Annotated in this window: 41 protein-coding genes, 2 pseudogenes and 1 riboswitch (1 of these 44 only partly in view); of the genes and pseudogenes, 10 read left to right on the top strand and 33 right to left on the bottom strand. The window is 27.7% G+C overall.

Features of this window, described 5'->3' with window-relative positions; genetic code table 11:
* Positions 1–5 precede the first annotated feature (5 nt).
* The 5 genes and pseudogenes from BM027_RS03555 to BM027_RS03535 form a co-directional block, all read right to left on the bottom strand.
* The gene (locus BM027_RS03555; RefSeq protein WP_090088841.1) at positions 6–1,409 is read right to left on the bottom strand and encodes an FAD-binding oxidoreductase; all 1,404 of its coding nucleotides are present in this window, start codon (positions 1,407–1,409) and stop codon (positions 6–8) included.
* A 4-nt stretch (positions 1,410–1,413) separates the two neighbouring features.
* Positions 1,414–2,604, bottom strand: coding sequence for an electron transfer flavoprotein subunit alpha (locus BM027_RS03550; protein WP_090088840.1), 1,191 nt, complete (start codon positions 2,602–2,604; stop codon positions 1,414–1,416).
* A 125-nt stretch (positions 2,605–2,729) separates the two neighbouring features.
* The gene (locus BM027_RS03545; protein ID WP_090088839.1) at positions 2,730–3,518 is read right to left on the bottom strand and encodes an electron transfer flavoprotein subunit beta/FixA family protein; all 789 of its coding nucleotides are present in this window, start codon (positions 3,516–3,518) and stop codon (positions 2,730–2,732) included.
* A 25-nt stretch (positions 3,519–3,543) separates the two neighbouring features.
* Positions 3,544–4,329: pseudogene (locus BM027_RS03540) on the bottom strand (L-lactate permease); the annotation flags it as partial.
* Positions 4,330–4,721: 392 nt separating this feature from the next.
* Entirely contained in the window at positions 4,722–5,420 is a 699-nt protein-coding gene (locus BM027_RS03535) for a FadR/GntR family transcriptional regulator (RefSeq protein ID WP_090088837.1), read from the bottom strand.
* 602 nt (positions 5,421–6,022) lie between these two features.
* On the opposite strand from BM027_RS03535, the gene BM027_RS03530 reads away from it, so the two are divergent.
* Complete coding sequence (locus BM027_RS03530; protein WP_090088836.1) at positions 6,023–8,692, top strand: cation-translocating P-type ATPase; 2,670 nt, start codon at positions 6,023–6,025, stop codon at positions 8,690–8,692.
* 25 nt (positions 8,693–8,717) lie between these two features.
* Positions 8,718–9,770, top strand: coding sequence for a [FeFe] hydrogenase H-cluster radical SAM maturase HydE (gene hydE, locus BM027_RS03525; RefSeq protein ID WP_090088835.1), 1,053 nt, complete (start codon positions 8,718–8,720; stop codon positions 9,768–9,770).
* Between the two features lie 307 nt (positions 9,771–10,077).
* Here hydE and BM027_RS03520 read toward each other — a convergent pair whose 3' ends face one another.
* Entirely contained in the window at positions 10,078–10,923 is an 846-nt protein-coding gene (locus tag BM027_RS03520) for a YitT family protein (RefSeq protein WP_090088834.1), read from the bottom strand.
* Positions 10,924–11,171: 248 nt separating this feature from the next.
* Positions 11,172–11,900, bottom strand: a complete 729-nt coding sequence (locus BM027_RS03515; RefSeq protein ID WP_090088833.1) for a DUF3298 and DUF4163 domain-containing protein — start codon at positions 11,898–11,900, stop codon at positions 11,172–11,174.
* A 267-nt stretch (positions 11,901–12,167) separates the two neighbouring features.
* On the opposite strand from BM027_RS03515, the gene BM027_RS03510 reads away from it, so the two are divergent.
* The gene (locus tag BM027_RS03510; RefSeq protein WP_090088832.1) at positions 12,168–13,082 is read left to right on the top strand and encodes a polysaccharide deacetylase family protein; all 915 of its coding nucleotides are present in this window, start codon (positions 12,168–12,170) and stop codon (positions 13,080–13,082) included.
* A 330-nt stretch (positions 13,083–13,412) separates the two neighbouring features.
* On the opposite strand, the gene BM027_RS03505 is transcribed toward BM027_RS03510, so the two are convergent.
* Complete coding sequence (locus tag BM027_RS03505) at positions 13,413–14,417, bottom strand: anti-sigma factor domain-containing protein (protein WP_090088831.1); 1,005 nt, start codon at positions 14,415–14,417, stop codon at positions 13,413–13,415.
* A 643-nt stretch (positions 14,418–15,060) separates the two neighbouring features.
* Between BM027_RS03505 and ispF the strand changes: the two genes are divergently transcribed.
* On the top strand, positions 15,061–15,534 hold the full coding sequence (gene ispF, locus BM027_RS03495; RefSeq protein ID WP_090088829.1) for a 2-C-methyl-D-erythritol 2,4-cyclodiphosphate synthase: 474 nt from the start codon (positions 15,061–15,063) through the stop codon (positions 15,532–15,534).
* Between the two features lie 451 nt (positions 15,535–15,985).
* Here the strand turns inward: ispF and BM027_RS03490 are convergent, their stop codons facing one another.
* The 3 genes from BM027_RS03490 to BM027_RS03480 all read right to left on the bottom strand — a co-directional run bounded on the left by BM027_RS03490 (position 15,986) and on the right by BM027_RS03480 (position 19,096).
* The gene (locus tag BM027_RS03490) at positions 15,986–16,588 is read right to left on the bottom strand and encodes a hypothetical protein (RefSeq protein WP_423230314.1); all 603 of its coding nucleotides are present in this window, start codon (positions 16,586–16,588) and stop codon (positions 15,986–15,988) included.
* A gap of 436 nt (positions 16,589–17,024) precedes the next feature.
* A complete protein-coding gene (gene pgtP, locus BM027_RS03485; protein WP_090088828.1) occupies positions 17,025–18,356 on the bottom strand; it encodes a phosphoglycerate transporter protein PgtP in 1,332 nt (443 codons plus the stop codon).
* Between the two features lie 179 nt (positions 18,357–18,535).
* Entirely contained in the window at positions 18,536–19,096 is a 561-nt protein-coding gene (locus tag BM027_RS03480; RefSeq protein ID WP_090088827.1) for a glycerol-3-phosphate responsive antiterminator, read from the bottom strand.
* Positions 19,097–19,360: 264 nt separating this feature from the next.
* On the opposite strand from BM027_RS03480, the gene BM027_RS03475 reads away from it, so the two are divergent.
* Entirely contained in the window at positions 19,361–19,771 is a 411-nt protein-coding gene (locus BM027_RS03475) for an HNH endonuclease signature motif containing protein (protein ID WP_090088826.1), read from the top strand.
* 685 nt (positions 19,772–20,456) lie between these two features.
* Complete coding sequence (gene thrS / locus BM027_RS03470) at positions 20,457–22,388, top strand: threonine--tRNA ligase (RefSeq protein WP_090088825.1); 1,932 nt, start codon at positions 20,457–20,459, stop codon at positions 22,386–22,388.
* A 132-nt stretch (positions 22,389–22,520) separates the two neighbouring features.
* On the opposite strand, the gene BM027_RS03465 is transcribed toward thrS, so the two are convergent.
* From BM027_RS03465 to BM027_RS03455, 3 genes are all read right to left on the bottom strand, one after another.
* Complete coding sequence (locus BM027_RS03465) at positions 22,521–23,051, bottom strand: GNAT family N-acetyltransferase (RefSeq protein WP_090088824.1); 531 nt, start codon at positions 23,049–23,051, stop codon at positions 22,521–22,523.
* Between the two features lie 43 nt (positions 23,052–23,094).
* Complete coding sequence (locus BM027_RS03460; RefSeq protein WP_090088823.1) at positions 23,095–24,360, bottom strand: O-acetylhomoserine aminocarboxypropyltransferase/cysteine synthase family protein; 1,266 nt, start codon at positions 24,358–24,360, stop codon at positions 23,095–23,097.
* A 156-nt stretch (positions 24,361–24,516) separates the two neighbouring features.
* Positions 24,517–24,625, bottom strand: a riboswitch (SAM riboswitch).
* 48 nt (positions 24,626–24,673) lie between these two features.
* Positions 24,674–25,261, bottom strand: a complete 588-nt coding sequence (locus tag BM027_RS03455; RefSeq protein ID WP_090088822.1) for a 5-formyltetrahydrofolate cyclo-ligase — start codon at positions 25,259–25,261, stop codon at positions 24,674–24,676.
* 331 nt (positions 25,262–25,592) lie between these two features.
* Here BM027_RS03455 and BM027_RS03450 point away from each other — a divergent pair, with 331 nt between their 5' ends.
* A complete protein-coding gene (locus tag BM027_RS03450; RefSeq protein WP_090088821.1) occupies positions 25,593–26,213 on the top strand; it encodes a HutD family protein in 621 nt (206 codons plus the stop codon).
* A gap of 160 nt (positions 26,214–26,373) precedes the next feature.
* On the opposite strand, the gene BM027_RS03445 is transcribed toward BM027_RS03450, so the two are convergent.
* The 3 genes from BM027_RS03445 to BM027_RS03435 form a co-directional block, all read right to left on the bottom strand.
* Entirely contained in the window at positions 26,374–26,790 is a 417-nt protein-coding gene (locus tag BM027_RS03445; RefSeq protein WP_090088820.1) for a hypothetical protein, read from the bottom strand.
* Positions 26,791–27,074: 284 nt separating this feature from the next.
* Entirely contained in the window at positions 27,075–27,836 is a 762-nt protein-coding gene (locus BM027_RS03440; RefSeq protein ID WP_090088819.1) for a formate/nitrite transporter family protein, read from the bottom strand.
* A 532-nt stretch (positions 27,837–28,368) separates the two neighbouring features.
* Positions 28,369–29,883 carry a phosphohexomutase domain-containing protein gene (locus tag BM027_RS03435; protein ID WP_090088818.1) on the bottom strand — a complete coding sequence of 505 codons (1,515 nt, stop codon included), beginning with the start codon at positions 29,881–29,883 and terminating at the stop codon, positions 28,369–28,371.
* Between the two features lie 363 nt (positions 29,884–30,246).
* On the opposite strand from BM027_RS03435, the gene BM027_RS03430 reads away from it, so the two are divergent.
* The 3 genes and pseudogenes from BM027_RS03430 to BM027_RS18785 all read left to right on the top strand — a co-directional run bounded on the left by BM027_RS03430 (position 30,247) and on the right by BM027_RS18785 (position 32,923).
* On the top strand, positions 30,247–31,335 hold the full coding sequence (locus BM027_RS03430) for a trans-sulfuration enzyme family protein (RefSeq protein ID WP_090088817.1): 1,089 nt from the start codon (positions 30,247–30,249) through the stop codon (positions 31,333–31,335).
* A gap of 13 nt (positions 31,336–31,348) precedes the next feature.
* Positions 31,349–32,254: pseudogene (gene cysK, locus BM027_RS18790) on the top strand (cysteine synthase A); the annotation flags it as partial.
* Positions 32,255–32,263: 9 nt separating this feature from the next.
* Positions 32,264–32,923, top strand: a complete 660-nt coding sequence (locus tag BM027_RS18785; protein ID WP_341465519.1) for a class I SAM-dependent methyltransferase — start codon at positions 32,264–32,266, stop codon at positions 32,921–32,923.
* Between the two features lie 1,037 nt (positions 32,924–33,960).
* Here BM027_RS18785 and BM027_RS03420 read toward each other — a convergent pair.
* The 16 genes from BM027_RS03420 to BM027_RS03350 all read right to left on the bottom strand — a co-directional run.
* Positions 33,961–35,154 (bottom strand): abortive infection system toxin AbiGii family protein, encoded by a 1,194-nt coding sequence (locus tag BM027_RS03420; protein WP_090088815.1) that lies wholly within the window; start codon positions 35,152–35,154, stop codon positions 33,961–33,963.
* 5 nt (positions 35,155–35,159) lie between these two features.
* Positions 35,160–35,336, bottom strand: a complete 177-nt coding sequence (locus tag BM027_RS18160) for a hypothetical protein (protein WP_175559929.1) — start codon at positions 35,334–35,336, stop codon at positions 35,160–35,162.
* 24 nt (positions 35,337–35,360) lie between these two features.
* Positions 35,361–35,984, bottom strand: a complete 624-nt coding sequence (locus BM027_RS03415) for an abortive infection system antitoxin AbiGi family protein (protein ID WP_090088814.1) — start codon at positions 35,982–35,984, stop codon at positions 35,361–35,363.
* Between the two features lie 571 nt (positions 35,985–36,555).
* A complete protein-coding gene (locus BM027_RS03410) occupies positions 36,556–36,891 on the bottom strand; it encodes a hypothetical protein (RefSeq protein ID WP_090088812.1) in 336 nt (111 codons plus the stop codon).
* A gap of 1,082 nt (positions 36,892–37,973) precedes the next feature.
* Complete coding sequence (locus BM027_RS03405) at positions 37,974–38,942, bottom strand: hypothetical protein (protein ID WP_090088810.1); 969 nt, start codon at positions 38,940–38,942, stop codon at positions 37,974–37,976.
* A 568-nt stretch (positions 38,943–39,510) separates the two neighbouring features.
* Positions 39,511–40,314, bottom strand: coding sequence for a hypothetical protein (locus BM027_RS03400; protein ID WP_090088803.1), 804 nt, complete (start codon positions 40,312–40,314; stop codon positions 39,511–39,513).
* Positions 40,315–40,411: 97 nt separating this feature from the next.
* Positions 40,412–42,943 carry a DEAD/DEAH box helicase gene (locus BM027_RS03395; protein WP_090088801.1) on the bottom strand — a complete coding sequence of 844 codons (2,532 nt, stop codon included), beginning with the start codon at positions 42,941–42,943 and terminating at the stop codon, positions 40,412–40,414.
* Between the two features lie 355 nt (positions 42,944–43,298).
* On the bottom strand, positions 43,299–44,360 hold the full coding sequence (locus BM027_RS03390; protein WP_090088799.1) for a ParB N-terminal domain-containing protein: 1,062 nt from the start codon (positions 44,358–44,360) through the stop codon (positions 43,299–43,301).
* Between the two features lie 25 nt (positions 44,361–44,385).
* Positions 44,386–45,504: a ParB/RepB/Spo0J family partition protein gene (locus tag BM027_RS03385; protein ID WP_090088798.1), complete on the bottom strand. Its 1,119-nt coding sequence runs from the start codon at positions 45,502–45,504 to the stop codon at positions 44,386–44,388.
* A gap of 194 nt (positions 45,505–45,698) precedes the next feature.
* Positions 45,699–47,219 carry a Tn7-like element transposition protein TnsE gene (locus tag BM027_RS03380; RefSeq protein ID WP_090088796.1) on the bottom strand — a complete coding sequence of 507 codons (1,521 nt, stop codon included), beginning with the start codon at positions 47,217–47,219 and terminating at the stop codon, positions 45,699–45,701.
* Positions 47,220–47,247: 28 nt separating this feature from the next.
* On the bottom strand, positions 47,248–49,095 hold the full coding sequence (locus BM027_RS03375; protein ID WP_090088794.1) for a TnsD family Tn7-like transposition protein: 1,848 nt from the start codon (positions 49,093–49,095) through the stop codon (positions 47,248–47,250).
* 55 nt (positions 49,096–49,150) lie between these two features.
* Positions 49,151–50,842, bottom strand: coding sequence for an ATP-binding protein (locus BM027_RS03370; protein WP_090088793.1), 1,692 nt, complete (start codon positions 50,840–50,842; stop codon positions 49,151–49,153).
* Positions 50,823–52,985, bottom strand: a complete 2,163-nt coding sequence (locus tag BM027_RS03365; protein WP_090088791.1) for a Mu transposase C-terminal domain-containing protein — start codon at positions 52,983–52,985, stop codon at positions 50,823–50,825. The genes BM027_RS03370 and BM027_RS03365 overlap by 20 nt, the downstream gene beginning before the upstream one ends.
* On the bottom strand, positions 52,982–53,821 hold the full coding sequence (locus tag BM027_RS03360) for a TnsA endonuclease N-terminal domain-containing protein (protein ID WP_090088789.1): 840 nt from the start codon (positions 53,819–53,821) through the stop codon (positions 52,982–52,984). The genes BM027_RS03365 and BM027_RS03360 overlap by 4 nt, the downstream gene beginning before the upstream one ends.
* 251 nt (positions 53,822–54,072) lie before the next feature.
* On the bottom strand, positions 54,073–55,899 hold the full coding sequence (glmS, locus tag BM027_RS03355) for a glutamine--fructose-6-phosphate transaminase (isomerizing) (RefSeq protein ID WP_090088787.1): 1,827 nt from the start codon (positions 55,897–55,899) through the stop codon (positions 54,073–54,075).
* A gap of 729 nt (positions 55,900–56,628) precedes the next feature.
* Positions 56,629–57,671 carry the 3' portion of a TolC family protein gene (locus BM027_RS03350; protein WP_090088785.1) on the bottom strand. Its footprint extends 265 nt past the window's final position, so only the last 1,043 of its 1,308 coding nucleotides appear in the window; its start codon lies off the right edge, out of view; its stop codon occupies positions 56,629–56,631.

Below are 57,671 nucleotides of genomic sequence, written 5' to 3'. Positions count from 1 at the left end.
ATGCCTTACTCAAATATTTTTCCTGGGTTTAGTATATCCTTAGGATCAAATGCTAATTTAATTCCTTTCATTATAGACAGTATTTCACTGGAAAGTGATTGTTTTAAATATGGTTTTTTTGCGAATCCTATTCCATGTTCTCCTGATACTTGTCCTTTTAATTCTTTAGCTCTTTCATACATATCTTTCATAACAAGTTCTAACTTCTCGTGCCATGTCTTTTCATCTAGAGCATCTCTTAATATATAAATGTGTAAATTTCCATCTCCAGCATGGCCAAAACTCTTTATTCTAATTTCAAATTTATGTTCAAGCTCATGAGTAAACTTTACGAATTCTCCTATCTTATTTCTTGGTACAACAACATCAACTTCATCCATTTCTGTAGTTAATGCCTTAATAGCTTCAAGGAAACATCCTCTAGCTGACCAAATTGATTCTTGTCTTTCCTCTGTATCAGAAATAAATACATCTAATGCACCAGAATCTAAGCATATATTTGCAACATTTTCATAAGCTTTTTCAACTTCTTCTGTAGAATTTCCATCAAAGGTTAATAAAAGATAAGCATCTGAAGATTTATCAGGGAAACTTTTTCCTAAAAATTCTTCTGCAGCTAATATTGCTTCTCTTTGCATAAATTCAATTGCTGTTGGTATTGACTTAGATTTAATTATCTTAGGTACAGTATCTATAGCATTTTCAAGACTTTCAAACGGTATAAGTAAACTTAGTGATTTTTTAGGAAGTGGTAATAACTTTAAAATTGCCTTTGTTACTATTCCTAAAGTTCCTTCTGAACCAACCATTAAATCTTTTAATGCATAACCTGAACTATTCTTTACTACTTTACCACCTAAATTTATTATCTCTCCACTTGGTAATACTACTTCTAATCCTCTTACATAATCCCTAGTTACGCCATACTTTACAGCTCTCATTCCCCCTGCATTAGTACTTATATTTCCTCCTATTGTAGCTGACTTCTCACCTGGATCTGGTGGATAAAATAAATCAAATTCTTCAACATATTTACTTATCTCCATAAGTAAAACTCCTGATTCTAATGTAAGAGTAAGATTTTCTTCATCAATCTCCAATATTTTATTCATTCTACTAAGATCTATAACTATTCCACCTTTAAGTGGAACAGCTGAACCAACAAGTCCTGTACCTGATCCTCTTGGAGTCACTGGGATACAATTTTCATAAGCATATTTCATTACTTTTGAAACTTCCTCTGTACTTATAGCTTGAACTACTATATCAGGCATTTTCTTTATTCCGCCTAATTCATCATGACTATAATCTTCATTTATTGTTTCTCCAAAAAACACTCTTTCTTTATCATTTTCTGCAATAGATAATATATATTCATAATCCTTAAATTCAGCTTGTTTATAAGTCATAGCCCTATGCCTCCTTGCTCATTTTTATTTTTTCTATAAGTTGTGGAATAACTTCGTATATATTACCCACTATTCCATAGTGTGCTACTTTAAATATTGGTGCTTTTTCATCGGTATTAATAGCAAATATATAATCTGAATTGTTCATTCCTGCAGAAAATTGTACTGCTCCAGAAATTCCACATGTTATTATTAATCTTGGCCTTACAGTCCTTCCACTTAATCCTATTTGTCTTTTTGCATCAACCCATCCTGATTCAATTAATGGCCTGGTACATGCAAATTCTGCTCCTAAAAGATTAGCTAATTCTTTTATCATAGATAAATCTTTTTCTGATTTAATACCTCTACCAGCTGCAACAATTACCTCCGCATCACTTATTCCTACTTCTGTATCCTTTGGTTTTATTTCAAGTGCTTTAATTCCCGAAACAAGTTTATCCTTACTTATATTGCATGAAACTATTTCTCCACTAATCTCATTTGTCCTTTTAGGTGCTGTCATTACTTTATATCTAACTGTTGCGAGTTGTGGTCTAGAATTAGGCGTAACTATTTGTGCCATTATATTTCCGCCAAATGCTGGTCTAATTTGAACTAAATCAGTATTCTCTTTTATATCTAAAATTGTGCAATCAGCTGTAAGTCCAGTTCTAAATCTTGCGGCCATTCTAGGTGCAAGAGACCTTCCTATAGTTGTAGCTCCTACTAATATTGCTGCTGGCTTTATATTATTTATAAAATCTTCAAATGCAGCTGCATAAGGTTCTATTCTAAAATATTCTAGTTCTTCTTCATCATATACAAAAACCTTATCTACTCCATAATGTAATAACTCTTGTGCTTTATCAGAAATTTTCCTACCAATAAATACACAATACACAGGTTGATTTATTTTTTCAGCTAATTCTCTTGCTTTACCTATTAATTCATAAGTTACAGGATGAATCTTTCCATTTACATGATCTACATATACAGCAATTCCCTTCCAAAGGCTTTTATCTATAGATTTAACTTCATCTTCTATGTATTCAACAGCTCCTTTGGGACCTTTTTTAACACATAGCTTGCACATTTTACAAGCTCCATTTATTTCAACTTTTCCGTCATTTATTTCAAGAGCACCAAAGGGACATATTTTTATTAATTCTTCATTATTAGGTATATTTTTTTGATTTACAACTAATCTTGCCATAATTTCTTCCCCCTTTTAATATTTCATTTTATAATCATTTCCATAATCCTTTTTAACATTATTTATAAATATAGAACTTAGTATTTGTGACTCTAAAAGAATTTTGCCAGTATAATAATTTACATTTAAATAAACTTTAATGATTTTAATTTAGTTCCTATCTTTTCACTCAATTCACTTGAAGTACCTGTCCAAATTTCTCTATCATTATTAACTTCTGGTGGAAATATTCTTTCAACTTGAGTTGGTGAACCATTTAATCCATACTTCTTCTCATTTTTATCTTTAAAATTATCAAGATTCATAATAGTAACTTCTCTATCCTTAGTTGATACTTTTTTCTTGTAAGAAGGTAACCTTGGTTCAAATATTCCCTTATCTACAGTTATTAAACATGGATAAGATATCTCAACAATTTCTAAACTTTCAGGCATGTCCATTTCAACTATAATAGAATTGTCTTTTACTTCTATTATTTCCTCAACATTAGCTACGTGAGGTATATTTAAATATTCAGCCATTTCTGGGCCAACTTGAGCTGTATCTCCATCTGTAGTTTGTTTTCCACAAATTATAAGTTGAAAATCTCCCATATTTTTAACTCCTTGTGAGATGGTATAAGATGTAGCTAAAACATCTGCCCCACCAAAACGCCTATCTGATAACAATGTTCCTTCATCAGCTCCCATTGTGTACGCTTCTTTAATAACACTAATTGCTTGATTAGGTCCCATACTTAAAACCTTAACTGTTCCTCCGTTACTTTCTCTAATCCTCAATGCTGTTTCAAGTGCATATAGGTCATATGGATTCATTTTTGAATCAATTCCATCTCTTTTTAATACCCCAGTAACTGGATCAACTTCTACCTTAGAAGTTCCTGGCACTTGTTTAATACAAACTAAAATATTCATATAAATACCTCCTATAAACTATATTTTAAAATCCAAATATTGGGCCATAGAAAAATACTATTAGTCCTGCTAGCACAATATAGAATATGCAAACCTTTAAAGTTGAATTTAATATTTTTCCTTCACTTCCAACAATACCAGTTGCTGCTGTTGCAACTGCTATACTTTGAGGTGAAATCATCTTTCCTGCTGTAGCTCCCATTACATTTCCAGCGGCGATCCAATATGGATTTGCTCCAATTGAACCAGCAGCTTGTACTTGTAATTCTCCAAACAAAACATTTGCTGAAGTATCACTCCCTGTTATAAATGTTCCAAGCGCTCCTATTATAGGTGCTATTAATGGGTAAAAACTTCCTGTTATAACTACTAACACATCTGCTATTGATTTAATCATTCCGCTATATCCCATAACTTTTGCTAAAGCTACAATTGAAACTATTGTTATACAAGATTTAACCATTTGTTTAATTGTTTTACCTAAAATTATTGTAATCTCTTTAACCTTACATCCTTGCAACATTCCCCCAATGTAAGTTGCTATAATAATTAAAACTCCTGGAGTTACAATCCAAGAAAAAGTATATGGTTTTGCTCCTGCTCCCGTGTAAATTGGTACTGAAGTTTTTATTTGTGACAATGGAGTATAAATTGCTTTAAATAATGGTGAACATATCATTACAAATAAAAACACTAATATAAATGATAACCAAGCCATAAAACCTTCTTTAAATGAAACTTTATCTCCATCTTGTACATCTTTTTCATCTTCTGTATTTCTATAAAATTTCTTTGCTATAAAGCGAGTAATATAGTTATTAGAAAAGCAATTGGGCATGCCTTATGACCTGCAATTTTAAGTTTCCCTAGTGAGATCATAAGCCAGATAATAGGAATACAAGCTAAAACAAATAATATGTACACATCTATCCCTCCACTTTGGTAAGATATCATACCAATTTGAAATTGGTACTACCACTTATGGCTTTATTATACATCACAAAATAATATGTGTAAACGGTTTTTAAAATTATTTATGAGAATATATTTATATTTTTCCACTTTGATAGAATATCAGGATATTAACAATAGTAGCAATTTGATAAATGTTATTTTAGGCATATTAAAAAAATATAAGGATACTGCCTAAAAATCATCTATAGTATAATCTTTAGACAGTATCCTTATTATTATTTGTAAATTTTATTTATCATATTTGTAAGCTTTCCTAATTAAATCAAAATGTTCTTGCATTGCATTACAAACTTTAACTTCATCTCTAATCTTTAAAGCCTTTACTAAATTTTCATGTATTTCTAATAAGCTTTCCCGACTATTTCCTTCATGTAATATCTTCATTCTAGATGCTTTAATAAATTCATCCATAAGTTGAGATATTACTTCAAGAACATTAATTAGTAGTACATTCCTTGATGCCTTTGCAAGTAAGTAATGAAATTTTATGTCTAATTCAAGACTCTCTTCTTCACTTTCAGCTTCATACATTCTATCTAATATAACGGTTAAGAAATCTATTTCTGTATCTTTTATATTTGTTGCTGCTAATTTAGCGCACTGTAACTCTAAGGTTTCTCTTAAGTCATACATCTCCTTAAGTGAACTTTCTTGAAGCATAAACATAACTGAAAGAGGTTCAAAAAGTGAGTTATGAAAATCTGTTCTTATATAATTTCCTGCTCCTTGTTTACTTTCTACAAGTCCTATTACCTCTAATGCTTTTATAGCTTCTCTTACAGATGTACGTGAAACAGAAAGCGATTCTGCCATTTCTCTCTCTGACGGCAATCTATCTCCCTTTTTAATCTCACCGCTTTTTATTTTACTTTTAATTTGTTCTATAACTTGATCATATACTTTTGGTGTCTTAATAGGTGTGAACATAATTCTTATCTCCTCTTTATAATAATAGTTAAAATTTAGATTCAACTACATTATAACTATTATTGTAAACTAATTGCCAATAATGTGTAAAATAATATCTATTACTTCCTGAAATCTAAATTTATTTTTATCTATTATCCTATAATTAAATAATATCCAATATATTTTATTTTAATTGACAAACATTCATATTTAGAATATATTGTACTTAAGAAGACTTTGTCAACAACATTAATTATAAAATATATTAGGTATTATATTAAAAGGGAGTAGTTTTAAATATAACGTCAACATTCGCGGTTATTTATAGCCTGGTGTTATAACCTTATGGGTAACGAGACTTTTAATATAAGTTTAAGAAATATTTCTTAAACTTATATTAAAGGTCTTTTTTTGTACCTTAAGGGATATTCAAAAAAATAATAAGTCAGTACTCTAGTCTATTTGTCTGATGCAAAAAATAGACATCGTATCTTTGACTTGTTATTTTATTTCACATCCCTAAGCATTTGAAATAAAATAATGAGCAAACTATATAAAAGTGATGTTTTGTTAATTTTTTTGATAATGTATTAATTAAATTAAAAAGGAGATTGGCTAATATGAAAAAATATTTTTGTAAAAGTTGTGAAGACACTCTAAAGGAATTTAATGCTACTTTAGATGGTCTTACAAATGATCAAGTTCAAACTTTTTTAGAAAAATATGGTGAAAACATTTTAACAGAAAAAAAGAAAAAAAGTATTTACTCCATATTTTTAGATCAATTTAAGGATTTATTAGTAATTATATTAATTGCTGCTGCTCTTATTTCTATAGCTACTGGAAATATAGAAAGCACCATAGTAATCTTAGTAGTTATTAGTATGAATGCTATTTTAGGTACTGTTCAATATGTTAAAGCTGAACAATCTTTAAATAGCTTAAAAGCATTATCATCCCCTACTGCTAAGGTTATTAGAAATTCTATTCGGGTTGAAATCCCTTCAAAAGATGTAGTACCTGGAGATATTTTAATATTAGAAGCTGGTGATTTAGTTATTGCTGATGGAAGAATATTAGAAAACTTTTCTCTAAAGGTTAATGAAAGTTCTTTAACTGGAGAATCAGAAAGTGTAGATAAACATTCTGAAATTATAAATAGTGATGAAGTTGCTTTAGGAGATCAAAAAAATATGGTTTTCTCAAGTTCTCTAGTTACCTATGGAAGAGCTACTATTCTCGTAACCAATACTGGTATGAATACTGAACTAGGTAAAATAGCTACACTTATGGAAGAAACTCAAGAAAAAAAGACTCCTCTTCAAGTATCTTTAGATGATTTTTCTAAAAAACTTGCTATAGGAATTATGTTTATTTGTGCTATAGTATTTGCATTAAGCCTTTATAGAGGAAATAATATATTAGATTCTTTAATGTTTGCTGTTGCCCTTGCTGTTGCTGCTATTCCAGAGGCATTAAGCTCTATAGTTACAATTGTCCTTGCTATTGGTACTCAAAAAATGTCTAAAGAACATGCCATAATTAAAAAACTTAGAGCTGTAGAAGGACTTGGATGTGTATCTGTTATTTGCTCTGATAAAACTGGTACTTTAACTCAAAATAAAATGACTGTTAAAAGCATTTTTACTGATAATAAATTAATTTCCTCTAATGATATTAATTTAAATGCTCCACTTAATAATTTTCTTTTAACTAGCTCTGTACTTTGTAATGACTCAACTGCTATTGATGGTAATGAACTTGGAGACCCAACAGAGGTTGCTTTAATAAATCTCGGTCATAACTATTCTATCGATGAAATTTCTTGTAGAAATACTCATCCTAGATTAAGCGAAATACCTTTTGATTCAGATAGAAAATTGATGAGCACATTGCATACTATAGACAAAGATTATATTATGGTTACTAAAGGTGCTATTGATGTACTATTACATAGAGTTTCTTCAATTGAAACTTCAAGCGGTATAAAGCTCTTTACTCCACAAGATAAGAAAAGAATAAATGATATAAATGAAAAACTTTCTTCCAATGGATTAAGAGTTTTAGCTTTTGGCTATAAAAAACTAAATGAGAAAAAAACTCTTACTTTAGATGATGAAAATGACTTCACTTTCTTGGGTTTAATTTCAATGATAGACCCTCCTAGAGAAGAGTCTAAAGAAGCTGTTATGGATTGTATTAAAGCTTCAATTAAACCAATAATGATTACAGGTGATCATAAAATTACTGCATCTGCTATCGCTAAAGAAATTGGTATACTACAAGAAAATGACTTAGCTATTGAAGGACTAGAACTTGATAAGATGTCAGAAACTGAATTACTTTCTAAATTGGAACACATCTCAGTTTATGCTAGAGTATCTCCTGAGCATAAAATAAGAATAGTTAAAGCATGGCAAAAGAAAGATAATATTGTTGCAATGACAGGTGATGGTGTAAATGATGCACCAGCATTAAAGCAAGCTAACATTGGTATTGCTATGGGTATAACTGGTACTGATGTATCAAAGGATGCTGCTGCAATGATTTTAACTGATGATAATTTTGCTACTATAGTTAAATCTATTAGCAATGGAAGAAATATTTATGCTAATATTAAAAATTCTATTAGATTCTTACTTTCAGGAAATATGTCGGGAATACTTGCAGTTTTATATGCATCTTTACGAGCTTTACCTGTACCCTTTGCAGCTGTGCATTTATTGTTTATAAACTTATTAACTGATAGCCTTCCAGCTATTGCTATAGGAATGGAAAAATCAACTAAAGATGTTTTAAATGATAAACCTAGAGATAGTAAAGAATCCATTTTAACCAAAGAATTTATTAAGCGTATAGTTATTGAAGGTTTGTTAATTGGAATATTTACTATGGTATCTTATCACATTGGATTATCTAATGGTCCTGTTGGTACTGCAAGTACTATGGCATTTTCCACACTATGTTTAGCAAGACTATTCCATGGATTTAACTGTCGTGGAAGAAGATCTATTTTTTCATTAGGTGTATTTAAAAATAAATTTAGTTGGATTGCTTTTGGAACTGGATTAGCTTTATTAAATGCAGTTTTATTTATTCCAGTATTTCAAACTTTATTTGAAGTAACTCCTCTTACTGGATCAAATGTTGGATTTATATATTTATTTGCATTTCTTCCTACTTTAATAATACAATTGTATAAAGTTATTAGAGATTTTAGAGAAGACAAATATCAACATATATCTTATGAAAATAGAACTAAATCTAAATCTAAAAAACAAGTTGCTTAATGTATATTTAGCTAAAGGAGGCCATATGAATAAACTAATAGAAAAAGCTAGTCTTACTCATAATTTGAGTAAAGAAGAAATTTTAGAATTATTAAAATGTGATGACATAAATGAAGAATTATTTAAAACTGCTGATAAATTGCGTGAAGAACATTTAGGAAACTATGTTCATTTAAGAGGATTAATTGAATTTACAAATATATGTAAAAGAAATTGTATGTATTGTGGATTAAGAAGAGACAATAAAAATATAAAAAGATATAGATTAACTGAAGAAGAAATTTTAGACTTTGCAAAAAAAGCAGTATCTTATGGATATAAGACAATAGTTCTTCAAGGTGGAGAAGATGATTTTTTCACTAAAGAACGTATGGTTAATATAATAAAAAAAATAAAAAAATTAGGTGTTGCTTTAACCATAAGCTTAGGTGAAAAAACTTATGAAGAATATAAAGCTTTTAAAGAAGCTGGTGCTGATAGATATTTACTTCGTATTGAAACTACTGATAAGAAGTTGTATGAAGATATGGACCCTTTAATGAGTCATGATGAAAGATTAAGTTGTTTAAAAAACTTAGGTGATTTAGGGTATGAAGTTGGAAGCGGTGTACTTGTTGGTCTTCCAAATCAAACTTTAGAGTCTTTAGCAGATGATATATTATTTTTCAAAAAAATAAATGCTGATATGATTGGTATTGGTCCATTTATCCCTAATGAAGATACCCCTTTAAAAGATTGTACAGGAGGAACTCTTACCTTAGCTTTAAAAGTAATGGCTTTAACTAGATTGTTACTTCCTGATATAAATATTCCTGCAACTACTGCAATGGAATCATTAACCAAGAATGGACGAGTTGTCGCTCTTCAAAGTGGAGCTAATGTTGTAATGCCAAATGTTACTGAAGGTGAATATCGAAAACTTTATGCTCTATACCCTGGTAAAATCTGTACAGGAGATACTCCATCTCATTGTCGTGGATGTATTACAGGTAAAATAAATATAATTGGTAGAGAAGTTTCTGATGGATTTGGCTTTAGAGGAAATAAAAATTCTAATTCTCACACTATAGTAAAATAGAAATATTATGCTTTGTTTTAAAACTGTGTTGATATAACAATATCAACACTCTGCTAAAACATAACCAAATATTAAGGCACATGAAAGCTGCTTCAAAATTAAGGTGATTTTGAAGCAGCTTATTTTTCATTCTATAATTAATGCATATTAGTCATATTAAAGAAAATAGCAAGTCAAAGATGCGACGTATATTTGGTGTCAGACAAGGAGATGAAATTAACGCATAGCAAGCTATGGGCTGATTTTATCGACATAGTATGACGCAAAATAGACTAGCATACTGACTTGTTATTTATTTTAATATGCCTTATTCTAGTATATTTTTAAATCCTTGTCCGAGTACTTCTGTTGTTTCATTTACTGTAATAAAAGCCTCTGGATCATGCTCTTTCATAAATTGCTTTAATTGGATGAATTGTGTTCTACTTAATATTGTCAATATAACACAGTTTTGTTCTTTCGTGTATCCTCCCTTACCATAAAAGACAGTGCACCCTCTATCAACATCCTTCGTTATATAATTAACAACAAGCTCTTCTTTCTTAGTAAAAACCATTACTTGTTTGGATAAATTAAAGCCATCTATAAATTTATCAATTAAATTACCCGTCAAGTATACACTTAACAATCCAAACAACCCTAACTCCACTCCAAATGTATACATCGCTAATAATATTACTACAGAATCAGATATTACAAGAGATTTCCCGAAATCTATATTACAATATTTATTTAATATTTTAGCCGTAATACTAGTCCCACCAGTTGTTGCATCTTGAGTATACATAATTGCTGTTCCCATTGCTAAAAGTGCACTTCCAAATATTGTAGCAAGAATTAAATTATCTGTTATAGCTATAGGTGTAGTACATTTTTCTATTGCTGATAATATAATTGATAGCCCAAAAGCTGCATATATACTCTTAATTCCAAAACTACCACCTATAAATATAAATGCTACAGCAAACAATATTACATTGAATACTATCATTACTATTCCTGGTTCAATTCCTAATATATTATTTATTACTAACGCTAGTCCAGAGACTCCTCCACATGCTATATGATTAGGAAAGAAGAATAACTCAAGTGCTATAGCAACTAATATCACTCCTATTGTTATTAAACTATATTCTTTTAACAATCTCTTCATTTTATCCTCCTTAGTTTATTTTTAGGCATAATATTTATACTAATAATTTTTAAAGTAACTTAGGCATCTCCAAATAAATAATTTTCTTTTAATATCTAAAATATATATAATTTAAATTATTTCTACTCTAAATTATATATATTAACAAACTTTATTTCATTACTCTTTTTTTAAAATTAATTTTATTTTTGAACTGTGCAAATCTAAATGAAAATTCTACATAAGTTCCTCTTTTAATTACTACGTTATCATGAGTAAATAAAATTTTTACCAAATAAACTTAATGGTATTTTAAACACTGGTATACCACTTACATATGGTGCTATATCATATACTTGATAATATATGACTAAATTTTCTCCTTCTATATAAAAATTTTGATCTTGCTTAATCCCTTTAAATTCATTTCCTGAATCAAAATATTTATCAGGTTCCTTATTTATTTGATTTTTTATTTCCTTATTAATTATATCTTGATAATTATATTTTGGAAGAAATATATCATTTAATTTCAGTAAAATTTCTTTACTTTTGTCCACAGTGTAAGATGTTCTTGTAGTAATTCCGTGTGCTCCTCCTAAAAATTCGTAATAATCATTATAAAAGCTTAAAATTAAATCATTATTTTTTGTAATAAAAGGCTTTGATACAATTTGATATGGAAATGTAGGTACGTTGTCCACTATATCTCCAAAATACTCCTTTGAAACTTTTTCAGCTTCTGCTACTTTAGGCATAATGTCATTATAAATTGTATTGTTGATTAAATCGACTTTATTCTTATCATTGCCTCCTATAAATTCTAAAATTTTAACATCTTCTTTTAAATAGCTGAAATTTTTACCTAAAGACTTTTCCACAATATTCAACTTATTAACTGCTTTAATTTCAATATTTGTCAACAAATGTTGTGGATAAATTCCTGTTAGCATTAATGGAACTAATAATACTCCTATGACGCTTGAAAATAAAGACATAGCTGTTTCCTCCTTTGTTCTTCATTAAGACTATTTTTATCAAATATTCACAAAATACACATGTAATTTTTTGTATATTAAATAATTTTATAACAGGTTATCCACAGGCACCTGTGGATAATGTTAATAAGTGTAAAACTTTTCATTTTAAAAATTATTTATTATTACATTTGTTGCTTAAAAAATATTATGTTAGAATCTTTATAGAGTATTTAAAAGAAAATAATACTTAACATGAATATTATAGAAAACATCTAGGAGGGTATTATGTTAAACAATATTAATAAACTTTTCACCAAAAAGTCTTTTTTAATAACTTTAATTTGTATCTTAATTTGTAGTTTTGGTGCATATCTAATATATAATAAAGTAACTTCAAATAGCACCATTAAAGACAAAATTCAAAATGAAAATAGTCAAACTTTAGATAAACCTAAAGACACAACTAATAATACTGTTGAAGATAAATCATCACCTAAAGAAGAGGTTGTAAAAGAAATTCCTATGATTAATGAAAATATTGGTGTTCCTGTTTTATATTATCATTCTGTTAAGGAAACTGAAGATAATGAGGTAACTATATCTCCACAAAAGTTAAGAAATGAGCTTAGATATATAAAAGATTCAGGTTACACAACATTAACAATGGCAGAACTACAAAACCACTTATTAAACAACACTGCAATTCCTGAAAAAAGCATAGTTATCACTTTTGATGATGGTTACATGAATAATTATACTAATGCTTTTTCTATATTAAAGGATTTGGATATGAAAGCTACTATCTTTTGTATTACTTTTAAATTAGATGGACAATACTATCTTTCAGAGTCTGCCATAAAAAACATGTCTGATTATGGAATAGATATTGAGAGTCATACAGCTGGTCATCCTGATCTTACTAAAATGACTTATGAGCAGCAATTATCAGAATTTGTAGAATCTAAAGAAGCCTTAGAATCAATAACCGATAAACCAGTTACAGCTGTGGCTTATCCTTATGGTAATTATAATGATGATAGTATAAGAGCTGCAAAAGATGCTGGATTTGCTTTAGCATTTACTACTCATCTAGGTCTTGCAGATAGAAATGATAACCCTTTTTCTCTTGATAGAATTTATATCAGTTCATCTTATGATATGGATACTTTTAAAAACTTATTAGCTAATACAAAAAAATAAGGACTATGACGCAAAATAGACTAGTATACTGACTTGTCATTTTGGTAATATGCCTAATGTATTATTTTTGGGTTCTGTTTTAATATAGTGTTAATATTGTTACATTTTTGTTCAGTGGGCATTAGAATTTGACTTTTAGAACTCTTAATGAGTATTGTCACATTAATTGTTTGTCCGAAGCTTGTCTTTGGAGCAAGCTGGAATGGGACTATACTCATTTAGATGTTCTTAAGTTTAATTCTTTAGCCCATTGAACAATATGTAACAATATCAACACTGTTTTAAAACAGAACCTATTTTTTTAATTCATCAGTAAATAAAGAACTATATTTATTCATACAGTTTTGTACTTAAATTATGTTGATTGCCTGCATTATTTACTACTACCGAAATTTTATTTTCGTTAATAAACTTGCTTGTTTTAATTAGAGTTCCATATTTCAACGAATCTCCATTTACTGTTATTAAGACCTTTTTATCAATTGGTATCATATCATTATTAAATGCATATTCTAGAACTTCCTGTACTACCGTATCAACATTTTTATGTGACAAATCACTTTCACTTATAAGTTTTTTCCCTTTATCTGTTTGAGAAGAAACATATATTACTTTATCCAAAAAATTAACTTCAACCTTTATTGAAGAGGTTGTATTTATCATTAATGTACTATTAACCTTCCAATACTGATTGTATGAAATAAACCCCATAAAAATCATCAGTAAAATTATTATAGAAATATGCAATTTATAATGCCTTAAGCTCTTTTTTTCTCGTCCCTGAACTTCTTGACCTACTCTAGGTTTATTATTAGTTTTCAGCTTTATAAACTCACCTGAAGATGTTAATATATATGAATATCTTTTAAAGGATTTCATTGCAACGCCTCTATAAACATTAGTTTTTTTTCTAAGATTAGAATTTTGTAACTTAGATTCTCTTTCTTCAACTCTAAAATAATCTTGGATACCCTTATAATCAGCATTAGAAAAAATTATAAAATAAGCTAAAATATATTCTTTCCACCTTTTTAAAAATTCATTATTAACTTTAAGAATTTTTGATAATTTACCAATAGGTAAAGATTTGTTTTTTATAATCTGCTCTACAATCTCGTTATTTTCAGATATATAATATGCTATGTTTAAAATAATGTTTCGCTGTTTTTCTTTAGGAGGATAATTTGCTAAGTCCTTAAGTAATATTTTATATAAAGATAATTCTTTTAAAAACAAAGATATTTGATTATTCCTATGTCTTTCAGCTTTATCTCCAATTAAGAGCATACCTGGAATTGATGAAAACATATATTTACTACTATTAAACTCATTCATACTACTAAAACTCCTCCTAATGTTATCTCATATACCTTAATACTTTATGAAAAAAATACCAAGTCAGTATTATTTTCTTTTTTAATCATTAATATTTACTATCAAAAATTTAGTTTGTTCATATGATGTTATTATATCACAGAAATTTATCCTATCACTACCATCACTTATCTTCATCTTCTTTAAAATTAATCGATAAGCAATGTTGTGCATATGGATAAATGTTTTAATATTCCACCTAAAAGCAACAATTTATTATATCTCCATATTATATCATTACACTGTAAACATCTATTATTACTTATATCTAAAATCAATATTTATGGAGATTGTTATGCAAAGAAAAATTATATATGTAAACTTTGTTAAAAAGCGTAGAATAACATTTTTAGGTTTCATAGTTAATCGTATTACTTCTTATATACATGTTAAATTACACTTAAAAAATGTTCCATCAAGTTGTACTGTAAAAAATAATGAATCAATGCCCATTTTATATAACCAAATTGATTACTATAAATTAAAATGATACAATAAAAATATAAGGCATAAAAAAATAACAAACCAGTATTCTTATATATTGGACTAATTATTTTCTTCTAAGTGCCTAATTTTAAAGACTTAAAATGAAAGGATATTGTATATGAGAGTAGGATTGGGCTATGATGTACACAAATTAGTAGAAAACAGAAAGTTGATTTTAGGTGGAGTTGAAATTCCTTATAAAAAAGGTTTATTAGGTCATTCTGATGCTGATGTACTTTTGCATGCTATCATGGATTCCTTATTAGGCGCATGTGCTCTAGGGGATATAGGACATCACTTTCCAGACACAAATGATAAATTTAAAGGAATATCTAGTATTAAGCTATTAGAAGAAGTATACACATTAATTTCTAATAACGGTTATACTGTAAATAATATAGATGCCACAATAATCGCCGAGCGACCTAAAATGCTACCTTATATTCAAAGCATGAGAAAAAATATTGCAAAAGCTCTTCAAATAGATATTAATAAAATTAATGTTAAAGCAACCACAGAAGAAGGTCTTGGCTTTACTGGCAATGAACTTGGAATATCAGCTCAAAGCATTTCTTCTCTTATAGAAAAATAAGGCTCTGTTTTAAAATAGAGCTAAAAATAAAAAGGATGTCTAAGAATGATTTTCTTTAAAATCACCTTAGACATCCTTTTCTTTTTTTACTTCTATAATTTCAAAATACATGGGGCTGTCTCATAATACAAATCATTTAATGATATGATGTATATTCAAAAAAGAAATAGAAATAACATTTGTGGAAGAAGCATTGAAAAATAAGCTTAGAGTTTCTTCATTTGAAGTTGTTCCATAAATGATTGTCCTAATGCATATTAGGAGCAATCTTTTATGGGTACAACTTTAAATGTTAGAAACTATTAGCGAAATTTTTCTAGTCTTCTTTAATAAATGTTATTTCTATTTCTTTGTTATTACTTCACTTGCTAATTCTGAGACAGCCCCACTTATAATTTTCATAAATTAAGACACATTTAAAAAAATAATAGACCAATATAACTAAATTTTTCTAAAATACTTCAGTTAATCTTTTTAATAGAATTTTTCTGAATTTTTCACCTTTGAGAATATCTTTTGTTCCATTTTTACAAATGTTTCTCCACTCATCTAAAGATGTTCCAATTTTATCTTCTAATTCTTTTTCAGTACTTGTAATTAAACTAGATGAAATTACAAACTCCCCTAATTCCTCTGGAGTTTTAAATAACTTTAAATATAAAAATTGTTTATTATCTCCAGTCCAATTATAATTAAAATCTTTAATGAATTTCTTCACTTCTAATTCTATTTTATTTACCGGCATGTCCCACATTTTTCTTAATTTCTCATAATCCTTTTTCATCTTAATAGCTGTTTCTTTATTAATCTTTTTAAGTTTTTCCCCATCTTTAATAATTTTCTCAACTGTTAAAAATGGAACTTTAGTAATTAATTTTTCTTTACCATATATCCATTTATAAAATGCTTCTTGCAAAAATGAATATTGAACATACCCAAGTAAGCTATTTGCATTAGGTACATACCCCCAAATACTATTTACTCCCATGTTTTTATTAAATATAAGTGTATGAAAATAAAGACATTTATCTGTAGGTGGTTTTTGCATAAACATATGACCTCTTATAGTTTGATTCTCACTTGTGATATATTCCCAATATTTAAAAGAATTAAAATTTTCTCTCACCCTAATCATCCTTCTTTCTATTATATTTTGTTCTATAGCACATACCCTTTATACTTTTTGTATACCATTACACCTATATTATATAGTATGAAATACTATTTAAACAAATTCTATATATATTAAATTTTAAGCTTACAATAAGCTATTATCATAATATTAATATATTAATAGTTTTATCTCCTAATCCCCCCATTCCTCTTATCTATATGTAAATTGATATTTTTTCCCATTTAATTTATAATATTATACATAAGTTTTTATAAATAGAATTTTTATAATAATCTGCACAAAAAAAGTGTGCTTTTTTAACTCTAATGAGTTCAAAAAAGCACACTTTCATATATTTAATTGAGGATTGTTAATTTTATTGAGCAGTTTGTTTAGCAGCTATATTATGAGTATTCCATGTAAATGATAGGAAAACTATTGCTAAAACGGCTGAAACCATTAATAGAATAAATCCTCCATCCCAGCTAAATTTATCCACTACTGCTCCCATTACTAATTCAGCTGCTACTTGTCCTCCCATGTAACCAAATAACCCTGTAAATCCTGCGGCTGTACCTGCAGCTTTTTTAGGTACAAGATCTAGTGCACTAACACCTATTAGCATAACAGGTCCATATATCAACGCACCAATTGATGCCAATGAACAATTTATTGCTATCATACTTGTACTCTTCCAATAAACGAATGTCGCTATTGCAACACCTACCATACATATTATGCCCATAGGTGCTCGTCTTCCATGAAAAATACGGTCACTAGCCCATCCAACTATTATAGTTCCTGGAATTGCAGCATATTCAAATAATGCAAATGCTATAGATGAGTCTTTTGGATTAAAATTTCTAACTTCTTGTAGATATGTTGGTACCCAATTTATAACTCCATATCTAACTAAATAAACAAAAACGTTTGCAAATGCTATACACCATAACAGTTTATTGTTTAACACATATTTAAATAATATCTCTTTTGCAGTAAGCTCAGCTTCTGCATCTTCAACTACTTCTTGAACTTCTGGGTAATCATTCATATATTCTTCAATTGGTGGTAAACCAACAGATTGTGGAGTATCTTTTGCAAATATCATGTAAACTATACCACCAACAATTGCAATTATTGCAGGTAAATAAAATGTACCTTTCCAACTTCCAAATATAGACACACCAATTAAAACAACAGTTGCTATAAATCCTCCACCTACGTTATGTGCTGTGTTCCATATTGACATCTTAACTCCACGTTCACTATCTGAAAACCAGTGAGTCATTACTCTACCACATGGTGGCCATCCCATACCTTGAAACCAACCATTAAGTAGCATTAGTATAAACATCATTGATATACTAGTTGCATTAGGTATAAATAAATTTGATACTCCGGATAATATAAGACCTATTGCTAGAAAATATTTTGGATTGGACCTATCCGATATATTTCCCATGACAAATTTACTTATACCATAAGCTAATCCTAATGCCGAAGCAACAAAACCTATTTGTGTTTTAGTAAATCCTTGATCAAGAAGATATACTTTTGCCAATGAAAAGTTACTTCTCACAAAATAATAAAGAAGATATCCAACATATATACTTATAAACACTTGTATACGATATCTTTTATAGCTTGATGATATCTTTTCTTCTGGCATCCTCTCAATATGAGGTGCTGGTTTTAAAAAATTTAACATAAAAATCCCTCCAAAATATTTAATGTATTACTATCTAAAATTCACTTCTTTTTATCAAGCATTATCCCTTATAAAAACCTCTACTTTATAAAAACATAAAATTTATCAATATAAAAACTAGATTTTAATTTCTCAAGATTATATCTTGTTTTTCAATTATTTAATACTATGTTCTAAATCTATACATTCCAAAGTTCTTTATTCGTTGTAGATATACATGTTGCACCAGATTGCAGTGCTAAAATAACTTCTTTTTTGTTTTCAATTAAACCGCCTGTAATAATCGGTTTCTTTATATCTTTACACATATTATCTATAACTTTAGGTAAAATACCTGGCAATATCTCTATTGCATCAATTGTTGCTACTAAATGCTTTTTAACATTTATCAATGATAATGTATCAAATATGAAAAATCTTTGAATAGCTAATAACCCATAAGTTTTAGCAATCTTCAATACATGAGGCTTGGTGCTAATAATACCTTTAAATTTAGTTTTTTGTTTTAAATAATTCATAACAACTTCTTTAGTAGAAACAAATCCATCAACTAAATCTATATGGATTATTCCTATTTTTCCTTTGTCATTTATTGAATTACTTATTTGTCCGATACTCATTATATCTCCGAATAACACAAATATAATTTGTGATGAAGATTCTAACGCCAGATCTAACTCTTCTTGATTTTTTACAGATGCTATAATTGGGTTCTGTTCTAATAACTCTACAATACTCATAAGCTTCCCCCCTTAAAACGTTTACCATATGTATATATTATAATTAAACCTTTTCAAAATTTAATCATAATTGTTTCAAAAATGTAACATTTTACTTATTGTGAAAATATATATATTATGAATATTATTTTTTTTATTAATCTTTATATTATGTATTAAAATACGATTTTTTTAAATTAACTATTATCAATGTTAATAAGTGAATTGATATTTTAGTTTACTTATTTTATAATGTTATTCATAAACTTTTAAGGAGGAGCGTATTTGTATTTATGTGAATTATGTAAAAATAAAGCTGACATACACCATATTGTACACAGAAGCGAAGGTGGCTTTGATATAAAATTAAATTATAAATATTTATGCGAGTACCATCATAGAGGAAAACATGGTCCCCATCACTGTACAGAAATCGACATCGGGTACAAGCTAGAACTTCAAAATAAATTATTTTACCTTCTTCAAAAAAATTATTATACGTTTAAGGAACTAATGGCTATTTTAGAGTTATCTAGTAACCAGCTCAAACGAATAATAAAGAAGTTAAAATTATATAAAGAAGGCTATAAAAAATTAGATGTAATTGTTGCAATTATGGGTGGAAAATTATATTCTGAAGAAATGATTATAAATTTAAGTTTAGATAAATTAATTGATAATATTGATAAAAATTAATATTATTTTAGGTTATGTTTTAAAATAGTGTTTATATTGTAATATAAACATTCAATTAAAACATAGCCTTTTTTAAAATCAAATAAGTGCTATATATGTTGAAATAACGTCTATTGATTAAAAATAATGCAATATATATTAGTTTTTTACTAAATATAATTAAAAACATTTTTAAGGATTTCATTGACATAGAAAAATCAAATCATTATAATAAAAAATAATATAAGATAACACGTTGATGAGGACAGTAAACTAAAACCTTATTTTCAGAGAGAGAATATGTTAGTGGAATTATTCTTAAATAAATTTAGTCGAAAACCACCTCTGAGTGACTTTAATAAAGTCCGTATTTATCACGTTACGATAAATTTAAGTGACCTATTTTATTAGGCTATTAAAGTAATCTTTAAGTTTATACTTTTTGTATATTGATTATTTTGATTAATCTATTTTAGGTAATTAGAGTGGAACCACGGATATTACTTCGTCTCTATATTTTTAGAGATGGAGTTTTTTTATTTGCAATAATTTAAGCACATGATGCAAAATAAACCAGTGTGCTTGTCTATTTTGCATCATGTGTCTTATTAAACGTCTACCCTAGCCATACTAAAACTTATATTATTGACTACTAAAATTATAAATAAATACTTTATATTTTACATATTTGGAGGGAGTTTTAAAAATGATAAAAATAACTTTAAAAGATGGCTCTGTTAAAGAGTTTGAATCAGGTTTATCTGTTTATGAAATTGCTAAATCAATAAGTGAAGGTTTAGCTAGAAATGCTTGTTGTGGTATTGTTAATGATAAGGTTTGTGACCTTAGAAAAGAAATTAATGCAGATGTTGAATTAAGCATTTGTACATTTGATTCTCAAGAAGGTAAGAATGCAGTAAGACATAGTATTTCCCATGTTTTAGCTTATGCAGTTAAAAGATTATTCCCTGAAACAACATTAGCTATAGGACCTTCTATTGCTACTGGTTTCTACTATGACTTTGATAAAGATGTTGCTTTCACTTCTCAAGACCTAGAAAAACTTGAAGCAGAAATGCAAAAAATAGTTAAGGAAAATCCTTCAATAGAAAGATTTGAACTTTCAAGAGATGAAGCTTTAAAATTAATGAAAGATGAACCTTACAAGGTAGAACTAATTAATGATCTTCCTGAAGAAGAAATTATTTCATTCTATAAAGTTGGAGACTTTACTGATTTATGTGCTGGTCCTCATCTTATGTCATTAAAACCAGTAAAGGCAATTAAACTTATTAGAAGTTCAGGTTCTTATTGGAAAGGTAACGAAAAAAATAAAATGCTTTCAAGAATTTACGGAACTGCTTTCTTAAAGAAATCAGAACTTGAAGATTTCTTAGAAGCTTTAGAAGAAGCTAAAAAGAGAGATCATAATAAACTTGGTAGAGAATTAGAATTATTCACAACTGATGAAAGTATTGGTCAAGGTCTTCCTCTAATGATGCCAAAGGGAGCTAAAATAATTCAATTACTTCAAAGATGGGTTGAAGATGAAGAAGAAAAAAGAGGATATTCTTTAACTAAAACTCCATTAATGGCTAAGAGTGATTTATATAAAATCTCTGGTCACTGGGATCACTATAAAGACGGTATGTTTGTATTGGGCGATGAAGAAAAAGATAGCGAAGTATATGCTTTAAGACCAATGACTTGTCCTTTCCAATATACAATTTATAATGCAACTCAACATAGCTATAGAGATTTACCAATAAGATATGGTGAAACTTCTACTTTATTTAGAAATGAATCATCTGGAGAAATGCATGGATTAACTCGTGTTAGACAATTTACTTTAGCTGATGGTCATCTTGTATGTACTCCTGAACAATTAGAAGAAGAATTCAAAGGAGTTCTTGAATTAATTGACTATTTAATGAGTACTTTAGGTATTTCTGAAGATATAACTTATAGATTCTCTAAATGGGATCCTAAAAATACTGAAAAATATATTAATGATCCTGATGCTTGGAATCATACACAAAATGTTATGAAACAAATCTTAGATCACTTAAAAATAGATTATGTTGAGGCTGATGATGAAGCTGCATTCTATGGTCCAAAGCTTGATTTACAATGTAGAAATGTTCATGGTAAAGAAGATACACTATTTACTGTTCAAATAGACTTCGCTTTAGCTGAAAGATTTGATATGACTTATGTAGATAAAAATGGAGAAAAGAAACGTCCATATATAATCCATAGATCATCAATTGGTTGCTATGAAAGAACTTTAGCAATGCTTATAGAAAAGTATGCAGGTGCATTCCCTACTTGGCTTGCTCCAATTCAAGCAAAAGTATTACCAATCTCTGATAAATACAATGACTATGCTGATTCAGTTGTAAAATCTTTAAGAAATAAAGGTATTAGAATTGAAGGAGATTACAGAGCTGAAAAGATTGGTTACAAAATCAGAGAAGCAAGACTTCAAAGAACTCCTTACATCTTAGTTGTTGGAGAAAAGGAAGCTGCTAACAATGAAGTTTCTGTAAGAAGTAGAAAAAATGATGATGAAGGTGCTATTAACTTAGATGCATTCATTGAAAGAATTCTAAAAGAAGTTGCTAACAAAGAAAGATAAAAAATATTATATCATATAAACTTCCGAAATGAGGGGAAGGCATTTGTTATAAATTGCTACTAATGCAACATTAAAACAAAAGTCTTCCCCCATTTCTATATTTGATATATATTTTTTTAATTAGGTTCTATTTTAATTAAAGTATTCTTCCTTTAAAATTGAATAACAAACTTCATCTACAATTCTAGTATCATATAGCTTTTTTGCACATCTTATTGTACCCTCATACTTAAATCCACACTTTTCTATTACTCTCTTTGAACGATTATTGAAAGTATAATGACATACGGATAAAATATCTAGTTTTATTTCTTCAAATGCATATTTAATTACGCATTTTACCGCTTCAGTCATAATACCTTTTCCCCAATATTCTTCTGAAAGGACATATCCAAGCATATTTGAGTTTATTCCGTTTCTCTTTTCATCAGTATGAAGACCTATTGAACCAATAACCTTATCATTTTCTTTGTATACTATAGCCCATGTCTCATCTTTTTCTATAAATAATTCTAATATTTTTTTAGAATCTTCTTTATTTGAGTGTGGTTCCCAACCTGCATTTGGACCGATATTAGGATTTTTTGCGTATTCATAAAAATCTTCTAAATCGTCTATTGTCCAAGGCCTTAATATCAGTCTCTCAGTTTCTAAGACTTTCATAGTTTGCCTCCTTAAAGTATACATATCTATCAAGTTATATGTTTTAAATTTGGTTTAATGCTTGTTTAACATCCTCTAATATATCTTCTATATTCTCTAATCCTACTGATAATCTAATTAGTCCTGGAGTTATACCAGCTGCTACAAGTTGATCATCTGTAAGTTGACGATGTGTTGAACTTGCTGGATGAAGTACACATGTACGAATATCTGCAACATGAACTACATTTTCTGCTAATTTTAAGCTGTCCATAAATATAATTGCATCCTCACGGCCACCTTTAATAGAAAATGAAATTACCCCACTACATCCTTTTGGCAAGTACTTTCTAGCTAAATCATTATATTTATTTCCTTCAAGAGTTGGATAATTAACGAATTCAACCTTATCACATGAATTTAAATACTTAGCTATTACTTCTGCATTCTTGCAGTGTTTTTCTATTCTAACCGGAAGACTTTCAAGTCCTAAGTTTAGAAGAAATGCTGCATTGGCAGATGGATATGCTCCTAAGTCTCTCATAAGTTGAACTCTTGCTTTTGCAATATATGCAGATTTTCCAAATTGCTCAGTATACACTACTCCATGATAAGATTCATCTGGTTCTGTAAATTCTTTGAATTTACCATTTTTCCAATCAAAATTTCCACTATCAACAATTACTCCGCCTAATTGTATTGCGTGTCCATCCATGTACTTACTTGTAGAATGAATAACTATATCTGCACCAAACTCTATAGGTCTGCAAAGAATAGGTGTCGCAAATGTATTATCTACAATAAGTGGAACTTTATTTTTATGTGCAATTTTTGCAAACTTTTCAATATCAAATATTGCAATTGCAGGATTAGCAATAGTCTCCCCAAAAACCACTTTTGTATTTATTTTAAATGCTTTTTGTAATTCTTCTTCTGATGCATCAGCATCAACAAATGTACACTCTATTCCGAATTTCTTAAGTGTTACTGCAAAAAGATTAATTGTTCCTCCATATACAGTTGCAGCACTTACAATATGATCTCCCGCACTAAGAATATTCAATATACTTATTAATGAAGCAGCTTGACCTGATGTTGTACAAAGTGCACCTACACCACCTTCCAATGATGCTATTTTATCTTCAACAGCACAAACTGTTGGATTTGAAATACGAGAATACATATAACCTTCTGCACTTAAGTCAAATAATTTTCCTATTGCATCTGTACTATCATATCTATAAGTTGTACTTTGATAAATTGGTAATGCTACAGGTTCTCCATTCTTTGGATGATATCCTTCGTGTAAGCATTTTGTTTCGATATTCATAAATATAGCCCCCCTAAAAATATTTAAATAAAAAATCAACTTAATATATATACATTAATTTTCTATTAAATTATATAAAATATAAAAAGCTATTCCTCTTCATTTAGATAGAGAAATAGCTTATAAAAACATTTTTGTAATATAACTATTATGCATCTCTTATCTTTCAGGTAAATACCTGCAGGATTTAGCACAATTCTAACTTATGATAGTTAGCTGTTGCTAGGTTTCATCGGGCCAGTCCCTCCACCATTCTTAATAACAGATTAATATGTTTTTATTATACTCTAATTTAATATATTTGCAATAATATTTATAATTTTTTACCACATTCTATATTTTCTCTTTCAGTTAAAATATAGTTAATTGGAATATCATGACTATCTATTGGAACTTCATTTATTACTTGAAAATCATAAGCAAAGGCTACTTTACTTACTGGTTTTACAATTTTTTTTAAATATTTATCGTAATATCCTGCTCCATATCCCATTCTTCCACCAGTTTTATCAAAGGCAACCCCTGGCATAATAATTAAATCAAACTCATTAGGATCAACCGCTAATTCATCTTTTGCAGGTTCTAAAATACCATACTTATTTTCAACTAAATTATCTAAAGATACTATTTTAACTACATCCATTACCTTAGTGTCATCCTCAATTCTTGGTATATAAATATTCTTACCATCTTTTAAAGCTTTTTTTATTATATCTTTTGTCTCAATTTCTGATTCATAAGATATATAAATAAATAGATTTTTACTATGTTTATAAAACGCGCTTTCATAGAATTTATTTTCTATTATCTTATCAAATTCATTTTTTTCTTTTAGATCAATTTCTCTACGAATCTTTAAAATATTTTTTCTAAGTTCCCTCTTTTTATCTAATATACTCATGACTTTTAACCTCCTATAAACTTTACAATAATATTATTATCACATAATAATATTATTTCTTATTCTTACACTATTTTTTATTAATAACATTAATTTTTGTTTATATTTTATCATTGTAGTTAGTAACTGTCTAAAATTAATAAAGTTTCTTCAAAAAAAACAACTAAATAAATATGACGCATAACAGACTAGTATACTGACTTGTTATTTTTTTAAATATATCTAGAAAATTAATATCCCTCAATCTAATTTATTTTGTAAATATCAATATCTGTTTAAGAATCTTATAGTAAAATATATTTAAAATGCTTATAAAAAAGGAGGGCTATATTTGAATTATGATATTAAATTAATAAAAAAAGAAAGTTACACTCCAACAATTTGGTCTGGTGGAATGGCTACAGAACTTATTACATACCCTATTGGTTCTGATTATGCAAGTAGAAACTTTTTATGGAGACTTGGTGTTGCTAGAATAGATATACTAGAATCTAATTTTAGTAATTTACCAAATGTATCAAGAAATTTTATGGTTACTGAAGGTAAGATAACTCTTGAGCACGAAAATAAATATTCAAAAACACTTAATCCATTTGATCAAGATATATTTATGGGTGACTGGAAAACTAAAACTTATGGAAAAGCTTCTGTTTTTAATTTAATGACAAAGGAGAACTATCATGGGGAATTAATTCACTTACACATTAATCCCTTAAAAGAGACTAAATTTATAGTTAAGCCTTCATGTAATACGCCAATTGAATCAATTTGTTTTTATGCCTTAAATGGAGGTTTTAAATCTAAAATAAATAATAAAATTTTTATGATTGAAAATGCTGATTTACTATGCCTGAATTATACTGTTAATTCAAATAACATCCCTCAATTAACTTTTTCTAATACATCTGAAGAAATAACTGATATAATCGTAAGCATAATTTATCATTCATAGATACTCACAATGAGAATTTTAGTTATACTATAAGCTAACCAAAATAAAGCTCATACACTTACTGAAGATTTTGATTGGTACTTATAAGATTACAAGTTGTACCCAAAGTGCTTGCTTCAACGGCAAGCTTTAAACAAGCACATTTGGAACAACTTATAATCTAAGAAGTACAGTCTTCAAAAAAGATTTTTGGTTTTTTAAATACAGCTTTTTTCTCAATACTATAGTCATCTCTATCTATAGTAACTCTATAGATAATAGGACATCCTTCTTCTCTCCATTTTTTCATATAATTCACCGTTGGCTCTACATCAGTATAATAATTTTCATCACAATAATCTGAAAACTCTAAATAGGATGCTATACTTTTTTGATCTAAAATTAATTGTTCTTTACCTATATTTTTAAATATAGGAATAAAAAATCTTAATGGTACTTCATAATTATAACTTCCCTTTATTTTTTTAGATTCTATAATAGCTCTTTTAAATAACAAATTACATTCTTGCTCTTTTGTAATTCCTAATTTAAAAAGGATTTGTCCTTTTTTATTTTTATCTAATTTTATCTTAATCACACACTCACCATCTATTCCATTTACTTATCTTTTTTATATTACCACGCAAACTTTAAACTGTCTAAGTCTGTAATGTATCATATTTAAAACATCTCAAATAAAATAAAAAGTGTTACAAACATTTAGGCTAAAGCCCAATATATTTATAACACTTATTTTTTATAAACTCTTACTCTGAATTTCCTTTAACTACTATAATTTATATCTTGTCGTTACTCCCAAAATCAGATAAAATAAAATATTACTCATCGATAAATTCCATATAATTCTAAAGTTACCTGACATTATTCATCAACACTCATAAGTTTTAATGGTAATGCTAATAATACTGCACCGCCTACAATATTTCCAAGTGTTACCCACAGTAGATTGTTTAACATTAATCCTACAGGTAGTCCACCTAATACAAAATATGCTATAGAAAAGATGCCCATATTAGCTATACTATGTTCAAATCCTGCAATTACAAAACCAAACACACACCAAAACATCATTATTAATTTTCCACTTTCCGATTTTAACCTTATGGTAGATAAAACACCTAGACAAACCATAAAATTACACAATACTCCTCTTAAAAACATTTCTGTTGCTGATAAATTTAATTTTACATTAACTATATTAGCAACATAATCTTTAATTAACCCCATTGATGCCCCACTTTTTACAAATAAAAATGATATTATTATTGCACCTATAAGATTTCCTAAATAACTTAATATCCATACTCTTAATACCATTTTAAAGTTACAGCTTTTAGCGAAGAAGCCCATACCCATAACTAAGTTATTTCCTGTAAATAGTTCTCCACCTAAAAATACAATCAGTGCTAAAGCTATAGAAAATGTAGCTGCAACCATAATTCTAGATATTTCTGGATAATTAGTATACAGAACTGCTCCTGTTGTGTAAGACAGTATTATCGCTACCACTAAATAGAAACCTGCTACTATTGATCTAGTAAGATATTTTATAGGTTTATCTTTTGATAGATTATATTTATTCCTTGCTGTGTTTGAAATTACATCCATATCACTAATATACATATCTCTCTCCTTTTGTTTTTATAAGGCACATGAAAGAAAATAATAGGTCCAAGATGTGTCATATATTTTTTTAATGTGCCTAAAATATTTTAAGGTCTATAAAAATGATATTAACCTTATAACAGTTAACATATGCCCAACATAACAACGAATATTATTTATTAATAATTAGCATAAATATTTTCTTGCCTAGCAACCCCTCCACGTAATTTTTCATTAAGAATATCTTTGTTAAAATATTAACATAATCTATGAAATTCTTCAATCTATTTTTTTTATTTAATATTATTATTTTTATTAATACATATTTTTTGTAAACATTTAAATGAAATTTATATTAATATAAAAATATAGACACTTATACTTTATATCTATAGTATAAGTGCCTATCCTTAGTTTTTATTATAAATTTCTTTATTTATATAATTAAAATATTCTTTTAATTAATATATTTACCAATATAGTTAAAAAATTAACATTTAACCTGTAATTATGATTTATTTTCCTACTGTATATCATCATTAATTATATTTTAAAATTCACTTAAATCATATCCTTTTAAAAATTCTCTAAGGAAAGAGATTATCTCTTGAACCCCACCCTTTTTATTCGATTCTATATTAATAACAATTAGAGGTTCATGTAACGATAATCTTAATAGGAACCATCCATCCCCTAAACTGCTATTACATATAACTCTTAAACCATCATAATTATTTGATGCAAATTTCATATTATCACTATTGTTAACTAGATTCTCTAGTTCCTTTAATATTTTATTTGCACATTCCTTATAATTTTCTCCATTAATTTTAATTCTTATTTCATTTTCTTCCTCAGGTACTTTTAATTCTAATATTAGATCTTCAATAGTCTTACCTTGACTATTTAGTTTAGCTACCTTTACTAATATTTTAGATATTAAATATGCACCATCATCTAAAAAATAATTTTCCTTAATAGCTGCATGCCCAGATGTTTCAATTGCTATATGGCATTCTTCTCCTTCTTTATTTAATCTTATAGCTTCATTTATTACATTCTTATATCCTCTTTTAAATCTATGATGTTTTCCACCTAAATTTTCTATAAATTCTCCTAAACCATCAGAAGTTACTGAATCTGTTACAATAGTTGTTCCTTTATGTTCTTCTAATACAATTGCAGAAATAACTGCGATCAATGCATTCTTATTTATAAATTTTCCATCTCTACCAACTAAAGCTGCTCTATCTACATCAGTATCAAATATAATTCCTAAATCACAATTATTTTCAAGTACAGCTTTACTTATAGATTCCATTGCTTCTTTGTTCTCTGGATTTGGAATGTGGTTTGGAAATGTACCATCTGGTTCTATAAATTGACTCCCTTTGGTATTAGCTCCTACCTCTTCTAAAACTTTTTCTTTGAAAAATCCCCCTGCTCCATTTCCAGCATCTACGATTATATTCAATCCTTTTAAAGGCTTGTTGTAATCTTCTTTTGAATCAACTTCTTTTCGTATCTTTTCAACTAAAATTTTAGAATAATCATCAATAAGTGGCTTTGAGCGAGTTAATCGTCTTGTTTCAATTTCTCCTATAAATAATTTATTATCTTTTTCATTACAAGCTAAATCCAAAATTTCTTTTATATCTTCTTTTTCAAGTCCTCCTTTTTCAGTAAAGAACTTAATTCCATTATAATAATATGGAAGATGACTTGCTGTAATCATTATTGCACCATCACATTTATATTCACTTATAACTGTTGTCATAAACATAGCTGGTGTAGTACTAACATTACAATCGTATACAGTCGCTCCAAAACTAACTAATGTTCTTATAATAGTATGCTTAAATTCATTTCCTGTTAACCTAGAATCCATTCCTACTGAAATCTTTAGATTTTTTGTTTTACTTCTATTTAACATCCACTTATAAAAACCTATTGTAATTGCCTTTACTTCTTCATTAGTTAATGTCACTTCTTTTTCATTGTTTTTTAATGCAATCCCTCTAATGTCAGTTTCATTTTGTAAATTATACAAATGTTTATTACTCATATTATCCTCCCTATTTTCTAACCCTATAGTATTCTTTGAATAAGTTATCATATAAAAATTCAAACATTATAATTAAATGATAATGTTATTATACTATAAAATTACCCCTTTTTATATTATTATTACCATCATTTGTATAAAACTTAACAATATAAAAGAAAATAACAAGTTAAAGATGCAAAATAGACTAGCATACTGACTTGTTATTTTTATATTTTATCATCTATTAAAAATTATTTTTAATTCATAGTAAATTAATATGTTTACAAGGAATTAAATCTGATGTATAATTCCTATAAATCATTTATCATTTTTTTTTGTAAAAAATATAATTAAAACACTTCTATGAAGGAGGATATAAATATGAATTTTTATTCAAAAGTAATACACGGTGGAATTAGTGAAGATATTTCTACTGGAGCAGTTAATATTCCAATATATCAAACATCGACTTTTAGACAAGAAAGTGTGGGAGTTCATAAAGGCTATGAATATGCTAGAACTGGAAATCCTACTAGAGAATCTCTAGAAAAATTAATTTCCGATCTTGAAGGTGGGCATTCTGGTTTTGCTTTTGCTTCTGGTCTAGCTGCTTTATCTACAGTTATTATGTTATTTAATTCTGGTGATCATCTTTTATTATCAGATAATGTTTATGGGGGAACTTTCCGTGTAATAGACAAAGTATTTAGCAATCTTGGCATTACCTATTCATTGGTAAACACTTCTAATTTAGATGAAATAGAAGATGCTATAAAATCAAATACTAAGGCAATTTTTGTGGAAACTCCTACTAATCCATTAATGAAATTAAGTGATTTAAGTGCTATTTCAAAAATTGCTAAAAAGCATAATATTATATCAGTTGTTGATAATACATTTTTAACACCTTATCTACAACGTCCTATTGAACATGGTATTGATATAGTAGTGCATAGTGCAACAAAATATCTTGGTGGACATAGTGATGTTGTTGCTGGATTAGTTGTAACTTCTAATCCAGAATTAAGTGAACGCATTGCTTTCTTACAAAATTCTGTAGGGGCAGTACTCGGACCTCAAGATAGTTTCCTATTAATCAGAGGTATTAAAACTCTTGCTATTAGAATTGATCGTTCTCAAAGTAACGCTAAAAAAATAGTTGAATTTCTATCTACAGTACCTGAAATCAAAAGAATCTACTATCCAAATATTGGAGCTATGATTTCTTTTGAATTTGAAACATCTGAGCTAGCACATAAACTTGTTAATAACGTTAAAATGATAGCTCTTGCGGAAAGTTTAGGTGGTGTTGAAAGTTTAGTTTGCCTTCCTGCTGCTATGACACATGCTTCTATTCCGGTAAAACAAAGAGAGAAACTTGGAATAAAAGATAGTCTTGTTCGTTTTTCTGTTGGAATTGAAGATCCAGATGATTTAATTGAAGATTTAAAACAATCACTTTATAAATAAGGAGGATTTTTAAATGCATTATATAGATGATATTAGAGATATAATTGGGAATACACCATTATTAAAACTTAATCATATTTTACCAAATAGTAATGTAAATATTTTTGCTAAATTAGAATATTTAAATCCTGGTGGAAGCATAAAGGACCGTATAGGAATAGAAATTGTGGAGACTGCTGAAAAACAAGGTCTTTTGAAGCCTGGATATACAATTATAGAAGCAACTGCTGGAAATACTGGTATCGGACTTGCTATGGCTGCTTTTGAAAAAGGATATCGTCTAATAATTGTAATTCCCGAAAAATTTTCTATAGAAAAGCAAATATTAATGAAGGCTCTTGGAGCTGAACTTATTGTGACTCCTTCTGCAGAAGGAATTGAAGGTGCAGTTGCAAAGGCAACCGAACTAGCAAAACAAATTCCAAACTGCTTTATGGCAAAACAATTTGACAATCCTGCTAATGTAACTGCACATAGAAAAACTGGTAAAGAAATTTATGATGCATTAGATGGTAAAATTGATGTTTTAGTTGCTGGTGCTGGTTCTGGTGGAACAATTATGGGAATTGCCTCATACCTTAAAGAAAAAAATCCTAATATAAAAATTGTTTTAAGTGATCCAATTGGTTCAATATTAGGTGGTGGTAAAGAAGGTACTTATAAAGTAGAAGGAATCGGAAATCACTTTATTCCTAGTATCTTTGATAAAAGCTATATAGATGATGTTGAAAAAATCTCTGATGATGAAGCAATGTATTATGTACGTCTTTTGTCTAAAAAAGAAGGTGTTTTAGCTGGTTCATCATCTGGTGCTGCTGTTGCTGGTGCTGTAAAACAAGCATATAAGGCAAAGGGGAAAATTAATATTGTTGCTATATTGCCAGACCGTAGTGATAGATATTTTAGTCAAAATCTATATGATTTTTCTATGAATTTATCAGATTTCCGTTTTAATGCTTTGTTTGATGATTGGGCAGATAAATATGATGAAACTGTTTCTATGAAAGATGGTGAATATGAAGAAGTATTTAAAAATTACACTGAAGTATTAAATGAAACTGTTAAGCATATTTTAAAATATAAAGGCGCCACAGTACTTGATATTGGTGCTGGAACTGGAAACTTAACTATGGTTTCAGCCCAAGCAGGTTATAATACCATCGGTATTGAGCCGAATTCTAAAATGCGTGATATTGCTACAGAAAAATATCCTTCTATATCATTTTTATCAGGAACATTTTTATCATTACCTATTGATAATAATAGTATAGATTCTATTATAACTAGTTATGCATTTCATCATCTTACAGACTCTGAAAAAAAAGAATCAATTAAATTATTAAAAAGCAAGTTAAAAAATAATGGAACTATAATTATTACGGATACTATGTATGATTCTATTGAAAGCAAAGAATCTATAATAAAAGATGCATATAATAAAAATTTCACATCTCTGGCACATGACCTTGAAACTGAATTTTATACAACTCATGAAGTATTAACTGAATTATTTGAATCCGAAGGTTTCAATGTAAGCTACCAACAAATGAATAAATTTGTTTGGATTTTGACTGCTAAATTGGATTAGATATATATTTTAAGTAAATATGATCTGTTTTTCCTCTTATGACTTAATTATCACTTCAAAAAACATCAAAGGGACTGTCTCGGAATTATTAAGTGAAGTAATAACAAAGAAATAGAAATAACATTTATTAAAGAAGACTAGAAAAATTTCGCTAAGGCATATAAACAAAATAACAAGTCAAAGATGTGACGTATATTTTGAGTCAGACAAGGAAGTAATATTAGCCAATAGTAGACTATTAGCTAATGTTACTGACGTAGTATGACTCAAAATAGACTAGCATACTGACTTGTTATTTTGTTTTATATGCCTAAAAGTTTCTAACATTTAAAGTTGTGCCCATAAAAGATTGCTCCTAATATGCATTAGGACAATCATTTATGGAACAACTTCAAATGAAGAAACTCTAAGCTTATTTTTCAATGCTTCTTCCACAAATGTTATTTCTATTTTTTTTGAATATACATCATATCATTAAATGATTTGTATTATGATACAGCGCCTTCATAAATTTATTTATTATTTATATTTGATACAACTTTATTTTAAAAACTTTTTAAAACATATAAAATTGGCCAATCTCTGTCTAGATGTTCCCGCAAAAAAATCATTCAAAACCCTAGGCCTAAAACCTCCATTTCTCAATCATTCATCTCAATTTTTTCTCAATAAAAAAAGAGAAAGCCAGGCTTTGATTCCTGATTTTCTCTCTCTTTTTTTGAACAACTTTTTTTCTATTTGAACATCTTTATTTTTTTGAATGAGTTTTTTGGTAGTAAACAACAACTGCGTTGGTTTTAAATAAAGTTTGATTAAAATATTATTCTTTTGCTTTAGGCTTGTATTTATTTCTATAATAAAATTTGATTAAAAATATTCAAATTTTATTACTTTAAGAATATTTAATCGATTCAAAGAAATTTTAATACAACTTTATTTAAACGGTATAACTTTGTTATAAATCTACATTAAAATTATATATTAATAAATTTTTTATCTATAATTCAAAAAATCCCACATCATATCATTAATATGTTTTATATAAGTTCAACATTCTCTAAGTCTGTAACATTTCTTGAAAAACCTTCTCTATATTTTTCTGCATCTTCTTTATTTTTAAAGTATTTAATAACTCTAAATATCTTTTTATCAGAGTCTGTATCCATTATAAACTTATACTCCCAATTTTTTTTATCTACTAATTCAGCATCTTTTACCATAACATTACACCATGTTGTTACTGTATATATATCAAATTTTTCTTCTAACAACTCATAGGTCTTAGGATCTACAATCTCCAATACAAGTCCATCCTTATTTATAAACTGCTTTTTATCAAGTTCCGTTGAACATTTAACAGTTAAATTCTCCAAGTCAACAATTTCTTTATATGGTTTATCTTTAACAAAGCATCTATATAATCTTTCAACTAAATTAACATCTTTTTTTAAAATATCTCTTTTAGGATTAAAAAGAATCCCCAATTCCTTTGATATTAAATCTACTTTATTCCAAAATTCTATCAATGAATCTAATCCATCTTTTTCAGTAATATTATCAAATCCTCTATTTAAGTTTATATCTGCTATTCTACCTTCTCCACTCATAAAACACTTATATATTCGGGAGATTTCAACTATTTCTTCTACACTTTCTGCTTCACCAATATGTATAGAAACATTAATTATCATATTTCCAATAACTTCATCAACAATATATGATATTACTAGTGATTTTCTATCAATAGATTTGAATAAAATTTTATGTAAATCTGCATATGGTTGTCTTTGAAATAACATTTCTATATTTTTATCACCATATCCAACCATCAATTTAAATGGCTTAGGGAATGGATGAGGTTTTAAAATAAGCTTACCATTTAAATCATTAAAATTTTTATTTCTCAATGGCATTTTTATTAATTCATTGATATCAAATTTAACACCATCTAATTCAATACTTTTACCAGCTATCTCAACTTCTTGTTGAGTTCTATATAGATACTCAATTGCTTCTCCAGTATTTTTTATTCCTTCCATATTTTTTAATTTTAACTTCGCTTTAATTTCAACTTCTTTTTCTTTTGACATAATAGTGCACATATCATTGCCAACCTGAATATATTCAAATCGATCTGACAATTTATCATTTAAATTTTCTAATATTATTTCAGGAATCTTATACATTGTTTCTTCTTCTTGTTTAAATGCTTTTTTAAAATTTGCAAACAATTATATCACCAATCCTTATTAATTACATTATAAACTATTATTTTTGATATTAATTCATACTTCTCTTCAATATTACAATTAATTGTTTTATCATTTATTATAAAATCAATTAATTGCTTTCTATCGTTCTTTGTAGAAACCATTAAATATTCTATATCATCGTACCCAAAAGTTAACCACAAATGTTTTAACCTTTTTAATCCTTCTTAATATGTGTTATATACATTAGGATTTCCAACATATATTGGAGGTATAATTAATTGTATTTTATCTGTATCATCAATTTTAGGAATATACCTCCATTCCTTTTCATCAGTAAAATTCTTGTTGTCATATTTACCATTTCTAAACATTTCTCCAACTATAGGTTTCATAAATAATAAATTGCTTAATAAATAATTATTGTATTCTTCTAAATTATTATCCTCCACATTTTCATTATAGGCTTTTGCAAAAATATGTGTAAAATCATTTCTTATTGCTGAATTAGCATTAATATAATTTATGCATTGGACTCCTTCTTTAATTCCCCATTCTTTATTTAATCCAATTCCAAATTTTCCGTAGTATTCAACATGTTCACTTAATCTTGAGACATTAATATCACAAAAACATACCATTGGAAATACTATTTTTTCTAATTCATCTACTTCTAAATATTCTATACTTTCTTCGTAATATCTAGGTATAATAGCTTTATTAGTTAGTATTTCTCTTAAATACTTTAGATCTGTCATAAATTTGAACAATACATTCGCACTTTGCTTTGATTCTGGAATTTTTTCTTCTATTTTTGCTTCTTTTACTTGTATTATGTTTTTATTCTCCACTGTAATTTACACGCTCCCATAAACAAAGTCTTTATCATCTTGATTTTTTAAATATAACTTCTGCCATCATATTCATTACAAATTTCATCTTTTCTTCATCACTAAATAGGTTCATAAAGAACTTATCATTTTCTTCATATCTGTTTACTGACCACCTATAATTTTTTGTTAATATAAATATTTAAACAAGGTTTTATTACTTTCTACAAGGATTGTCCATCTTTCGCTATGATTCTTATCTATTAGCCCAAGAACTATTTATATTTCCTTCTTTATATCTTCTTGGGTTAAATTTATTTTTTTCATTAGATAATTTAAAAGTTATTTTTCTTCTTTCATCAGAATATATATGTTCTAAAAAAGTTTGTTCATCTAAATTGAATCTGTACCTTTAGCAATTGCAACGAGCTAGTTTTCCAAATAGATGAATTTTATTAATTAGAACTTATATATTTTATTAAATTATCTAATAAAGTATCATCTGCATATATTTGAGCCATATTACCATAATTATCAGATAAGATAAATTTCATTGCCTTGCATACTATTTCTTCCTTCCCTAAATTAGAAATCACGACATCAATTTCAACATCGCTTTCCTTCCTTTTCTTACACTTCTAATTTCTTCTTTAATTAATGAAGATTTATCTTTATTCTTTTCTTTTATTTTTTCAACCTCTATTAAAAATTTATCCCTATCCTGTTTCCAAATAATTTCATCAATTTGAGTAAGATTAAATAATTTAATAATATAATTTTTAAATTCATACAATCTATACTTATCAGTTATTTTAAAACTTATTTTCATTGGGTTAATAGCACCTTTTACTTCACTAAATTGAAAAAATGGTAATAACATTGTGAAATATGCCTTTGAATTTACCCAAGTCGCTCCCATTTCATTCATGCAAGCAACACTATTATAATAATTATCTGATAGAGCAAATATTACTAAGACATTATTAATTGATGATTTAAAAGATTTTTTTACAGTTTCTTTTGTGTTAATTGACGATGTTTACAATGAAATAATACCTAGTTCTATAAAAAACAGAAGAAATATTTCAGAATCTAAGCTTTCAGACTCCCAAATCATAACAATTAGTATCATAAGCGAAGCTCTTACAATTGATTCTGAAAAAGCCTGATTCTATTTCATTAAAAAGAACTTTACAAATTTATTTCCTGATATTTGTTATAGAGTAAGACTTAATAAAACTAAAAGAAATTTATATAGAGTAATTTTAGAAATCCAAAAATATTTTTCTAGTCTACCAATATTTAAAGATGATGATACTAGAATTATTGATAATATGCCTATCCCAGTATACAAATTGGGAAGAGCTTACTTTAATAAATTATTTAAAGATATATCAACTTATAGCTATTGTGCTTTAAAAAAGAAACTTATTTTGAATTAAAACTTCATGCTTTAGTTACTACCGATGGTTTTATAACAGATTTTCTTTTAAATACTACTAATCTTGATGATAGATATGCTGTATTTGAACTCATTCAAACAAATACTTCTATAAATATATTAGCAGATAAATGATACATTAGTAATGGGCTTAAAGAATCATTAGCTAAAGAAGAAGAAATCTTATTCTTATCCTTAAAGAGAAAGAATAACAAAACTCCATTAGAAAAACGACTTCGAAATGCCTTGTCAAAGGTGCGTCGGAGAGTTGAAACTAGTTTTTCACAATTAGCTGAACAATTGTTTTAGCTAAAACCAAATGGGAATTAATGCTCAGAATTACTCTGAAAATACTTGCTCATAATCTCTCATTTGTATTAAACACAATTACAGGAAATACTATACATGTAGGCCAAATTAAACATATCTTATTTGGTTAAAATTTATTAAATTTTACTCAAGTATGTTTTGCGCATTTTTATATTACAAGAATTTGTAATATGAAAATTAGCACAACGCTTAAACTTATATATATATAATAAAAAAGATAATAGTAAACCATTATACTGTTACCCTCTAATTTCCATATTTAATCCAACTAATTGCATTGTAATGTCCTCTATTTTAAATTTCAAAAAGTTATTATTATCAATCTCATTTGTATTTTTTAATGAAATTATATATAAAGCAGTAGTATTAATATTAAATGGATTTTTTATACTTAAATCAATAACTATAAAAATTTGTGTACTTTTTTCAATTTTTATTGCTATATCTTTGCTTTGAATCTCAGTATAATTTCTTGCATTATTTTCATTTGTAATATTGTTTATACAAAGTGTAGCTGATAGTTTAAATTTTTTATATTTATTAATACTTAATGGTGAGAAATATTCTTTACGAGGAAGTAATCTTATGCTTTCACCACCATTAATCACATTATCTTCATCTTTCCTAGAACATCCATTATAGCGTAATGTAATCCCATTAATTTTTATACTTTGAGGAACATGCTGATTTAATAGTTTTAAGATAAATTTCACTTCTATAGTATCAAAAACGCTACCATTAAAATCGTCTTTTTTATATAAAACTTGCTCATTATATTTTTCTCTAGTTTCTTCAGTCATCTGTTGAATGACTTTTGTCCTTATTTGAATATCATCACAAAACATAACATTTGAGTAATACTTAGATATAATCTCCAACTTATATCTTTCAATATCTTGCTCTCGTAATTTGTCATTCTGTTCTTGAAGCTTTTTATTTTCATCATTAGCCTTATCCTGAATTATTTTATTTTGCCATAATGCTAATACTCCTAATGTTGTTGTAGCAATAAATGCTAAAAAATTTCCCCAAAATGATAATATATCCGATGCTTTAAAATCTGTAGTAATTAATAAATAATAGTTTCCAATCCAATATGGAGTTTGGATAAATAATGGAACTACTATTCCTAAAAGTATAATTAAACTTATATACCTTATAGGATTATTTTTCATATTTTTAATTAACTTATCTAAGTCCTCATACATTACACAATCCTCCTTAAAATAACATACGATAATTTTACCATCAATTTCTTCATTATCCAACCATTGTTTGATAACAATTAGTACTTCTTACTATAACAAAGTGATTCGTTGCAACACATTCAAGATAATCACTCTAACTTTTCCTGTTAATAATTTAATACGGAAACAGTTCTAAATCTCGATTAAATCAGATTTTTCAGCTTCAAAAATTCTATGATTTCCTCGTACAATAAAAAATGAAGGAATATTGATAAATATTCCTTCATTAATTTTATACTACTAAATATTATATTCTTTTTGTTAAGTTAATAACAAAGTTATTTTCTAACTTTGTTTCGCGACAACACAACTGTAGGTTTTGAATAAAGTTTGATCAAAATGATGCTTGTAAATCTCATTTCTTCGTAAAATTAAATAATAATATTTTGAACAAAGTTTGATCAAAATATTATTATTTTGCCTTAATCTTCTATTTACTTTTGTAATAAAGATTGATCAAAATCAACTAACTTAGTTATGAAACCTAAGTTAATTCTTTTTTCACTTCAAATAATTATGATTATATTTCTTAAAACTGTTTTAAGTATTTTTCGGCAGTTATCCACTCTTTCAATTTTGATTCACATATTTGAATTGATTCGTCAAGTTTATTTACATAATTTTTAATTTCTTTCTGAAATCCTTCATTTTTAAATATATTTATAATCATTAATATATATGCCCTATCTAAACACTCTATTACTATACTCAATGTACTTTCTATTGAATTAATATTAGCTATCTCTTCAACCTTTTGAATTAAAATATTAGGATGGGAATATTTATTCAGATATCTTATCAATTTTTCTTGATAGAATTCTTTTTCTTCATTATCGAATACTTCATATTTATTTAAAATATCAATTTTTTTATTAATATTTATAAAATTATTTGGAACTATATTATTATTGATCTTTATCTTCATTTTTACAGGTTCTAAAATTTTATTAATCTTTTCTTCATCTAAATCTCTTGATTTACAATTTAATTTAATTATTTGTAAATAATCAGGATTAAATTGTAAATTTAACATATCAATATACGCTTCAATTATGCTCCTGCAATTTCTTTTTATATCTTGATATTTGAAATAATCTGCTTCTTCATTAGTATTAATTAGAGAGTTCATATTTAATTGCATATCTTCTACAATTGTTATAAATAATAAATACATAGGATCTTCATGTAAATCTTTAGTGTCTTCTTTATATTTATATTTCATCTCAAATATTACATTGTGAGCTAATCCAAAATAATTTGGTCTCATTATTAAGTAATTACCTGTTATAGATAATATGCTGTTTATAAAGTCTCTTTTAAAATTATTATTCATATTTCCTCCATAGATTTTTTTGCGTATAAAATGTAATTGTAATATTTATTATCCAATTTTTAATAATAAAATACATATGTTTTTTAATTTTATAAATTTACTTATTTTTATGGTAATATTCTTCTGAATATTTAACTTTTAAACTATTAATATCTAGATTATTTACGTCTATCCATTTTTGAATACTTTCATCGCTGATGTCATTGATATCATAGTTTTTAAACTCTTTGATAAATTTTTTTATATTGTCTTTTAAATTTTTTAATTTCCCTTTTCTTATTATTAGGACTTTGTGAGTAAAATCAGCTTCATATGCTAATGTTTTTGTTGGTATAACCAAGAAACGTGTTACCTTTGCATCCCTATATTCTTCTTCAAACCATCCACAATGCGAATTCATTTGTCCAGCCTCATATTTGCTTATTTCGCTCCTATCATCTTTAACTTCACTTTTACACTCAAACATAATATATTCATTATTTTGTATACACCATAAATTATCTGGTCCCTTCCTAATCATTTTATCAGGTCTATGGCTTGAAAATCCTAGCATTTCACCTATTGTTTTTAAAGCACTTTCAAATTTATCAGCTTGTCTACCAAACGATAAATCATCTAATACACTATTAACTTGTAAACTCAACTCTAAATAATCATTATATTGTAACATCCATTCTTTAATCCTATTAATTCTATTTTGATTAATATAATTAATTTTTTGATAAGATATTCCATCCTTGGGCTTTAGAAGTTGACGATTTTTTATAAATGCTGACTTTTGTAGTACATTTGCTTCAGTTTTACTCATCATATAAATATATCTTGCCTTCTTTTGTAAATACCACCCTTTTTCAAATTCGTCTGAAACACTATCTATAATTTTTTGTATATTTAAATCTGCCTTTTCATAATTTCCATTAAAATAATATTTTTCAGCAATACCTTCCAATTGTAAAATATTATATATATCCAATTTCATTGGCTCTGTTTCAATTTTATTCATTTGTTTCTTATAATAATTTTTCCAGCCTTCATCTCTTTTTAGTGATTGATTTACTAAAGAAACAATTGCTTTTGTAGGTACATCTTCTTCCTTGATATCACTTTTAGCTAAATCAGCAACTACTCTACCAATTTCAATTTGTTTTTGAGTTTGACTAGAAAAATATTTATTTGTAGCGGCTCCTTTTATAAATTTCACTAAATCAGAACCTATAATTAAAATAGCACTATAATCTTTCGATCCACGAACACTTCTCCCTAATCCTTGTTCAACTTTTTGTGCTATTTTTCTATTAATAACTTCACTATTAGGTCTGCAATTTTCTTCATATTTATCACTTAATGTATCGAAATAAGGTAATGAATCTATTATTAATACTCTACAAGACTCATCTGGTAAGTCAATTCCATCATATCTATTAGTTATAACTACAGTATTATCACACTTTCCATTTTTTAAATCTGATATAAGTTTGAAAATATTTTCTGACCCAGCAATATAGGAACCATACTTTCCATACGCCTTTGCTTTATTCGAACTAGAAACAAGTGAAACAATTCCAAACTTCTTCTTTAGCATAGTTTTTGCAAAATAGCTTATGATTGAATCTCTATCACATTCATCATGAATTAAAGAAGGAATTAAAAGCATTTTTTCTCCTGACCATTTTGTTGAAACATCTACCAGTGGATTTTTAGTTGCTTCTATATTAAATCCAAGTCCATTAATAAAGAATGAATCATTTTGTGTTGTAGCAGACATAAGTATTCTATTTGATGCATAATTAAATGTTCCAAATAACTCAATTGGCACATAATAAGGAGAAATCTCAATTTTTCTACTACTTATGAATCCCTTACATTTTTCTATTGAATCCTTTAATAACTGCCATACAAATTTAATTTCTAATTCATCCTTATTTTTAGCTAATAATTCTAATACTTCACTTTTTTTAGTATCCCAAACCCAATATGGTATTGGTAAAATAGATTCAAAGTCATCATTGATAATATCTAGATATGTACCTTCCCCCTGTTCTTTCAACTCTTCTTCAAAAAGATTTAAGATTTGCTTATATAATTTAAGGTTATTTTTTTTAGTTATGTTAATAGTAAAAGCATCGTTTATTGTATCAATACATGCATGGGAATCATCTAAAATTATGCAACCTACTTTTACAAACCCTGCACCTAATCCGAAAACACTTCTTCCATTAAATACCTTCTGTGCATGTGTAATCAATATACTCTTTCCCGTAACAAAAGATTCTGGTATCTCCTTATCTTCACCAATTGTACAATAGTTAATCCCAAATTTTTCTGCTTCATTACATACTTGTTGAACCAAATATATATTAGGGCATATGTATAAACATGGTCCTTTTTTAGAATTTAACTTAGACATTAAAATTAGTAATCCGACAAGAGTCTTTCCTTCACCTGTATGCAATTTTATTATTAAATCTTTATCATTTTTTCGTTCTTTATACCACTCTTTTAATATTTTATCTTGTGTTGGACGTAAAGGCCCTGTTGTACTTTTTCTATCAAGGCTTTCATATATCTCTATTGGATCTTTTTTTATCTCATTTTCTGTTCTTTCTAATACTTTACCAAAATCTACCATAATATCCCCCTAAATTTTATAAATACTTATAATTAATGATACCACTTTTAATTCATTACAAAAATAATTATTTTAGATAATCTTCCACAAAAACCTATTTTATACATATAACTAAAATAAAAATGAATCAATAGAAGATTTAGCCTTCTATTGATTCATTTTGTATTTTTAATTTAATTGGTAATACTAAATACATATCTTTGAGTATTGCCAATCAATTATTTTTCATACCACTTTATATGATACTTCTCCTTGTTTTATCAAATCTCTTTTTAATTATTTATAATAGAAGTTAATAACTTTATTATATAAATTTTCAAAAATGAAATTTGCAAACTCATACTTACAATTTTACTTAGTTAATATTATCAGCAAAAAGATTAAAACTTTCATCATCAAAGAATACTATTAAACCTGTGAAGTGTTCTAATTGCATAGCTTTAATTACTGAATCAAATTGTTTTGCACTTGTTACATCAAGTCTCATATTATATTTCTTTTCTTGTACTAAATGAAGTCTATCTGCCTTTGCTATACAATGCACTTTATTCTTTCCTATTTCTAAGATGCCATCAGAATATTTTACTTTGGGCATGTCTATATTTTCTAATTTACTTTGAATATCTATTTCTTTTAACAAGTTTGCTCTATCCTGTTTATTATAATTATTATAATCTTCAGCATTCTCTGGCTTAGATAATTTATCAATGACTCTATTAAGCTGTGTTGATGATATTTTATCTTCTTCTAATTTTGTTATAATACCACGATTTTTCTTTTCCAACTCAGCAAGTTTTTGAACTAATTCTACTTTTTTGTTTGATAAATTATTAGTTCCTATTATCTTTTCAATTGGTGGTACAAATTTTTCAACATCTAATTGTGCCTTTTCTGCTAAGTGTTCAAATAATTCTCTATCACTTTTAGTTTCTGCAGCTTTAGACTGTAATTTTGCCCTATCTCTGGCTTCAATTTTCTCTTTATACTTCTCTATGTATTTTTTAGGATCAATCGCATAATCAGGATATCTTTTGAAATAAGCATCCTCTAATGACATTAATTCTTTAGCCATTTGATATGAAGTTAATACTTTTCTAATTATATCTTCTTCACCCTTAAAAATAGCATTTTTCAATTCCCTGTCTATTCTAGTTACTCCTTTATCATATGTCACAACTCTAGCTGGTATTTCTTGCTGACCTAATCCCTTGTATGCTTGAGTTCTATGATATCCTGCGATAAGTATTAAATCACCGTCTGGAGTTCTTTCAACATTTATAGGATTTAGCAAACCATTAGCTTCAATGCTCTCCATTAATGAATCTATTATTTCATTATTACGGTGTGTTCTATTTTCTATAATTATATCCTTTATTCTAATAACTTCATCTGTAATTTTAAAATCTCTTTTTCTCATTTTTATACTCCCATCATTGTTTATTTTAATAATTTATATACTTACTAAATATCATTGCATTAAGACAAATTATTGCAATCTTAACTTCTTGTCCAAATGTATTAATAACTTTGCTTACAATTTCAAACTCCGATTCATTATTAACATGAATAGTCATGAATCTATTACATACTTCAGGAAACTGTTTGGCATAAACAGTATCACAAATTAAAATATTATCTGTTTTTTCATAAGTACATTGTGGTTCTTCCAGATGAAGGCCCAGGTCTTTTTGATCATTTTCAACTTTGGAATCAATATATTCCGCTAAATACTCATTGGATATTTTCCCTTTTAACTCATTAGCAAACTCTACCGGATTAGTCAAATGATATTTTTCTTCTTTTTCTTTTCTTAATTTATTAAGAGAATCATTATAAAATTTATTTCTTTTTTTTACTAAAACTGTTTCTAAATCTTTTTCATCAACAAAATATTTATTTAACTCTTCAATATTATCTATATGAATTTTAGCACTTTCTTTAACTTGTTCTGTATCATTACCTCTAACTATTGTTCTTAATACTCTTGTGCTAATACCTAAGCTATCCGCTTTTTTTCCATACTTTTCATCTATGATAGAACCTATTCTTACTTTTTTAGCTATAGTACTAATGTCAAGTCCTGTTTTTTCTGCAGTATCCTTAGTAAAAGATTTAGGTAGTTCTTCATCAACAATCTCTGGGATTACTTTGCCACTTATTTTTCTTCTATTCTCTACTGTACTTTCTGTATATAATTTTTCATAAGCTATTTTTCTTTGGTATAACATATAGCTTTCCTCATAAGCATCACTTGAACGCCTAGTTAAATTTTCATCTACTTCTCTAATTACACATTTAGCCTTATCAAGTTCTAAATCTTCATATTCTCTAGGAAACACATTAGTAGGAATTGTTTCTTTTCCAAGTTGAACATAAGCCCTTAGTCTATGTTCCCCAGCTACTAATGTATATTCTCCATTGTCCTCCAATACTGTGATAGGATTAATTAGTCCCACTTGTTTAATAGATGCAACTATAGGCTCTATATGTTCTTGTTCTACTTCCCACAACCTAACATCAATTTTTATTTTATTAATTGGAATCTCTGTTATTATCATCATCCTCACATCCTATCTGACTGTTTTTATATTTATCTATAGTGTAATTTATCTCCTTCTGGTAATCTATTAACCTTAATCCTTTTTCATCCATCTAAATTTCGACTATATATAACTCTTTATCTAGTGATGTATAAAACTTCTCTTTTTTTCTCTTCTCCACGTGTCATCTATTAAGTTATTATAAAATATACTTATTATCTTAGTTTATCATATATATAACTTGTTTTTTCATAAGCACTTCTTTTTATGTGTTTATTTCGTATTACTAAAACTCCCATTTTTTCTATTTGATCTATTTTTTTATTATCCCATTTACCACTTTCATTAACTAATCCCAGTATTAGTATACTACAAACTCTTTTCCAGTTCATCAATTTATTTGCTTTTAATAGAAGCATTGACAAAGCCTTATCTTCTCTTTCTATCTCAATTAAACATTTTTCACTTTCATCAATCATAGTAATCTTTCCTATAGCATATTTTCTCCTTGTTATTGCATCATTTAATTTTGAAAATTTTTTCCCTTCTGGAAGATTATCCATTATTATATCTACTATTTTTATAGTTTGTCTCTTTTCTAATAACTTTAATACTTCTATAAATTCTTGAAGCTCACCTCCTACTTTAATTTCAGCTAAATTTCTAAACTCTAATCCTCTAACAAGATCTTCTCCACCAGTATCTGCAGTAGTTCTAAGGTTATTACTATCCAAAACATATGTTTTAGTGTTCTTATCTTCAGTACTTCTTCTAATTTTCCTACCAGTTTTCTTCTTATTTATTTTAGGAATTCTTTCATATTCATGACTAATCATAAATGTATTTATTTCATCTGATTCTTTTGTAGATCCATCTGTATCTGAATCTAATTCTCTATCACCTTTCCCATTATTACTAATATATTTTCGTTTTTTTGTATCATTTGAAGATATTGATTCTTCTAAACTTGGATGGAATACATTTATTTCTTCAGCATTAATCTCCTTTTTATTAAGAGCTATTATTTCTAATATCCTTATAAATTTATCTTTCTTTTCAACTCTTGCCCTTATGTTAAATCTATCAAGCAAAAAATCAAATTTCAATTTATCCATTTCCCATACGTCTTGTCCAACACTATTGAACATTCGTAACACTGATATATTGGTGAGTATCCACGCTAAATGATTTATCTTTTCACTTTTTAGAAGTTTAGGTTCATATTCAGAAGTAAAATGAATATCTAGCTTCCCATCTTTCATTTCATATGTAAAATAACTTTCGAAAGTATCCATTTCCAATATCCTATTTAGCACAAATTTATTAGGTGCTAAAACTGCTCTAATAACTTCAACTATAGGTATAGTGTATAACACTCCATTCTTTAAAAAGTTGAACGTCTTTGATTTTGTTTTTTCCTTAAAACCAGTACCCCAAATCTCCCAATCTTTTTCTTTATATTCAGCCTTTATTCCATTAAGATTTATGTCAATAACCTCAGCATTTTGAATTGTTTCTCCTTTATTCAAATTACCATCCGTGTAGTATTTTTCTACAGATAAGAAATGGATACTAGCCCAATCCAATATAATCCTTCTTTTTGCACTAGCACCCTTAAAATATGCATGAACCATCCACTTATTATTTTGTTTAAAAGGCTCTCCAATCCATGTTAGCTTTACTTTTTCACCTTTCCCAAACGGCCAATTCTTTATTATTACGGCTTCCTTACTCATACATCCCCCTGTTACTTTATGAACCAATTTACTCCCAATACAATACTTTTATTTTTTCAAAAGCTTCACTTCTAATTCCAGCAATTCTTTGTATTTCCCACCTCTTTATTGGTTCACCTTTATCTATTTTATTTATAATTATCTTTTTACATCTTCTAATTTGAAAATCTTCAACAGTTTCAATTATTTCATTTAGATATCTTTCAGTATTAGGTAATTTATCAATATTCTTTTCTAGTGCTGTAAGTATCCCCAATTCTCTACCTATAATGGATTTTGTTATTCTTATAGGTTTATCTCTATCCATTAATTCTTCATACTTATTTTTTATAATAAATAAAAGCTTATTATCTCTCTTATTCCAATCCACTAAAGCATGAGGCTTAATTTTTTTAGTTTGTATTGGAAGTTTGTTATAAAGCCATTTTTTATCATTTCTATAGATAAAAATATATTCTTTTTTGCACATACTTCTAATTTCAGTTCTTGTCGCAGTAGGATTACTTGAAATATTACTTAATATACAATTTTTATAATCCTTTAATTTATCAGTTTCATCAGCAGCTTTCTTATCATTTATATATCTACTATTATTTTTAAACATATTTGTTCCTAATATAAAATCAAACTTTAATATAGTCTTAGGATCACAACTCATAAGTCTCGCTAACTCTACTAATCCATATTTATTTTCTTTTAAATATGTTTTCAATTTATGCTCCCAAACCCCTCCAAATGTTTTTATTCTTCCTATTCTATATCTATCACTACTTTTTTTATCAGGCCCTTTTCTGGAATATACGAAACCACAATCACAACTGAAAGTACCAACAGGCAATCTAGTTTTATAATCAGCTGTTATCTTTAAATTATCTATTACATCCTTTCTATAATGTTTTGCCACTTTATTTAAACACGGCCAAAATCCTTTCCCGAATGGATTATAATGCTCCCTTGTATCATCAAAAAATTCACCAATATTCCCTGACAAAAAATTTATCAATAATAGGTGCCTTACTGGATGAACTGTTCTTTTTACATCTCTAGTTATTACCCTAAGCCAATTATATTCATCATCATTGTCTATACTGGAATCCATAACGTTCAGTAACGCTTCTCCATAGTAATTTATAAATTCTTCATAAAGTTCCCTTTGTTTTATTCGGTTACCTGAAGTAGTTAAGCCTTTTTCATTAAGAAGATTTTTATATTTTTCTAGAATAGATTTTTTATCAGTGCTTATAGTACCGCATTGCAATAAATAGTAGGCATCCTTGGAAATTTTTAACATAATATCATAATTCTTATCAATCTTAGTTTCTCTTTTAAAATCAATAAACCGCTTGTCAAGCCTAATAAATTCAAGTCTACTTACATCGTTTTTGACTATATCATATTTTTTCAAAAGTTCTCCATGATGTGGACATAGAAAAATTCCTTGCAGTTGATGCTCACGGTGGATATAAGCCTCACCATTTTTATCTACATCAGCTTTAATACAAATAGGGCAGTAATAAATACCTTTTTTCTTGCACACACTACCTGCTGTAATACCAATTTCATTATAAATTCCACTGCAATCCTTATATTTAATCTTTTCAATAATTTCATCTCGTCTTTGAATTGGAAGAAACGGAATATAATACGGTAAAATAGTATGATTTTTTATTAAATAATCTGCTGTATACTTTCCACTAATATTCTTCGCTAATTGATCTATAGGGCTACCTATTTCAAGCGAGGGCACAATGGTTCTTTTCCCAAAGCATTCTTCAATAGTATCCTTATAATCTATATTCCCAGTATAGAAGTGATATCTTGAAACCGCAGAATAAATAAGTTCATCTTTATATGGATCGGTAAAAAAATGTATCATTAATACTAGTCCTTTCCTTTACATTTTCAACCTCACTCCCCCAATTTAAATAAGCTTATTTTACATTTAAAAATTCATCTATTGGATTTTTAATATATCCATTCTTTTTTAGTACATCATATGGATGCACGTTATCATTTCTTGCTTTTTCATATAGCGCTATTAACTCTTGATTTTTAGTTTCTATTTTTTCAAGTTTATCTCTGCTTTGTTTTTCCTTTTCTTCTTGTTCCAAAGCCTTTTGTAAAGCTAAAATTTTCAGGCTACTGTATTCCTCATTAATGCTAGCTTTATTAACTGTTGTCTCACATATTTTTTTAATATCTACATCATCAAGTTTTTTAAATAAATCCATTGATTTTAAATCAAAGATAAGATTTTCCACAGTACTTCTTCTCATTAAATCTATGGATTTTTTTCTTTCATTAAATGCTTCCTTAACCCTTCCGTTAAGTTCCATGTCACTTTTATAATTTATTGCTATATCATCCAAGTTAATAGATATATCCTCATATTTTATTATTTCTGAAATATTATTATTTCTAAGTGCTTTAATCATCGGTTGAATCATATTTAGATCTTCTTTTGCTGTAGCTCTTATAACACCAACTGAAATTTTTTCTTTTCCCTTAGCTAATGCTCTTTCTTGAGCGAGTATATATAAATTAACTGCAACTGCTGTAATACCCTGACATTCATCATAAAACGCTTCTTTAATTTCCCTAGATAGTTTAGTTTCTTCCTGTAAACATTGAAAATCCCACAATGTTTCTAAAAAGAAAGTCCATTCTTCACTATCCTTTGGCATCCTATCCCATATTATAGCTCCTTCGCTTGCTGCTCTCCTAGCTTGCCTAAAGTTACCATTAAACACCTGTTGAGCCTTACTGGTGCCTATTAGAACTGTTGGTATTCCTACCGTGTTACTTAACGTAACAAAGAAATTAAGCATTTCTTCCATGTCATTTTTAGCATTTAATAAATGTTGAATCTCATCAATTACTAGAACACCTATGCCATACATACTTGCTAAAGTTGTCATATGAAGCATCATTGTTGAAGTTATTCTATTAGCATAGCCAAACTTCTCCAAATATCTAGTACCTAATAAATCATCAATTGCTTTAAAAAAACTTTTACATAGAGTTGCTAGACTGCCGTCGTAAGGGCAATCTATCTTCAGCCACACTATCTGAGTTCTACTAAAATATTGCCCTTCATATTCTTCATGTTTTATTATTTGAGGATACATTAATAAAAGCCTTTCTATAGCTGTAGTTTTTCCAATACCCGAGATTCCTATAACAGATAGGCTGTCTGCTGTTGATCTAATATGGCTCATTCTTTCATTAACAACCTTATTCTCTGCTACTTCATCTCTTAGCTCATTCAGTATTTTTAAGCGTTCTAAAAAAGCTTTATCTATTGGATTTCTAGCTAAATATCCCCTTCTTATCAATGCTGATAATCTTCTTTCTAAAATAATATGAATCGGCAAAGGTTGAACGAAATTTTTAGCTCTTTTTATTATATGGTATCTTATATTTGAGGCTTTAACTCTATCTTCATCACTTATTTCAGGAAATAAAGTGAATTTATCTACTACATCTTCTTCAGTAAAAATATTAGGTAATGCTTCGATGAATGGATTGTTTTTATATTCGTCAATCTCTTGTATTTTATAATTAGCTCTTTCACATTCACCTTTTAAAATACTTATTACTTCATTATTTTTCACGTCTTTCATCTCTTTTCTTTTTTAGCAATTCCATTATTCTATTATCACCTGATGCTTCTTTTTTAACTACTTCATCATTTCTATTTGGTAATTCTATTATTTCAGCACCACTATTGGAAGCATTTTTTTCTTCACCAATTTTAAAAGCTTCTGTTTCTCTATTCATTTCTTTTTCAATAATTCTGTTCCGTCTTATACCTTTGAGCTGTTTATTTTTACTTTCCTCAAAAGCTATTTCCTTTGCTTTTTCTATTCCAGACTCCTTAACTATTTTTTCTATTTCTTTCTCTAAATCAATATTACTTTGATTTTGTTCTCTTAAATTTTTCTCTTTTAATTCAGCTAATAATTCCTGATTAAAAATTATTTCTTCTAGTAGGCAATTTTTATATTGATTGCAGGTCTCCAATAAATAACATTCCTCGTAGCCTAATCCATTGTCATGTGGAATATATATTTCGTTAACATTTCTAGGATCATATACAATATCAATACTTCTAGCCGTAGGCTTTATAAACCATTGTTGACTAATAGCTTTATTAGAACTATACGATAATCCCTTAAATTTAATTCCGACCCTTGAAACACTTGCTTTTCCCCTTGGAAGAATGTTTAATCTTAATACATCTCTATCAACGGTCTTTAATCTACCTTTTTTGTTTTCAATTCCCCACTTCCAAAGTTGAATCGGTATTGGCAGTATATCATCTTCTAGCATTTCTTTTTCAACAGGATATTTTTCTATAAGGCTCTTATTATGATGCAAGACAATATTTATGTATACTCTTGTGAACGCTTCAAGGGTTAACGTTGCATCTAATCTATAATCTTTATCCCCTCTTTTTCTAAATTCCTTTTGTATAGCACCAGGCGTTTTATGCTTTACTTTAGTATTTAAAGTTCTAAAATTCCTTTCAACTATACCTTTTAAATCGCCACGATAAGGGGAAGTATTTTCTATTTTCACGTTTAAATTATTAATTAGATTTTCAGGCGAATATCCTTCAAATTCACCACGATCAGCTATTATAATATCTGGTAAATGTTTTGACGGCCATTGTTCTTCAGTAATTTCTATTCCGTACGACTTACAAAACTCAACCTTATCAGCAATCATATTATCTAATGCCATCATAGCTCCAAGCCAAGATGGTCCTTCTAATCCAACATAAATTCCAGTAATTAATCTAGAATATACATCTATTATTGCGTACACAATCGGCCTACCTATAATTCTTTTTGTGTTTAAAGAACTTACTAAATATATGTCCGCTGGGGTTGCATCAATTTGAAATCTTGTTCCTGGCCCATCTGTTTCAATTGTAGAATTACTTAGTAATGGTCTATGTTTTAAATTAAATTCCTTGTCACTATCTCTTAGCACAATATCCTTTTTAACATCTTCAAATTTCTTAAACCAATAATAAAATTGATTATATTTAGGTATTCTCTCATTATCCCAAACTATATGTTTGATTTCATTATTCTCTCTATATACATCTGAATAGAAGTCTCTAAGCATTAGAGTGTATGTTTCTTTTAAAGATATCTTTTTACTATTTCTATAATACTTATTAATAACAAATTGAACATGCTTTTTCACATCATCAGTTATATTAATTCCTTCTATAGAATCTCCTAAATAATCTACTTTTGCTGGTCTTCCTACTTTTAAATCAGATAGTTTTTTTTCTTTTCCTTTACCTCCAGAATTTATATAATCAGGTAGTAAAGCATTTTTATTCATTCCCCTTTGCCAATACCTACTAAATATTTTTTTTACTTTTGTCAAACTAAGCCCTGAAGTATTAGCTATTTCCATAAGTTTATTTTCCCTATGACTTTTTTCTAAGAGTTCATATTCATTTGTTTGCCAATACTTTTCAATAAACTCCCAAGCTGCATTTCTTTTATTAATCTGTAGTTCTGAGAGTTCTTTTTCATTAATTATTCTAGAAAAGGGATCTTTAATAGCTATTAATTTTTCTCCATCAATTTCTTCTTCAATAGTTGTTAATAATTCTTTTCTAGGCATTGATGTTACTGCATCAATATTTACTATGTACACATAAAATTCAATAACATTAATAATCCTTATTCTTTCTCCATTTTCATTATCTACACGTTTGAAAACTGAATTGATGGATATCATATTGCTTCCACCTTCTTAATTGATTTTTCTATTATACTTATACTGGATATAGCCTTATTAACGTTAATTTTTTCTGTTATGTCAATTTCAATAATTTTATTTATTATTAAATACTTAAATATACAAAGACTACTTCCTTTTTCCAAACACATTTCATTGTCGAACTCATTACATATACTTCTCATAGCTTCAGTATTATCAATTATTCTTCTCATAAATTCATATATTAAATCTTTTAAATCACTAGCTTTAATATCATTAAAACTATCTATCGCACCTATATCTTTATAACTATGAACTAAGCTTATGTTGTTTGCTATGACCTTATCTATTTCTTCATCAGTAACTATCCCCCAGTTAATACCTTTCTTCTCCCAATACTGTCTCTCAATCTCAAATTTTTCTGATATTCTTTTATTAATAAGATCCTCCTTAGATTTTATTGTTCTAGCTACTTCATAAAACTCATTGTTATAATTTATAGTTACTAAAAAATCTGTAGTCATAACAATATATTCTCCTGTTTCAGGGTGTTTAGGATGCTCTACACCTAACTCCTTAGCAATAAGAAGTGTATCTTCAATAGGAAGCAGTGGAAACTGTTCTCTTATATCTTGAACCGTGTCTGAGTACTCTAAAAAGAAAAAATAATTTCTTTCCATATCTGACAATAGTTCATGCTGCCTTCCTGTTTTAATTCCTCTTATTCTACTTGATCTACCTAAAGAAGGTACATCCTGAATTTTAATCCATGGCTTATATTTATCTCCTTTTCCTGTACCTATTCCATCCTTAATCATTTTAGCTACATCTAAATTTCTTTTTCTTTTTGCCATTCACTTCACCTCCATTAATAAAGTAAAAAACTGCACACTCTCACCTTAAATGAGAATGTGCAGTTTTTTTACATTCTTATATTTTTTTAATTTTTCCATACTACATTCTCTAAAATATAGCATATCCATAATAAATATTTCGATTCAACTTTTTTATAAATAGTTAAACTTTTTTCAAAACGGTTAAAGTTTTTTATAAACGGTTGAACTTTTTTATAAAGTTACAACAACTGTAATATTTTTAGCTTTCCTTATTCTACAGTAACTGATTTAGCTAAATTTCTTGGCTTGTCTATATCGCATCCCTTTTCTTTAGCTGTATAATATGCCAATAATTGAAGTACTGTTACTCCTAATATTGGTCCAAACATGCCTAAAGTTTTTGGAATATATAACACTTCATCCATTACTTCTTCTACGCCTTTAGTGCCTTCATAGCAAATACCTATAACATGAGCACCTCTTGCTTTAATTTCTATTATATTACTTAGCATTTTTTCTTTTAAATCGTCTTGAGTAAACGGAGTTATTACTTTTGTTCCTTCTTCAATTAATGCTATAGGGCCATGTTTTAATTCTCCGCCAGCATAAGCATCTGCATGAATATAAGTTATTTCTTTAAGTTTAAGTGCTCCTTCTAATGCTAATGCATAATCTAATCCTCTACCTAAATAGAATACATCATTTTCTTTGTATATCTTTTTTGCTACTTCCTTAACTTTAGCTTTATCTTCTAACACCAACTCTACTTTTTCAGGTAAATCTAATAATTCCTCTTTTAACTTATCTAATTCTTTTGATGTTAATGTTCCTTTAGTTTCTGCAAAGTTCATAGCTAACATATACATTCCAATAACTTGTGTTACATAAGCTTTTGTTGATGCAACTGAAATTTCTGGACCTGCTAATGTATAAAGCACATGATCAGCTTCTCTTGAAACTGTACTTCCAACTACATTAGTTAATGCAACAATTTTTGCACCTATCTTCTTACTATTTCTTAATGCTGCTAAAGTATCTGCTGTTTCCCCTGATTGGCTTACAACAATAACTAAAGATTTATCTGTAACTAATGGATTTCTATATCTAAATTCTGAAGCAATATCTACTTCAACTGGAATTTTAGCTAATGATTCTATTACATGTTTACCTACAAGACCAGCATGATATGCTGTACCACAAGCAACTATAAATACTCTATCTATATTTTCTAAATCTTCTTTTGAAAGCTTAAGATCATCTAGACAAATACTATGATCCATTGATACTCTTGAAGTCATAGTATCTCTAATTGCTTTTGGTTGTTCATGGACTTCCTTTAACATAAAATCGTCAAATCCGCCTTTTTCAGCTGCATCTTCATTCCATGTAACATGATATACTTCTTTACTAATTGATTTTCCATCTTCAGTGAAAAGTTTAACTCCTGAATTTGTAATTATAGCAATTTCTCCATCTTCTAAAAGATAAACATCTCTTGTATAATTTAATACTGCTGGAATATCTGATGCAATAAAAAATTGATCTTCTCCAAGTCCTACTATTAGTGGACTATCTTTTCTTACTGCTATTAACTTATCTGGTTCATTTTTTGAAAGTACACCTATAGCATAACTTCCTTCTAATCTTTTAATAGCTTTTTTAACTGCTTCAAATAAATCTCCATGATAATAATAATCTATAAGATTTGGAATTACTTCAGTATCAGTTTCTGATTTAAAAGTATATCCTTCTCCTTTAAGCCATTCTCTAAGTTCTAAATAATTTTCAATAATTCCATTATGAACTACTGCAATTGTTTCTTCAGAATTTAAATGAGGGTGAGAGTTCATATCTGATGGTGCTCCATGAGTTGCCCATCTAGTATGACCTATTCCTATATTTCCTTTAATAGGGCTTGTTTGAATGTTACTAGCTAAATTAGCAAGACGTCCTTTAAACTTTCTTACTGTAAGGTCTCCACCTTCAATAACTGCAACTCCTGCTGAGTCATATCCTCTATATTCTAATTTTGACAATCCACTAACTAAAAAAGATGTGGCTGTTCCTTTTCCTACATATCCAACTATTCCGCACATATTAAATCTTCCTTCCTTATTTTAAGTGAGAATCCAAATTTCATATTTGGTTCTTCAAATTACCCAATAAACTCATATAAATTGGGTTTCCTTAAAGATTATTTTTATTACTTCTATTTAGGATTTTGTCCTAACTTTGTAAAATATAAAAGGGCATAATAATCTTAGGACCTAAAAACCTATAATTTTTGAAGGTTTTAACACCAAACTGGATTTGTACTATAAATTACTTCATAGCTTTGCCAGCTGTTAACGGTAGTGCAAATACCGTGGGGCACCCGCCGAAGTTTCGATAACTCCCCAACCTCGTCAACTTAAGTGAGAACCTAAATCTTGTATTTAGTCGTTCGAACTTACTCAGCGAACAAATGTGAGTCGAGTTTCCGTTTAAAAACTTTACTCACATAATTCTAAAACACAAGTTAATTAATTTCTACTTAAGTTCTGGCGCTTTTTTAATATCATCACATATTTTCTTACTTATACTATCACCTCTTTATTCATTTATTTCATACCCCTGGATATATTTTATCATATAATTTTTTTTTGTCTACAATATATAATATAGATTTAATCTTAAAATTCCACATTTTTATTTTTTCTTATATCTTTGCAACCTATTTATATAAATGTTTAATAATCTATTAACTAAATAGAACTACGAAAAATAGTAGCTCTTAAAATTAATTATTAGCTACTACTTCATTTAATCCATTATATTTTTTACTATTATGAAAATGTAATCCAAGGTTTTTGAATTTGTTCTTTTAAAGTATTATAGCTCTCAATTGTACTTCTTAATTGAATATCTAAATTTTCACTGTTTAAAACTTGAGTATCGTAATCTGATTTAGTTAACATTCCTAAATCGTATTTAAGTTTTGCATTGCTGAGTTGTTTATTTGTAAGTTCTATATTTTTTGTTAACCAATTAATATTGTCTTCTGTAGTAAGGAGATTTGTGTATAAAGTTTTTAGTGACTCTTTGAATTTTTTCTTAGTTTCGTTTAAATTTGTTTCGCCTTCATATGTTCCTAATTTTGCTTTTAAGTATGATAATCTTGCGGATAATTGTCCTGCATAAATTTGTTTTTGAGAATTATAAATATTTAATTTTTGGGTATATTCGCTATAATCATCTAACATTTTATTATAATCACCATTATAGCTATTAAAGTCTGGTTTTTGAGGAATAGGAACATTATCTTCTTTTGGGTTATCTACTTTATTATCTTTATCATTATAATAATCCTTATTGAGTTTAATTAACTGCTCATTATACTTTAAATAATTCTCTATAACATTATCTAAATATTCATCCACTGAACCGTCTATCTTAAATGTATCATATTTTATATCTTGCTCTAAAGCATACTTTGTTACATCTTTTCCTGTTAAAACTTTAAAACTATCTTGTGCATCTTTTAATGCATTCTCTTGAGATTTCTTTTGGTTTTGTAAATTTTCTATGTTAAGCTGAGTAGTTTGTAAATCAATTGTTGTTACCATCTCAAGCTGATTTTTTAATTTTGTATTATTTAAATCTCTAGTTTTTATTTCTAATTCCTTTTGTGCTTTTGCTATTTTCTTTTGGTTTATAACAATATCATTATAAGCTTTAGTTGTCTTTTGTATTAGCTTGTCTTCTTCAAAATTTCTTTGTTGTTTTAGTTGTTTTAAATTAATATCACGAGTATCTTGATTAAGATCTTTTTCATTATCACTTTTCCCTTTAGGATTAGTGGCAGATGGTTGATCATCAAGTTCTTCAT

It is taken from the genome of Clostridium uliginosum (assembly GCF_900112485.1).
Classification (GTDB): domain Bacteria; phylum Bacillota; class Clostridia; order Clostridiales; family Clostridiaceae; genus Clostridium; species Clostridium uliginosum.
Note: the sequence above shows the minus strand (reverse complement) of the source record. Positions and strands in the feature narration are given on the sequence as shown.

Coding starts and splice junctions, on each gene's coding strand:
- BM027_RS03455 (WP_090088822.1), bottom strand. CDS start 25,261: ATGAGTATATTAGATAAAAAGAGGGAACTTAGAAAAAATATTTTAAAG.
- BM027_RS03510 (WP_090088832.1), top strand. CDS start 12,168: ATGTTAAACAATATTAATAAACTTTTCACCAAAAAGTCTTTTTTAATA.
- BM027_RS03405 (WP_090088810.1), bottom strand. CDS start 38,942: ATGTATGAGGACTTAGATAAGTTAATTAAAAATATGAAAAATAATCCT.
- BM027_RS03490 (WP_423230314.1), bottom strand. CDS start 16,588: ATGTTTATGCAAAAACCACCTACAGATAAATGTCTTTATTTTCATACA.
- BM027_RS03430 (WP_090088817.1), top strand. CDS start 30,247: ATGAATTTTTATTCAAAAGTAATACACGGTGGAATTAGTGAAGATATT.
- BM027_RS03440 (WP_090088819.1), bottom strand. CDS start 27,836: ATGTATATTAGTGATATGGATGTAATTTCAAACACAGCAAGGAATAAA.
- BM027_RS03465 (WP_090088824.1), bottom strand. CDS start 23,051: ATGAAAGTCTTAGAAACTGAGAGACTGATATTAAGGCCTTGGACAATA.
- BM027_RS03390 (WP_090088799.1), bottom strand. CDS start 44,360: ATGAGAAAAAGAGATTTTAAAATTACAGATGAAGTTATTAGAATAAAG.
- BM027_RS03375 (WP_090088794.1), bottom strand. CDS start 49,095: ATGATACATTTTTTTACCGATCCATATAAAGATGAACTTATTTATTCT.
- BM027_RS03515 (WP_090088833.1), bottom strand. CDS start 11,900: ATGTCTTTATTTTCAAGCGTCATAGGAGTATTATTAGTTCCATTAATG.
- BM027_RS03365 (WP_090088791.1), bottom strand. CDS start 52,985: ATGATATCCATCAATTCAGTTTTCAAACGTGTAGATAATGAAAATGGA.
- BM027_RS03370 (WP_090088793.1), bottom strand. CDS start 50,842: ATGAAAGACGTGAAAAATAATGAAGTAATAAGTATTTTAAAAGGTGAA.
- BM027_RS03360 (WP_090088789.1), bottom strand. CDS start 53,821: ATGGCAAAAAGAAAAAGAAATTTAGATGTAGCTAAAATGATTAAGGAT.
- BM027_RS03400 (WP_090088803.1), bottom strand. CDS start 40,314: ATGAATAATAATTTTAAAAGAGACTTTATAAACAGCATATTATCTATA.
- pgtP (WP_090088828.1), bottom strand. CDS start 18,356: ATGTTAAATTTTTTAAAACCAGCACCTCATATTGAGAGGATGCCAGAA.
- BM027_RS03505 (WP_090088831.1), bottom strand. CDS start 14,417: ATGAATGAGTTTAATAGTAGTAAATATATGTTTTCATCAATTCCAGGT.
- BM027_RS03535 (WP_090088837.1), bottom strand. CDS start 5,420: ATGTTCACACCTATTAAGACACCAAAAGTATATGATCAAGTTATAGAA.
- BM027_RS03410 (WP_090088812.1), bottom strand. CDS start 36,891: ATGAATGAAATGGGAGCGACTTGGGTAAATTCAAAGGCATATTTCACA.
- BM027_RS03550 (WP_090088840.1), bottom strand. CDS start 2,604: ATGGCAAGATTAGTTGTAAATCAAAAAAATATACCTAATAATGAAGAA.
- BM027_RS03480 (WP_090088827.1), bottom strand. CDS start 19,096: ATGAGTATTGTAGAGTTATTAGAACAGAACCCAATTATAGCATCTGTA.
- hydE (WP_090088835.1), top strand. CDS start 8,718: ATGAATAAACTAATAGAAAAAGCTAGTCTTACTCATAATTTGAGTAAA.
- thrS (WP_090088825.1), top strand. CDS start 20,457: ATGATAAAAATAACTTTAAAAGATGGCTCTGTTAAAGAGTTTGAATCA.
- BM027_RS03460 (WP_090088823.1), bottom strand. CDS start 24,360: ATGAATATCGAAACAAAATGCTTACACGAAGGATATCATCCAAAGAAT.
- BM027_RS03545 (WP_090088839.1), bottom strand. CDS start 3,518: ATGAATATTTTAGTTTGTATTAAACAAGTGCCAGGAACTTCTAAGGTA.
- BM027_RS18785 (WP_341465519.1), top strand. CDS start 32,264: ATGAATTTATCAGATTTCCGTTTTAATGCTTTGTTTGATGATTGGGCA.
- BM027_RS03435 (WP_090088818.1), bottom strand. CDS start 29,883: ATGAGTAATAAACATTTGTATAATTTACAAAATGAAACTGACATTAGA.
- ispF (WP_090088829.1), top strand. CDS start 15,061: ATGAGAGTAGGATTGGGCTATGATGTACACAAATTAGTAGAAAACAGA.
- glmS (WP_090088787.1), bottom strand. CDS start 55,899: ATGTGCGGAATAGTTGGATATGTAGGAAAAGGAACAGCCACATCTTTT.
- BM027_RS03385 (WP_090088798.1), bottom strand. CDS start 45,504: ATGATGATAATAACAGAGATTCCAATTAATAAAATAAAAATTGATGTT.
- BM027_RS03520 (WP_090088834.1), bottom strand. CDS start 10,923: ATGAAGAGATTGTTAAAAGAATATAGTTTAATAACAATAGGAGTGATA.
- BM027_RS03555 (WP_090088841.1), bottom strand. CDS start 1,409: ATGACTTATAAACAAGCTGAATTTAAGGATTATGAATATATATTATCT.
- BM027_RS03380 (WP_090088796.1), bottom strand. CDS start 47,219: ATGAGTAAGGAAGCCGTAATAATAAAGAATTGGCCGTTTGGGAAAGGT.
- BM027_RS03530 (WP_090088836.1), top strand. CDS start 6,023: ATGAAAAAATATTTTTGTAAAAGTTGTGAAGACACTCTAAAGGAATTT.
- BM027_RS03395 (WP_090088801.1), bottom strand. CDS start 42,943: ATGGTAGATTTTGGTAAAGTATTAGAAAGAACAGAAAATGAGATAAAA.